This is a genomic window from Mesotoga sp. B105.6.4 (assembly GCF_002896535.1).
GTDB lineage: Bacteria > Thermotogota > Thermotogae > Petrotogales > Kosmotogaceae > Mesotoga.
The window spans coordinates 1-57,671 of sequence record NZ_JWIM01000007.1 but is presented as its reverse complement, the minus strand read 5'-3'; the positions used below and the strand labels follow the sequence as shown (position 1 = coordinate 57,671).

General features: G+C 44.7%; 52 protein-coding genes and 3 tRNA genes (1 of these 55 running past the window's edge). 31 read left to right on the top strand and 24 right to left on the bottom strand.

Annotated features, from left to right (window positions below):
• A protein-coding gene (locus RJ60_RS02480; protein WP_099828792.1) for an SLC13 family permease crosses the window boundary here: on the bottom strand, window positions 1–469 show its beginning. The gene continues 806 nt to the left of window position 1, outside the view; the window shows 469 of its 1,275 coding nt (coding positions 1–469); the start codon lies at window positions 467–469; its stop codon lies beyond the left edge, outside the window.
• A 123-nt stretch (window positions 470–592) separates the two neighbouring features.
• On the opposite strand from RJ60_RS02480, the gene RJ60_RS02475 reads away from it, so the two are divergent.
• Window positions 593–1,990: a Do family serine endopeptidase gene (locus RJ60_RS02475; RefSeq protein WP_099828791.1), complete on the top strand. Its 1,398-nt coding sequence runs from the start codon at window positions 593–595 to the stop codon at window positions 1,988–1,990.
• A 109-nt stretch (window positions 1,991–2,099) separates the two neighbouring features.
• On the opposite strand, the gene fabZ is transcribed toward RJ60_RS02475, so the two are convergent.
• Window positions 2,100–2,507, bottom strand: coding sequence for a 3-hydroxyacyl-ACP dehydratase FabZ (fabZ, locus tag RJ60_RS02470; RefSeq protein ID WP_099828790.1), 408 nt, complete (start codon window positions 2,505–2,507; stop codon window positions 2,100–2,102).
• Window positions 2,508–2,639: 132 nt separating this feature from the next.
• On the opposite strand from fabZ, the gene fabK reads away from it, so the two are divergent.
• Genes fabK through fabF form a run of 4 tightly spaced genes read left to right on the top strand, consistent with a single transcriptional unit; the run spans window position 2,640 to window position 6,023 of the window.
• A complete protein-coding gene (gene fabK / locus RJ60_RS02465) occupies window positions 2,640–3,593 on the top strand; it encodes an enoyl-[acyl-carrier-protein] reductase FabK (protein ID WP_099828789.1) in 954 nt (317 codons plus the stop codon).
• The gene (fabD, locus tag RJ60_RS02460; RefSeq protein WP_099828788.1) at window positions 3,587–4,522 is read left to right on the top strand and encodes an ACP S-malonyltransferase; all 936 of its coding nucleotides are present in this window, start codon (window positions 3,587–3,589) and stop codon (window positions 4,520–4,522) included. Before fabK ends, fabD begins: the two co-directional genes overlap by 7 nt.
• Before the next feature lie 27 nt (window positions 4,523–4,549).
• Window positions 4,550–4,798 (top strand): acyl carrier protein, encoded by a 249-nt coding sequence (gene acpP, locus RJ60_RS02455; protein ID WP_099828787.1) that lies wholly within the window; start codon window positions 4,550–4,552, stop codon window positions 4,796–4,798.
• A 1-nt stretch (window position 4,799) separates the two neighbouring features.
• On the top strand, window positions 4,800–6,023 hold the full coding sequence (gene fabF / locus RJ60_RS02450) for a beta-ketoacyl-ACP synthase II (RefSeq protein ID WP_099828786.1): 1,224 nt from the start codon (window positions 4,800–4,802) through the stop codon (window positions 6,021–6,023).
• 118 nt (window positions 6,024–6,141) lie between these two features.
• Here the strand turns inward: fabF and trmB are convergent, their stop codons facing one another.
• Window positions 6,142–7,083 (bottom strand): tRNA (guanosine(46)-N7)-methyltransferase TrmB, encoded by a 942-nt coding sequence (gene trmB, locus RJ60_RS02445; RefSeq protein WP_099828785.1) that lies wholly within the window; start codon window positions 7,081–7,083, stop codon window positions 6,142–6,144.
• Window positions 7,084–7,254: 171 nt separating this feature from the next.
• Between trmB and hpt the strand changes: the two genes are divergently transcribed.
• The 17 genes from hpt (at window position 7,255) to RJ60_RS02360 (ending at window position 32,452) form a co-directional block, all read left to right on the top strand.
• A complete protein-coding gene (gene hpt / locus RJ60_RS02440; protein WP_099828784.1) occupies window positions 7,255–7,788 on the top strand; it encodes a hypoxanthine phosphoribosyltransferase in 534 nt (177 codons plus the stop codon).
• Window positions 7,788–8,099, top strand: coding sequence for a hypothetical protein (locus tag RJ60_RS02435; RefSeq protein WP_099828783.1), 312 nt, complete (start codon window positions 7,788–7,790; stop codon window positions 8,097–8,099). The genes hpt and RJ60_RS02435 overlap by 1 nt, the downstream gene beginning before the upstream one ends.
• The gene (locus RJ60_RS02430; protein ID WP_099828782.1) at window positions 8,096–8,992 is read left to right on the top strand and encodes a DegV family protein; all 897 of its coding nucleotides are present in this window, start codon (window positions 8,096–8,098) and stop codon (window positions 8,990–8,992) included. The genes RJ60_RS02435 and RJ60_RS02430 overlap by 4 nt, the downstream gene beginning before the upstream one ends.
• Complete coding sequence (gene recG, locus RJ60_RS02425; RefSeq protein WP_099828781.1) at window positions 8,992–11,349, top strand: ATP-dependent DNA helicase RecG; 2,358 nt, start codon at window positions 8,992–8,994, stop codon at window positions 11,347–11,349. The genes RJ60_RS02430 and recG overlap by 1 nt, the downstream gene beginning before the upstream one ends.
• Before the next feature lies 1 nt (window position 11,350).
• Window positions 11,351–11,908, top strand: coding sequence for a 16S rRNA (guanine(966)-N(2))-methyltransferase RsmD (gene rsmD, locus RJ60_RS02420; RefSeq protein WP_099828780.1), 558 nt, complete (start codon window positions 11,351–11,353; stop codon window positions 11,906–11,908).
• The gene (locus RJ60_RS02415; RefSeq protein ID WP_099828779.1) at window positions 11,905–12,354 is read left to right on the top strand and encodes a Mut7-C RNAse domain-containing protein; all 450 of its coding nucleotides are present in this window, start codon (window positions 11,905–11,907) and stop codon (window positions 12,352–12,354) included. The genes rsmD and RJ60_RS02415 overlap by 4 nt, the downstream gene beginning before the upstream one ends.
• Window positions 12,351–15,065, top strand: a complete 2,715-nt coding sequence (locus tag RJ60_RS02410) for an ATP-binding protein (RefSeq protein ID WP_243392215.1) — start codon at window positions 12,351–12,353, stop codon at window positions 15,063–15,065. Before RJ60_RS02415 ends, RJ60_RS02410 begins: the two co-directional genes overlap by 4 nt.
• A 13-nt stretch (window positions 15,066–15,078) precedes the next feature.
• Window positions 15,079–15,402 carry a response regulator gene (locus tag RJ60_RS02405; protein WP_102818856.1) on the top strand — a complete coding sequence of 108 codons (324 nt, stop codon included), beginning with the start codon at window positions 15,079–15,081 and terminating at the stop codon, window positions 15,400–15,402.
• 23 nt (window positions 15,403–15,425) lie between these two features.
• Complete coding sequence (locus tag RJ60_RS02400) at window positions 15,426–20,153, top strand: SLBB domain-containing protein (RefSeq protein ID WP_099828778.1); 4,728 nt, start codon at window positions 15,426–15,428, stop codon at window positions 20,151–20,153.
• 12 nt (window positions 20,154–20,165) lie between these two features.
• Entirely contained in the window at window positions 20,166–20,828 is a 663-nt protein-coding gene (locus RJ60_RS02395; protein WP_099828777.1) for a CpsB/CapC family capsule biosynthesis tyrosine phosphatase, read from the top strand.
• Between the two features lie 14 nt (window positions 20,829–20,842).
• Window positions 20,843–23,053 (top strand): polysaccharide biosynthesis tyrosine autokinase, encoded by a 2,211-nt coding sequence (locus RJ60_RS02390; protein ID WP_099828776.1) that lies wholly within the window; start codon window positions 20,843–20,845, stop codon window positions 23,051–23,053.
• Between the two features lie 102 nt (window positions 23,054–23,155).
• Window positions 23,156–25,930 carry an O-antigen ligase family protein gene (locus RJ60_RS02385; RefSeq protein ID WP_099828775.1) on the top strand — a complete coding sequence of 925 codons (2,775 nt, stop codon included), beginning with the start codon at window positions 23,156–23,158 and terminating at the stop codon, window positions 25,928–25,930.
• Window positions 25,931–25,990: 60 nt separating this feature from the next.
• Window positions 25,991–27,898 carry a methionine--tRNA ligase gene (gene metG, locus RJ60_RS02380; RefSeq protein ID WP_099828774.1) on the top strand — a complete coding sequence of 636 codons (1,908 nt, stop codon included), beginning with the start codon at window positions 25,991–25,993 and terminating at the stop codon, window positions 27,896–27,898.
• Between the two features lie 22 nt (window positions 27,899–27,920).
• Window positions 27,921–30,347: a DNA gyrase subunit A gene (gyrA, locus tag RJ60_RS02375; protein WP_099828773.1), complete on the top strand. Its 2,427-nt coding sequence runs from the start codon at window positions 27,921–27,923 to the stop codon at window positions 30,345–30,347.
• 31 nt (window positions 30,348–30,378) lie between these two features.
• Window positions 30,379–31,005, top strand: coding sequence for a transcriptional repressor LexA (gene lexA, locus RJ60_RS02370; protein WP_099828772.1), 627 nt, complete (start codon window positions 30,379–30,381; stop codon window positions 31,003–31,005).
• A 26-nt stretch (window positions 31,006–31,031) separates the two neighbouring features.
• A complete protein-coding gene (rpiB, locus tag RJ60_RS02365) occupies window positions 31,032–31,493 on the top strand; it encodes a ribose 5-phosphate isomerase B (protein WP_099828771.1) in 462 nt (153 codons plus the stop codon).
• The gene (locus RJ60_RS02360) at window positions 31,490–32,452 is read left to right on the top strand and encodes a histone deacetylase family protein (RefSeq protein ID WP_099828770.1); all 963 of its coding nucleotides are present in this window, start codon (window positions 31,490–31,492) and stop codon (window positions 32,450–32,452) included. Before rpiB ends, RJ60_RS02360 begins: the two co-directional genes overlap by 4 nt.
• A 51-nt stretch (window positions 32,453–32,503) precedes the next feature.
• On the opposite strand, the gene RJ60_RS02355 is transcribed toward RJ60_RS02360, so the two are convergent.
• Genes RJ60_RS02355 through minC form a run of 20 tightly spaced genes read right to left on the bottom strand, consistent with a single transcriptional unit; the run spans window position 32,504 to window position 50,004 of the window.
• Window positions 32,504–34,975, bottom strand: coding sequence for an outer membrane protein assembly factor (locus RJ60_RS02355; protein WP_099828769.1), 2,472 nt, complete (start codon window positions 34,973–34,975; stop codon window positions 32,504–32,506).
• Window positions 34,965–35,528 (bottom strand): ATP-binding protein, encoded by a 564-nt coding sequence (locus RJ60_RS02350; protein WP_099828768.1) that lies wholly within the window; start codon window positions 35,526–35,528, stop codon window positions 34,965–34,967. Before RJ60_RS02350 ends, RJ60_RS02355 begins: the two co-directional genes overlap by 11 nt.
• A complete protein-coding gene (locus RJ60_RS02345) occupies window positions 35,519–36,238 on the bottom strand; it encodes a PHP domain-containing protein (protein ID WP_099828767.1) in 720 nt (239 codons plus the stop codon). Before RJ60_RS02345 ends, RJ60_RS02350 begins: the two co-directional genes overlap by 10 nt.
• Window positions 36,239–36,244: 6 nt before the next feature.
• Window positions 36,245–36,580 carry an iron-sulfur binding hydrogenase gene (locus tag RJ60_RS02340; protein WP_099828766.1) on the bottom strand — a complete coding sequence of 112 codons (336 nt, stop codon included), beginning with the start codon at window positions 36,578–36,580 and terminating at the stop codon, window positions 36,245–36,247.
• Window position 36,581: 1 nt separating this feature from the next.
• Entirely contained in the window at window positions 36,582–37,541 is a 960-nt protein-coding gene (locus tag RJ60_RS02335; protein WP_099828765.1) for a CBS domain-containing protein, read from the bottom strand.
• Window positions 37,534–37,896 carry a hypothetical protein gene (locus tag RJ60_RS02330; RefSeq protein ID WP_099828764.1) on the bottom strand — a complete coding sequence of 121 codons (363 nt, stop codon included), beginning with the start codon at window positions 37,894–37,896 and terminating at the stop codon, window positions 37,534–37,536. The genes RJ60_RS02335 and RJ60_RS02330 overlap by 8 nt, the downstream gene beginning before the upstream one ends.
• The gene (gene thyX / locus RJ60_RS02325) at window positions 37,893–38,585 is read right to left on the bottom strand and encodes an FAD-dependent thymidylate synthase (protein WP_099828763.1); all 693 of its coding nucleotides are present in this window, start codon (window positions 38,583–38,585) and stop codon (window positions 37,893–37,895) included. Before thyX ends, RJ60_RS02330 begins: the two co-directional genes overlap by 4 nt.
• Window positions 38,575–39,747 carry a tetratricopeptide repeat protein gene (locus RJ60_RS02320; protein WP_243392213.1) on the bottom strand — a complete coding sequence of 391 codons (1,173 nt, stop codon included), beginning with the start codon at window positions 39,745–39,747 and terminating at the stop codon, window positions 38,575–38,577. Before RJ60_RS02320 ends, thyX begins: the two co-directional genes overlap by 11 nt.
• Window positions 39,744–40,535 carry a type I phosphomannose isomerase catalytic subunit gene (locus tag RJ60_RS02315; RefSeq protein WP_099828762.1) on the bottom strand — a complete coding sequence of 264 codons (792 nt, stop codon included), beginning with the start codon at window positions 40,533–40,535 and terminating at the stop codon, window positions 39,744–39,746. The genes RJ60_RS02320 and RJ60_RS02315 overlap by 4 nt, the downstream gene beginning before the upstream one ends.
• Window positions 40,532–41,830: a methylenetetrahydrofolate--tRNA-(uracil(54)-C(5))-methyltransferase (FADH(2)-oxidizing) TrmFO gene (gene trmFO, locus RJ60_RS02310; protein WP_099828761.1), complete on the bottom strand. Its 1,299-nt coding sequence runs from the start codon at window positions 41,828–41,830 to the stop codon at window positions 40,532–40,534. Before trmFO ends, RJ60_RS02315 begins: the two co-directional genes overlap by 4 nt.
• Complete coding sequence (locus RJ60_RS02305; protein WP_099828760.1) at window positions 41,827–42,720, bottom strand: DNA-3-methyladenine glycosylase; 894 nt, start codon at window positions 42,718–42,720, stop codon at window positions 41,827–41,829. Before RJ60_RS02305 ends, trmFO begins: the two co-directional genes overlap by 4 nt.
• Window positions 42,717–43,022, bottom strand: coding sequence for a hypothetical protein (locus tag RJ60_RS02300; protein WP_099828759.1), 306 nt, complete (start codon window positions 43,020–43,022; stop codon window positions 42,717–42,719). The genes RJ60_RS02305 and RJ60_RS02300 overlap by 4 nt, the downstream gene beginning before the upstream one ends.
• Window positions 43,022–43,801, bottom strand: coding sequence for an epoxyqueuosine reductase QueH (locus tag RJ60_RS02295; RefSeq protein WP_099828758.1), 780 nt, complete (start codon window positions 43,799–43,801; stop codon window positions 43,022–43,024). Before RJ60_RS02295 ends, RJ60_RS02300 begins: the two co-directional genes overlap by 1 nt.
• Window positions 43,798–44,574, bottom strand: coding sequence for a ComEA family DNA-binding protein (locus RJ60_RS02290; protein WP_099828757.1), 777 nt, complete (start codon window positions 44,572–44,574; stop codon window positions 43,798–43,800). The genes RJ60_RS02295 and RJ60_RS02290 overlap by 4 nt, the downstream gene beginning before the upstream one ends.
• Window positions 44,571–45,311, bottom strand: coding sequence for an SPOR domain-containing protein (locus tag RJ60_RS02285; protein ID WP_099828756.1), 741 nt, complete (start codon window positions 45,309–45,311; stop codon window positions 44,571–44,573). The genes RJ60_RS02290 and RJ60_RS02285 overlap by 4 nt, the downstream gene beginning before the upstream one ends.
• Window positions 45,308–46,297: a 3-dehydroquinate synthase gene (locus tag RJ60_RS02280; RefSeq protein WP_099828755.1), complete on the bottom strand. Its 990-nt coding sequence runs from the start codon at window positions 46,295–46,297 to the stop codon at window positions 45,308–45,310. Before RJ60_RS02280 ends, RJ60_RS02285 begins: the two co-directional genes overlap by 4 nt.
• On the bottom strand, window positions 46,294–47,304 hold the full coding sequence (locus RJ60_RS02275) for a M42 family metallopeptidase (RefSeq protein WP_099828754.1): 1,011 nt from the start codon (window positions 47,302–47,304) through the stop codon (window positions 46,294–46,296). The genes RJ60_RS02280 and RJ60_RS02275 overlap by 4 nt, the downstream gene beginning before the upstream one ends.
• A complete protein-coding gene (locus RJ60_RS02270) occupies window positions 47,301–48,341 on the bottom strand; it encodes a M42 family metallopeptidase (RefSeq protein WP_099828753.1) in 1,041 nt (346 codons plus the stop codon). The genes RJ60_RS02275 and RJ60_RS02270 overlap by 4 nt, the downstream gene beginning before the upstream one ends.
• Window positions 48,338–49,351, bottom strand: coding sequence for a M20/M25/M40 family metallo-hydrolase (locus RJ60_RS02265; RefSeq protein ID WP_099828752.1), 1,014 nt, complete (start codon window positions 49,349–49,351; stop codon window positions 48,338–48,340). Before RJ60_RS02265 ends, RJ60_RS02270 begins: the two co-directional genes overlap by 4 nt.
• Window positions 49,348–50,004 (bottom strand): septum site-determining protein MinC, encoded by a 657-nt coding sequence (minC, locus tag RJ60_RS02260; protein WP_099828751.1) that lies wholly within the window; start codon window positions 50,002–50,004, stop codon window positions 49,348–49,350. The genes RJ60_RS02265 and minC overlap by 4 nt, the downstream gene beginning before the upstream one ends.
• A 149-nt stretch (window positions 50,005–50,153) precedes the next feature.
• Here minC and RJ60_RS02255 point away from each other — a divergent pair.
• The 9 genes from RJ60_RS02255 to RJ60_RS02215 all read left to right on the top strand — a co-directional run bounded on the left by RJ60_RS02255 (window position 50,154) and on the right by RJ60_RS02215 (window position 56,452).
• Window positions 50,154–50,229 (top strand) — tRNA-Glu (locus RJ60_RS02255).
• A 5-nt stretch (window positions 50,230–50,234) separates the two neighbouring features.
• Window positions 50,235–50,309, top strand: a tRNA-Val gene (locus RJ60_RS02250).
• A 7-nt stretch (window positions 50,310–50,316) separates the two neighbouring features.
• Window positions 50,317–50,392, top strand: a tRNA-Phe gene (locus RJ60_RS02245).
• A 109-nt stretch (window positions 50,393–50,501) separates the two neighbouring features.
• Window positions 50,502–51,011 (top strand): transcription repressor NadR, encoded by a 510-nt coding sequence (locus RJ60_RS02240; RefSeq protein ID WP_243392212.1) that lies wholly within the window; start codon window positions 50,502–50,504, stop codon window positions 51,009–51,011.
• Window positions 51,012–51,023: 12 nt separating this feature from the next.
• Window positions 51,024–52,301: an MFS transporter gene (locus RJ60_RS02235; protein WP_099828749.1), complete on the top strand. Its 1,278-nt coding sequence runs from the start codon at window positions 51,024–51,026 to the stop codon at window positions 52,299–52,301.
• Between the two features lie 380 nt (window positions 52,302–52,681).
• Window positions 52,682–52,897: a DUF2089 family protein gene (locus RJ60_RS15955; RefSeq protein WP_243392211.1), complete on the top strand. Its 216-nt coding sequence runs from the start codon at window positions 52,682–52,684 to the stop codon at window positions 52,895–52,897.
• Between the two features lie 308 nt (window positions 52,898–53,205).
• Window positions 53,206–54,123 carry an alpha/beta fold hydrolase gene (locus RJ60_RS02225; RefSeq protein ID WP_099828748.1) on the top strand — a complete coding sequence of 306 codons (918 nt, stop codon included), beginning with the start codon at window positions 53,206–53,208 and terminating at the stop codon, window positions 54,121–54,123.
• A gap of 14 nt (window positions 54,124–54,137) precedes the next feature.
• Window positions 54,138–55,109: a DUF523 and DUF1722 domain-containing protein gene (locus RJ60_RS02220; protein WP_258001746.1), complete on the top strand. Its 972-nt coding sequence runs from the start codon at window positions 54,138–54,140 to the stop codon at window positions 55,107–55,109.
• Complete coding sequence (locus RJ60_RS02215) at window positions 55,106–56,452, top strand: deoxyribodipyrimidine photo-lyase (protein ID WP_099828746.1); 1,347 nt, start codon at window positions 55,106–55,108, stop codon at window positions 56,450–56,452. Before RJ60_RS02220 ends, RJ60_RS02215 begins: the two co-directional genes overlap by 4 nt.
• On the opposite strand, the gene RJ60_RS02210 is transcribed toward RJ60_RS02215, so the two are convergent.
• Window positions 56,427–57,245, bottom strand: a complete 819-nt coding sequence (locus RJ60_RS02210) for a protease complex subunit PrcB family protein (RefSeq protein WP_099828745.1) — start codon at window positions 57,243–57,245, stop codon at window positions 56,427–56,429. The two genes, RJ60_RS02215 and RJ60_RS02210, sit on opposite strands and share 26 nt — an antisense overlap.
• Window positions 57,246–57,671: the final 426 nt, after the last annotated feature.

Sequence of the window (57,671 nt, the reverse complement as noted above, 5' to 3'; positions counted from 1 at the left end):
GATCTCCAATCAGCGTTGCCGTTCCTCCAACGTTTGCGGCGAGGACACCCGCAAGCAGGAAGTTTCTGGGGGAGACTTCCAGAGAATCCGCAACAAGAAATATTATCGGGGCAAAGAGAAGTATAGTAGTGACGTTGTCTAGAAAGGCAGAGAAAAGCGCAATTGTAACCATAAAGAAGACTAATAATGCTCTAACATTTCCCTTCGAAATCCTCACAACATGAACAGCCACAAACTCGAAGAACCCTGTTGTCCTAAGAGTGCCGACCACTATCATCATTCCGATAAGAATGCCTATCGTATTGAAGTCTACAAGAAAACCAATTTCCTTCATATCGAAGTTAGGTATTACTTTAGAAAGAAGTATGATTATACCTGCTGCAAACGCAACGGTAGATCTATTGAATTTACCAGATATTATGAGAATGTAAGCCAGAACAAAAACAACTAGAACGAACAACCACTGCATTTCGAGTCACCTCTCGAAAATGAACTATAACAGTATATCACCAACCAATTCCTTGAACAATGGACAAAAATTTTCAGTCAAATTGATACCGGAGTAGCCAACTCGAAGAAGGAGGTCAGAGTTATGAAGAAGGTTTCTGTAGTACTTGTTGTAGTTATGTTATCAGTGGCTTCTCTGGCCCTGGTTAATGAAGGCTACGAGAGCCCAGTTATTAACGTAGTTGAAGCAGCAGGACCAGCAGTTGTCAAAGTAGACGTTGAGGCGACAAGGAAATATTCCATCAGAGATCCTTACGGTTTCGAGGAATTCTTCAGGCGTTTTTTTGGTGAAATTCCCGATCAGAAGGTGACCGGCGTTGGGTCCGGGTTCATCTTCAGTAAAGATGGCTATATTTTCACTAACGAACATGTTGTCGCTGGAGCAGACAAGATATCGGTATCTCTTCTCGACGGCAACGTCTATCCGGCAAAGTATATTGGAGGAGACGCCGAACTAGACATTGCCGTGATAAAGATCGAACCGGACGGTGCCGATCTTCCCATTGTTGAAGTCGGTGACTCCGACTCTCTTAGGATAGGCGAATGGGCAATTGCGATAGGCAATCCTTTTGGTCTAAAACACACAGTTACCCTCGGCGTGATCAGCGCTGTCGGCAGGCAGCTACCGAAACCCGACGGTAACGGAGTCTATTCGAATCTTATCCAGACTGATGCAGCAATCAACCCCGGTAATAGTGGAGGTCCACTCCTCAACATTTATGGTCAGGTTATCGGAATCAACACAGCCATTATATCTCCCGACGTTGGGACTTCTCTTGGCTTCGCAATACCGATCAACGTTGCTATGAGATTCGTTGATTCGATAATCGAAACGGGATCGGTTCAGAGGGCTTATCTGGGAGTGTACATGGACTCCGTCACTGAGGCAATCTCTCGATCGTTGGGTCTCAAAGTTGATAAAGGCGCCTTAATAACCGATGTCGTACCTGACTCAGCTGCTGACAAGGCGGGAATTAGGCCACAAGACGTAATAGTCGGATTCGAAAATCTTGAGATCTCAAACTCCTCTGAGCTTAGAGCAGCTGTACTCAACTACCCTGCTGGTTCTCAAGTTAGAATCACGATCGACAGGTTCGGAGAGAGGATTGTTGTAACTGCAGTCCTTGGGACCCTTTCTCAAGAAAGTACTTCTTCACAGGAAGAGAGTGAAGAGCCAAAAGCTTTCGAGAGCTCTTTAGGCCTCTCGGTTTCCGAGATAACTCCTGAAGACAGAGAGCGTCTCGGCCTTTCTCAAGAGTTCAGAGGGATAATCGTTAGGAGTGTAAGCACAGAAGGAATAGTATACAGGCTGGGCATAGGGAAAGACGACATAATAACCCGTTTAAGCATAAATGGAAATCAGGTGGCTATTGATAATGTAAGTGCTTTTGAAGAAGCTGTTGATAGCATAAGAGAGGGAGATTACGTGGCTTTCTTCGTCTATAGAAGCGGCGTAAGATTCGTTGCTTCTTTCCAGTTCTAAAATGGAAATGCCGTCACCCTTCGAAGGTGACGGCTTACCCCCTTTAGTCCCCTGTGCAGGATCAACGCCTAAATTATAGCACAGGGGTTTTTTCTTTCCAAAATCATTGTTATAGCGAAGTGACAAGTAGAACTGCCTTGACAGAAAGTTTGCCATCTACAAAAGCTGTAGCATCTATTTTGGCAAGATTCATCTTTCTTCCAATCAGTCTGATTGAGTATTCAAGTCTGCATGGAGGTTTAACTATGGTCTTGAACCGTGCTTTTTCTATTCCTACGAACAAAGGGGTTGTCCCAGGCTTTAGAAGAAGAATTCCCGCCGTTTGTGCTAGACCCTCAATTATTAGTACTCCCGGGTAGATTGGGCACCCGGGAAAGTGGCCTCTGAAAACGGGATCATCTTCAAGGATATCTCTGTAAGCTTTAGCCTCCGTTTCTCCAATAGATGTTACACCGTCCACTAACAGAAAAGGGTCTCTGTGAGGAATTCTCTCTTGAACATACTCCTTGTCTTTCAAAGCTCTCCTCCTGTAGCGTTTCCGGTCAATAAGACCGCAAAGCGTCCGAAATCCATACTTTATTGGTCTCCTTGGGCCCTGGTATAGTGTTGCTGACTCTTTATCAGCATTTCCGTGCCAGGAGGAACGACATTGACGAGACAAAGAAGAACACTAACTGAACTATTAGGAATAAAGTATCCAATATTCCAGGGAGGAATGGCCTGGATTTCAGACAACGGCTTGGCAGGGGCTGTTTCAAATGCTGGCGGGTTAGGGATTATTGCTGGCGGAAGCCTTTCGGCGGAAGAGTTACAGACTGAAATCCGAAGAACAAAAGAGATCACATCAAAACCTTTTGGCGTAAATATTATGCTTCTCTCTCAGAACATCGAAGATCAAATAGAAGTTGTCTGCCGAGAGAAGGTACCAGTGGTAACGACAGGTGCAGGAAGCCCATCACGCATTATTGAAAGGCTCAAGTCTTCTGGGACTAAAGTAATCCCGGTTGTTGCTTCAACGGCACTTGCACGAAGGCTCGAAAAACAAGGTGCTGACGCAGTAATTGCCGAAGGAATGGAAGCCGGTGGCCATATCGGAAAGGTGACAACAATGGTTCTGGTGGCGGCCGTTGCATCCGTAGTAAAGATCCCTGTTATTGCTGCCGGCGGAATCGCTGATGGAAGAGGGCTCGTAGCAGCTCTTGCTCTAGGGGCAAGCGGAATCCAGATGGGAACAAGGTTCATTTGCACGACGGAGTGTTCGGCACACCATAATTACAAAGAAAGAGTTCTTTCATCAAACGAGCTTGATACAGTCGTTACAGGGATCTCAACCGGACATCCTGTCAGAGCCTTCCGAAATAAATTGACTAGGAAGATTGAAGAACTTGAAAGACAAGGTAACGGAGTCGAGGCAATTGAAAGAGTGGCGATTGGCGGCCTTAAAAGAGCCGCAAGAGAAGGTGATCTCAATTTTGGCTCGCTCATGGCCGGTCAATCTAGTGGATTGATCAGAGACATCAAAAGCGTAAGTGAGTTGTTGGAAGAAATCATCGGGGAAGCCGAAGAGGTCATCGAAGTTTTGGGAGGGATCAAGAGATGGTAGCATGGATATTTCCCGGTCAGGGGAGTCAGTACGTTGGAATGGGAAAGACACTGTTCGAGGAAAGCGCCATAATACGAGAATTCATTGGGCTCTCGGGCCGAATGCTTGGATTTGATATGTTAAGATTGATGCTTGAAGGTCCGGAAAGTGAGTTGACTCTTACACAGAATGCTCAGCCGGCTATTCTCTCTGTCAGCATCGCTCTTTCGGATTTCCTCTCGGAAAGGGGTGCTAAACCCGATATTGTAGCGGGTCTATCTCTTGGAGAATTCAGTGCGCTTACTGTTGCGGGATCACTTGAGTACGCTGATGCTCTTCGACTTGTCAGGTTGAGGGGAATAGCGATGCAAGAAGCAATTCCACCCGGTGAAGGAATAATGGCGGCAATCATAGGTTTACCCAATGAGGCCGTAGAGAAAATCTGCCTGGAAATCTCTTCTGAAGAAGAAGTTATCGTTGCCAATTACAACTGTCCAGGCCAGGTTGTGGTTTCGGGAACTACAGAAAAAGTGCGTTTGGTAACTTCAATGGCACTGGAAGCAGGTGCTAGAAAGTGCGTTGAGCTTTCCGTCAGCGCACCTTTTCACAGTCGATTCTTACAGCCAGTAGGCGATGTCTTGCGGGACTTTCTGAAGGACGTCAAGGTGAGTCCTCCTAAAATCCCCGTGATCTCAAACGTCACTGGCGACTTCTTCCCCGAAGATCCAGAGGAAATCAAAGAACTCATAATCTCCCAGGCATATAAGCCAGTTAAATGGGAACAATCAATAAGAAGAATGATACAACTTGGCTCGGACAGATTCATTGAAGTAGGACCCGGAAAGGTTCTTAGCGGATTTATGAAGAAGATTGATAGAAACGTTTCGATTAGCACAACAGATTGCGAAAGCCTTGAAGTAATAAGAGAATTCCAGGAAATCGTTAACTAAAATACTTTGAAATGAGAGGTGAGTTCAATGGAAAAGACGTCTACTGTACAGGAAAGAGTGATTTCGATCGTAGCAGAGAATCTGAGTATTGAAGCTGGAGAAATCGTCGGAAGTTCAAGATTCATAGAAGATCTTGGAGCTGACTCTCTTGACTTGGTAGATCTTGTAATGGAACTTGAAGACAAATTCGATATCCAGATCAGCGACAGTCAGACCGCAAGCTTCAAGACCATCGATGACGTTGTGAAATTCATAATCAAACTGGAAGAGAGATAGGATGAGAAGAGTCGTAATAACTGGAATGGGTGTAATTTGTTCAATAGGAAAGAACCTATCGGAGTTTTGGGAGTCGCTGAAATCTGGTAGATCTGGTATTGACTGGATTGACACTTTTGATGTCACTCAGTTTGGATCAAAGGTTGCTGGTCAGGTAAAAGACTTCGATCCTGTTGCATTTATGGGCAAAAAAGAAGCAAAAAGAAACGCAAGATTTGTTCAGATGGCTGTTGCTAGTGCTTGCCAGGCGTATGATGATTCCGGTCTGGACGGAAAGATTCCTAATCCCGAAAGGGCTGGGGTGGTCTATGGTGTAGGTCTAGGCGGAATGGATGTCATTGAGGACCAGCACTCCGTCTTGTTGGAAAAAGGCCCCTCGAGAATCAGCCCTTTCCTGATTCCCATGACTATCGCGAATATGGCACCAGGACTTCTCGCCGTACGTTTCAAGTTCAAGGGTACAAACTTCACTGTGTCCACAGCTTGCGCTTCTGGCACAAATGCGATTGGTGAAGCAACGAGGCTTATAAGAAATGGGATAATCGATATCGCGATGACCGGCGGTTCTGAAGCCACGATCACGCCCCTTGCTCTTGCCGGCTTCTCGAATATGACCGCCCTATCACGCGGAAATCCTGAAAATGCTTCAAGACCGTTTGATCGCGAACGCGATGGATTTGTTATGGCCGAAGGATCCGCAACACTGATCATCGAGGAATACGGGCATGCTTTGAAGCGTGGAGCAAAGATCTACGGGGAAATCGCCGGATACGGTTCAACCGATGATGCGTTTCATATCACTTCACCCGAGGAATCTGGTGATGGAGCTTACAGAGCTATGAAAATGGCTCTTGAAGAAGCCGAAGTTGACCCATCAGAAGTTGACTATATTAACGCTCACGGCACTTCTACGCCCTTAAACGACTTGACGGAGACACGAGCCATAAAGCGTCTATTTGGGAGTAGTGATGGGCTCAACATAAGTTCCACAAAGTCAATGGTCGGACATGCCCTGGGAGCCGCAGGAGCAATTGAATCTGTAGCAACTCTTCTTGCAATTCAGAACTCTTTCGTTCCACCAACGATTAATTACTCTATCCCCGATCCTGAATGCAATCTGAACTACACACCAAATTCAGGAGTTGATAGGAAAATCAACTACGCCCTAAAAAACTCATTTGGCTTTGGAGGCCATAACGCTTCTTTGCTATTCAAGAAGCTCTAACTATCTTAATCGGGCGGGGCGCTTCTGCGCCCCGCCATAACTATGATTTGCCCCGTTCAATGAAAGCGCTTCCTACTCTATTAAGAAAAGCAGAACTTCCCAAAAATGCGCCTCACTATTAAGCTCGACTTTCGTCACCAAGTATCCGAGAGAGCATTCTAAAGGCGAATTTTACCGCTCTGGTCCTAAAAGGTTTCGCTTGACTATCTAGTTGAATCAGCCAAACTTCTTCCCTTTTGGAAAGACTTATATAGAATCTTTGAGAATAGCCTCTGTCAACCGAAAGAGTCTCAATTAGAAAGACCTCATTATCAAGCTTTCTGTAGACCCCCATGAACTTGACAAACATCTCATCACTAGAAAACGACCGCCCTGCAACTCTATTAAGCTGGGACTTGTCGATGTTCTTCACCCACAAATGCGACAAGTTAACCACATCCTCTTCACAGTTCACTGCTTTGCTGTTTCTTCTACAGATGAGTCTGAATATCTCCCTCTGCATAGCCAGCCATTTTCTCTCGTATCTAGTTCCCACTCCGGCCGTTGGATTTATTTCGACTGTGACCGAATCGAAGAGACCAGTTAGGTCTACGCTTGAGCTCATCTCAGAGATGAATTCCTTCGAATCGGAGTAGAGCTGAAAGAAACCCCCTTTTTTTAGAACCCGCCCAATCTTCAAAACGAAATTGGGGTCGTTCAGCCGCCGATTTGAATGTCTTTTCTTTGGCCACGGACAGGGGAAATTCATATAAACACCGGACAGTGAATCCTTAGGAATTACGTTATTTAAACAGAAAGATGCATCCGTCAGAAGCACTCGGACGTTTTCTACAAGCTCTCTCTTAAGCGATTTAAGAAGTTTCTCTGTGCTTATTACAGACAACTCAACTCCCAGGAAATCTTTTGCAGAATTATCAATCGCTTTCTGAACAAGGAACTCGCCACTACCAAACCCCACTTCCAGGTATGTTTCGCTTTCCCTCCCAAAGACTGTCGGCAAATCTAGAGGAAGCTCATGTTCGGAAGCGTCGAGGTAATTAATCAGAAAATGCTGATCCATACAATCGCCCCATTCTGTAGGCAAAAAGATTAGCCAAGAAATCCGTGCAACTTCACAAGAAGGATTGTAACCTACTCAACCTCGCATTTCCACTTAATGCTTCAGAAGAATTGATAGTTTTATAGTCTTTCTGCGATGGTATAATTATCATGACTGCCGGAGGTGAAGGAAATGCTCTTTGATCCTGCTAAGATCGCGGTTCTTTACTCAGAAGAGGCCCTTGAGAGAATTGTTAGTAGACTTGCAGAAGAAATCAACAGTTACTACTCCTCGATTACTGAAGAGATAACGGCTGTCTGCATTCTGAAGGGCTCAGTTCATTTCTATAGCGATCTCCTAAAGAGACTTGAGTTAAAGGTGCGCTATAATTTCGTTCATGTTTCCAGTTATTCAGGAGTCTCCACTACGGGAAGAATTCGTGTGAAGACATGGGTGGATGAATCTGTTACGGACCGTTACGTTCTTCTTGTTGAAGACATAGTTGACACCGGAGGAACTTTGAGATACATAATAAACTATATCTGGAAGCAGAAACCGGCAGACGTGAAACTGGTCTCGCTCTTTGAAAAGACTATTCACGATCATGGTGTTGGGATAGACTTTACCGGCGAAAGAATAGGCGATCAGTTCATTGTTGGATATGGACTTGACTATGATGAAGTATACAGAAATCTACCTTACGTAGGTTATTTGAAAGGTGATTGATGAGAAGAGGCAACATTGTTACACTTGTTCTCTCTGTCTTACTTCTGAGTATCTGTATGATAACTTCTTTTTTTGCACTGAGTGTTGTGAACTCAAATCGCAAAAACACGCAGTTAATGCTTGAGGCTTCTGTAAAGAGGGGAGTAAGGGTTTCTGCCGAAAGACTTCTTCAGTTCAGCATAGATAATGGCAGACCACTTGCTGTGGAACTTAACGGCTATTCACTAGAGACTGATTTTGTCGATGGTAGATGGTGCGTGAGAATAGATAACGGAGACGACCAAGAACAGATTTTCGCCGAAGGAAGGTGAACGAATTGATTGCGGTATCCGTTGATTCAGGTTGTGCGCCAACGAGAAGTTTCGTTGAGGAGCATAAACTCTTTTTCATGGGAATGAAAATCATTATTGATGATAAGGAATATAACGACGAGTTTGACTTCATGGAGAATGTTTTCTACAATATCGTCGAAAGCTCCAGAGAGTTTCACACAGCTCAACCGCCACTCGGACAGGTTCTTGATTACTACAATGACATAAAGTCAAAAGGTTACACGAAGCTACTTGATATTCATTTCTCATCGAAGATGTCGGGTCTGTATGATACTTGCGTTATGGCCTCCAAAATGGTGGAGGGGCTAGAAGTCACAGTTGTTGATACCAGAAAAGTCTCTATTGGAGCTTATTTGATCGCTAAGAAACTTATTGAGTTAATAGAACGAGGGTTGGAGATCGATGAGGCAATATCGAGAGTGCCGGAGATAATTCAAGATACGTTCATGGAATTCAGCGTTCCCACGCTGAAATACTTGATAAAGAACGGAAGAATAGGAAAAGCACAGGGGCTAGCCGGAACCTTGCTCAACATCAAGCCGATTCTTTCAGTGGATGAAGAAGGATATATTAGTCCTGTGGCGAAGCTTAGAGGTATGAAGAAGTTGCAGGAGCAGATGGTTTCAAACGTCCTTGAGTTTCTCGAGAGAAGGAGAGAATCAGTTGTTTTGTACTCTATCTACGGGAGCGAGGAGTACTCGGATATTGCGAAAGAAACAACCGAAAAAACCGTCGAGTTGATCGAAGAGAATTTAGGCATCCAAAGAAATGAGATTGAACTTGTTGCCGGAAGAATCTGGCCAACAATAGCCTGCCATAGCGGACCCGCAGTCTTTGGCCTGGCGTGTTACGGGGAGAAAGAAAGAAAGTAATGCTTTTTGAGCAAGTCCTTGACGAATGTGAAATGCTTTTCGAAGCTTCGCTCTCAGGAAGAGACAATGAAGTTCTCTTCTCTGAACTGAAGCGAATCGTATCTCAGACAAACAAAGAGGAGTTTTCCCGATTTCCCTTACTCAACGAATACTTGTCCAAATTCGTCTCCTACTTCTCGAAAAGCGAAGCGCTCAGTCAAGATAGAAGGAAAAAGAGACTAATAAATGGACTCGAAATGGTAGCAAAGTTGAGAAGGATTTTCCTTCTGCGAACTGTTGACGAAATCGAGGCGCTACTAGGAAGGCCCGTGTCACCCTCAACACCCATAAAGTATGCTTACTCAGTCGGTGAAGCAAGATCCAAAATTCTTAAGAGAATGGATATCGAAACAATTGGTGATCTGATCTATTACTTTCCGAGAGACTACGAAGACCGAAGGGTGATTCTCCCGATTTCGTCACTTTCAGCTGATTCCAAGGTAAGTGTAAGGGCGAGAATACTTAACTTCTCAGTTAAGAAGGTTTCAGGCTACACGATAATCTCTGCAGTCGCAGGCGATGGCTTCGGTCAACTGCTTCTCAAATGGTTCAATCAGGACTACATTCTACAAAAGCTCAAGAAAGACAAAGAGTATCTCATTCACGGATTGGCAAAGAAGACCCCATTTGGTCCTCTGGAGATGAACTCTCCGGAAATCGAAGAAGTGAATGGCGAAGTCTCGGGGGAGATTCTGCCCGTCTACTCCCTTACTTCAGGAATCTCTATGAAAATGATGAGGAAAATAACCAAGCGCAATCTTGGTGTTGTGAGATCCCTAGAAAACCTTATCCCTCTGAAGATCAAAGAAAGAAGGCAGCTCCTCGAAAGAAAGCATTCATTCACTGCGATACATTTTCCCAAGAGCATGTTCGAAGCAAGAAAGGCTCGCGAAACGCTTGCATATGAAGAGTTTTTCTTATTTGAGATAGCAGTTCTTTCTCGTAGAAGACAGATAAGGTGTAAATACCAAGGCCTACCTAAGGAAATCGCCGGGATTCTCGCCGAAAGACTTGTAGAGTCACTGCCCTTTGAGTTAACAGAAGATCAGGTAAAGGCTTTCAGAGAGATAAGAGATGATATGAGGGCCACCTCGCCAATGAGCAGGTTGCTTCAGGGAGATGTGGGCTCTGGAAAGACACTTGTAGCCGAACTGGCAATCACAGACAACTATGAAGCTGGATATCAGAGCGCCTTGATGGTTCCAACGTCTGTCTTGGCAATGCAGCACTTCGAAAAGTTGAAGAAGGATCTTGAACCGCTAGGTATCGACGTCGCACTGTTGACTGGTTCACTCAAGAAGACTGATCAGGAGAGTATCAGAACCAGATTGACAAAGGGAGAGATAGACGTAGTGGTTGGAACCCATTCCCTAATTCAGGAGGGTGTGGAGTTCAGAAGCCTTGGTCTTGTTGTGGTCGACGAACAGCACAGATTCGGAGTTAAGCAACGTGAAACATTGACTTCAAAGGGGAGACTTCTTGATAGTCTTGTCATGACTGCGACCCCTATCCCCAGAACACTTGCCTTGACGGTATACGGTGATCTTGACGTATCAACAATTCATACGATGCCAAAAGGAAGATCGCCAGTACGAACGATACTGCTTGCCCGAAGCAGGATAGATCATCTCTATTCATTCATTTCGGAGGAAATAAAGATGGGTCATCAGATTTTCTTCATTTATCCTCTCGTAGAAGAGTCAGAGCAAGTAGACCTGAAAAATGCAACAGATGAAGCGGCAAGGCTAAGAGAGAAAGTCTTCCCTGGTGCAGGAGTGGAACTGCTCCATGGAAGACTAACCGACACCGAAAAGCAAGAGATTATGCAGAGATTCAAATCAAAGAAGAGCATGATTCTTGTTTCCACAACTGTTGTTGAGGTAGGAATTGATATACCTACGGCAACCGTTATGGTTATTGAACACCCCGAAAGATTTGGAATGGCGCAACTTCACCAGCTCAGAGGACGTGTAGGAAGAAGCAATCTCAAGTCGATTTGCGTCATGCTAATGAACCGGGCGATTTCGGGCGAAGCGCTCTCGAGGTTGAGAGAGTTTGCTTCGACCGCAAGTGGATTTGATGTTGCTGAGCTCGATCTTAGACTTCGAGGCCCCGGTGAGTTCGTTGGTTTGAGGCAGCACGGAATGCCTCAATTTCTTCTCGGCGACATTGTCGATGATCAAGATCTCCTTTTCAAAGCCAGGGAAGATGCTCAGGAAACTATTGAAAGAGACCCCGATCTTCTGGAGCATGGAGCTCTCAGAATCGAAATGCAGAGGCTATACTCGGAAAGAGTAAGATTGATAGAGGTTGGATAGTATGTTGGTCATAACCGGAGGGAAGTGGGCTAGACGATCTATAAAGACTCCTCCAAGGAGGAGTACAAGATATACACCTCAGTCCGCCAGAAAGGCCCTTTTCGATATAGTGGACGTGAGCTCGAAGACCTTTCTTGATCTCTTCTCAGGAAGCGGAATAATTTCTTTTGAAGCATTGAGTAGAGGCGCAATAGATGTAACATCAGTTGATTCATCAAAGAAGGCATGTCAATCAATTCTCGAAAGCAAGAATGGACTTGATCCTTCAGCGGACTTGAAAATAGTCTGCTCCGACTTCCGCAGAGCCATCCCTTCCCTCGTAAGAAAGGGTGTTGAATTTGATATTATCTTTGCAGATCCCCCTTTTGATGAACAATATACCAAACCTCTTATTGAATTGCTAGAACAAAACTCTGTCGTTCTAAACTCTAGAAGTCTCCTGATAGTCGAAACTTCAAAGAGAGAAAGCGATTCTCTTGCAAGAACCGGTACTCTGTTTAGGCTTATCGATCAAAGAGAATATGCAGGGATAGTATTCTCGATCATGGTGAAGAAATGAAGTTCCTAGTTGAAGACTCTCTTACAAAGCTGGCGAAGAAGCTCCGGTTTCTTGGCTTCGACACCGAGATATGCTCAAGAAATGAGATTGAAGGAGCTGTCAGCAATCGAGACGTATTTCTTACCAAGAGCAGGAAAGCTCTCGAAATTGCAATGAGATTCAGGATCAGATGTTACCTTATCAAATCGGAGAACTGGAAGTCGCAACTGAAGTCGGTCGTTCACAGGTTCAGGATAAGTCACAAAGATATCGATTTCCTCAGCAGATGTTCAAAATGCAACGGCGAGCTAGAAATAGCCTCTCTTGAAGATCTTTGCGGAGTACCGGACTACATACTACTTACAAAAGAGAACTTCTCAAAGTGCAAGAATTGCGGTCATATCTACTGGAAGGGAAGTCATGTTGAGCACATGAGAATGATAATAGAGATTGTCGAGAAGTGGTGATTGAACTGAGAGGAACGGGGTTTGAAACATCTTCTGATGAGATAATCCAGAGAATACTGAAAAGAATAGCGCTGGAAATCTCATCGGAACCATCACTCTTTATTCTGGAGAAGTACCGGGATGTCTTCAAGGAAGTGAATTTCAGAGAAGGATTCACCCGTACAGGAAGGGAAATTGGATTGAATAAGAATCCCTTTCTGAGAGAACTAAACAAAGCTGATGTGTTCGAGAAGGAGATAGTCCTTTCTACTCATCTCGAGGAACATAAGGAAAAGGTTAAGTTCATAGGTTTGTTTTGCGAGGGTGAACCGCTCGGCCTTTTGACCTTCCCTACAAAATCTAAAGTCAAAGGCTCACTCGGAAGCTGGATAAAGGAGCTAGAAATGGCTCTGCACTATTCAATCAAGAGATCGCTAGAAGAAGAAAGCTACAGGAGACTGAAGCTTGTCTCTCGATTAACTTCGGTTCTCGAAACGGAAACCGATTCGGAAGAGCTTGTATATAGATCTCTTGAAATTGCCAGAGAGATGTTAAGGGTTAGATGGATCTTCTTTCTTGAAAGGCTTGACACCTCATTTCACCTTAGGGCAGCGATTGGTGAAGGAACAAGTCCTTTACGAGGAATAGAGATGAGTATTTCCGATGAGCAACTTGATGCTCTCTCAAGAGAGAGGCTTTTTGTTTCAGCCAAGAAGTCGGATCTTTCATCAGTGATCTTCACAGAAGAAGTCTCCGTAGGTTCGTTCATAGCAGTTCCACTCTTGGTCGAGGGAATGGTAGTTGGATTGATTGTTGCTGCCGATAGAGAAGAGGTAGAAGGTGAATTCAGAGCTTACAAACACCTTGACAGAGAAGATTTGAAGATGCTTGATGATATGAGTAGAAGGATGGCAGTTGCCATAAGTAGGTTAAGACTTACTTCTCGACTGGAAATGGAAGTGAGAAAACTCAGGCAGCTCGGAAAGAAGCATGAGGAACTAATAAGCGAACAGAAAGAGCAACTCTTCAAATTGAGCGTGCTTCACAAAATCACAGAGGCAATGAAGAGAAGCCTTGACAGAGAGAGAATAATTAGAATTCTTCTTATGGGCGCAACCCACTCCTCCGGACTTAAATTCGATAGAGCAATATTCTTCAGAGTGGATAACGCACGTTCTGTTCTTGTTGAAGAGAGCAAAATGCTCTCAAAAAGCAGAGAAAACTCGGACAGATCAGTGTATAGCGATCTAGCAAGATATCTTCAGGATGTGTCGTTTGAGGAATCTTCAAATGATGAAAATGAATCTAGGGCGTTGATTTCTTACCCGGGTAATATCATCCTTGAGAGAGTAGTCCTGAGGAAGAAAATCGTTCACGTCACACCCGAAATGCTTAGGCTGAGAGGGGAAGAGTTGGCTCTTCTCAATAGGATCATCGGTTCAGATGAATACTTGATTGTTCCCGTATCCGGTGAAGAAGAAGTATTAGGAATTCTGATAATCGACAACAGTGATTCAGGAAAGAGAATCAGCAATGCCGATACGGAGATTCTCGGGTTGCTTGCCGACAGCACAGGGGTAGCTCTGGAGCTTACGGAGAACTACGAGAGAATTGTCCAGATGGCTGAGAGCCTTGAGAAGGAGAAAAACCTATCTAATTACTATCGTAGGTTTGTATCAAGTATTCTTCAGTCTCTCGAATCGGCAATAATCGTCTGTTCGGTTGAAGGCAAAATAACAGAGGTAAACAGAACCGCTGAGTTCCTTCTTGACGTCAATAGAAATGACATTATCGGAAAGAGCATCCAGTCCATGAATTTGAAACTCGACGGTATCATCGAACTACTCTTTGACGCGATGAGAATTGGAGAGACGATTACTTTGACTGATCAGCATTTTAACGCTTTTGGCGACAAGTATTTCGATGTTCAAATAACACCTTTGAGAGAAGAGAGAAGAAAGAAGCTTACCGGTGTGATTCTATCTCTAGATGAAATAACTAGAAGAAGAAAGCTGGAACAGGAGTTGAAAAGCAGAGAAAAACTCGCTGCTCTCGGAGAAATGTCTGCCAAAGTTGCTCACGAAATCAGAAACCCCATCACGATAATCGGCGGTTTTGTTAAGAGGATTCTGGCCTCTTCCGACAGGGAAAAAACTAGAGAATATGCGAAGATACTTATGGAAGAACTCCGTAGACTCGACAGCATAGTTGGAGAAGTACTAGAAGCCTCGCGAAGAAGGAGTGTAACAACGGACGAGAAGTTCGATCTCGTTTCCATAACACGCGAGATACTTGCCGGTTTTGAAGAAAAAGCCGTCCAAGAAAGTGTTAAACTTGTTCTATACTCAAGAAAAGATGAAATTGAGTATTACGGCAACAAAGACAGGATTAAACAGGTAATAATTAACCTTGTTCAGAACGCTATTGAGGCTTCTGAAAGTGATGGTGAAGTACGGATAACTATTCAAGAAGAAGATGATAGTATAAACTTTTCCGTCTGGAATGGCGGAAGAACGATACCAGAGGAGACGTTGAAGCGTATCTTTGAGCCGTTCTTCACTACCAAGACCTTTGGCACGGGTCTAGGACTTTCGATATGCAAGAAGATTGTTGAGGAACACGGGGGAGAGATTTCCGCTTCAAGCGGAAGCGGAGGAACTAACTTCACTTTCAGGTTGCCGACTAGAAGAGTTGGGAGGTTTGATCTTGAAAAAAAGAGTGCTGATAGTTGAAGATGAAAAGAACATGAGGCTACTCCTTGAAGAAGAGCTCAAGGAATCGGGATATGAAGTCGAGGGCTCAAGTAGCGCAGAAGAAGCTCTGAGCATCTTAAAGCAGGGAACATCGTTTGATCTCATTACTATCGATGTTGAAATGGAAGGGATAAATGGACTTGAGCTAGCCGGCATATTGCGCGAAAAATATCCTGATAAGAAGATCGTTCTTTTGACAGCGTACACACACTACAAACATGATCTCTCTTCTTGGGCCGCTGACGCGTATGTCGTTAAGTCACCCGATTTCTCGGAATTGAAGTCTCAGATCAAAAGACTCCTGGAAGAGAACTGAAAATTGGAGAAGGAGGAAGTTACATGCGTTTTAGAATCATCCCGCTTCTAATATTGCTTGTTATTACAGTTTCCCTTTTCGGATACTCGGTTAGACCAGGTGATCTGCTATTGATCTCTGTTTATGGTTCAGGCGATCTTTCCAGCGAAGTACTTGTTGGTCCTGACGGTACCGCTTCTATTCCACCGCTAGGAAATATTGCTTTACTGGGAAAGACTCTCGAAGAAATCCAATCTTTGCTGTCTTCTCAGTTCTTAAATCAGGGCATCCTTACATCTAAACCACAGGTTACGGTATCTGTGAAATCATATGCACCATTCATGTTCTACATCCTTGGGGAAGTAAACAAACCAGGGGCGATAGAGTGGCATGAAGGCACGATCGGAATCTCTCAGCTTCTTGCCCTTGCTGGCGGGCTCCAGGATGGGGCAGATCTCTCTTCTGCCTTCGTTGTCTATAAGGATGGAACCAGAAAGCACGTCGATCTGTCTTCCATTTTGTCGGCAGGCGAAGCTTTGAAGGAGAAGATTACGGAAGGTTCAACCCTATACGTTCCAACGGGTACAAAAGCATGGATCTTGACTATGGGAGAGTTCAGGTCACCTACTCTAGTGAAATTCAATCCAGGCATTACGTTAACCCAGGTTATTGCTAAGTCGGGCGGCCTTGCCGAAACGGCCGACAAAGAAGAGATTCTGATCATTAGCGACGAATTCCAGGGCAACTCATCCTCAATAAACCTGAATAGTATACTATTTGGAAGAGTAAGCGACCCGGAAGTCCCCGCCGGGAGTATCGTAATAGCAAACGATTCTTCATCAAAATCCGTGAAACTTCTTGGTGAGTTCAACAACCCAACATCGCTACCATACCGTGAAACACTTACCCTTCTACAGGCAATTGGAGAGGCCGGCGGCCTTAGACAAACTGCATCAGAAGGATTGTACATTCTGAGAAGTGGCGTCGCGGTGCCTGAGTCCTTTGAAGTCGATAAGCTCTTGAGCGGTTCAATCGATGACGTGAAATTGAATCCGGGTGATACGGTCTTCGTTCCTCGTCTGCGAGAAAGGTTCGTCTATGTCGCTTCAGCATCATTCGGCGGAAAAGTAGAATTCAGTATCGACGAGAATCTTACTCTTGTAAATGCTCTGGTTAAGGTAGACCTATACGACCCATCTAGTCTCGATTCTGTCGTGATAGTTGAACCTTCTGGAAAACGTTATGACTCCATCAAAAAAGAGGATATGCTTCTCGAGGCAGGTTCGATGATTATCCTGCCCCACGGAGAGAAGACGGTCTTTGTAACTGGAGAGGTTAGAAACCCAGGCTCTCTACCCTTTTCAAATTTCGAAGAAATCACTCTCAGTAGAGCAATTGCTAAGTCGGGCGGTCTTAATGAAAAGGCAGGACTTGTCGAGGTTCTTATGAAAGACGGAACAAGGCTCTTGTCAATAGAAGAGGCCACTAGAAGCTCTCTGGTTCTAGAACCGCAATCTATTGTTCTTGTTAGGGAGAAAGAACAGCGATTTGTCTACGTTGTCTCTTCCACAGAGGGAGGAAGAGTCGACTTTCAAGAGAATGAAGCCTTCACCCTGAGAAACCTTCTTGCCAGAATCAATCTCCTTAATTTCAAGTCAAGCAAGTCCATTTCGATAATTAGTTCAAACGGTACTAATCTAGAGATCCCTGCCTCGGAGTTGGAAGAGAAGGATTACTTCCTTGAACCCGGCTCAATCGTAATTGTTCCTGACACCAGCACTTGGGTATACTTGTTTGGAGAAGTGGGAAGACCGGGAAAAATCGAGCTAGATGAAGATGACCTTCTCTTAACCAGAGCCATTAGCGCGGGTGGAGGATTTTCGCAAAATGCCGACATTTCTTCAGTACAGGTTCTTTCAGGAACGAAAATAATCGACGTCGATCTCGATAGAGTTCTTAAAGGTCTTTCAATAGACCCGAAAATTGGGTATGACGATTTAATCTATGTTCCAAGAATCGACAACAGATTCGTGTACGTTATCTCCGACAACAGCGGAGGCAAAGTTGACTTCTCTTCGGGAGAGAAGATCACATTGAGAAACGCTCTGGCGAAACTAAATCTCGTAGAGATTTCCTCAGAGAAGGAAATAAGGGTGATATCTCCTGACGGCGGCGAAAGAAGGATTCCTATCAGTTCTCTAATAAAGACTGACTGGGAACTTGAGACAGGAAGTGTTGTGTTCTATCCGCAGGCAAGCAACGTGGCGAATGTTCTTGGGCGAGTAAGAAACCCAGGTACAATCACCCTGAAACCCGGTATCCCCTTCAACCTGGCTACCGTGATTTCCGCTGCCGGTGGTTTTGATGACTATGCTGACAGATACGGCATAACAGTAATTGACTCGAGAGCAGCCTCAATAACCGTATATACTATTGATGATCTATCGAAGGATACCCCTCCGTCTATTCCTGATGGAGCAACAGTCTTCGTGCCCGAGATAGAATCAAGATATGTGTACATTCTTGGTGGTGTAAAGGAGCCTGGGCTCAAATTGATTAGCAGAGAAGAACCGAATCCCACCCTGACAAAGCTAATAGCAATATCCGGAGGGTTAATCGATCCTCTATCAAAAAACGTTGAAATAGTTGAATCCGACCAACGCAAGAAACTTGACCTTCAGGCAGTTATAAAGGGCATATCACTTGATCCACAGATAACAAGTGGTTCAATAGTATACGTGCCCGAGACTTCAGAACGGTTCGTTTACGTTATCTCGAGAGAAAGAGGCGGGAGAGTTGACTTTTCTAGTAATGAGGAGATCACCCTTAGAACTGCCCTTGCAAAGCATAACCTGCTTGATTTTGACTCAAACAGTAGAGTAACTGTGATTTTTCCCGACGGAACAAGAAGAGAAAGACAGATCTCCGATCTCAAAGATAATGACATGGTACTTTCACCCGGATCGATAATCGTGTATCCCAACGTTCTCCGCCAGATATTTGTGGTTGGTGCAGTCAATAGTCCAGGATCAGTTCAGTTCGAGCCAGGAGAAAAAGTTACATTGACTACTCTAATTGCAAGAGCTGGCGGGATGACGCCACTTGCACTCAGCAACAAGATACAGATAACAGATCCTTTTGGTAGAACTTCCACAGTAAATGTTGACCCAATACTACTAGGAAAGGCCCTCGATCTTACGCTCGAAGATGGGTCCTTCGTATATGTACCAGTTTATGAGGCTGTTAGAGTGAATGTAATTGGAGAAGTTAGAAACCCGGGAATCGTCGAGTTTTACAAGAATGAGACCCCTAGCCTGATGCTAGCCATTTCCAAGGCCGGCGGTCTAACAAATAGGGCTGCTACTAATATAAAGATCACAGATCAAGACAGAGAGATTCGCTGGTTCGACCTAATTGAAGGTGAAGACATTCATTTGTCGGCAGGTCAGACTGTGTACATTGCCGGAGATGACCGCTACGTTTATGTTAGCGGAGAGGTGAATTCTCCTGGCAAGTTTGAGTTTTCCTTCGAAGAGGAGATCACTGTTCTCAGAGCACTTGCGAGAGCAGGAGGAGAGAAGATTACTGCTTCAGATCAAGTTAGGATTCTCATGCCTTCCGGAGAGATTCTCCCGATTAGTCTGGCTGAAGTCAAAAACGAAGGTAGAGATACGGTAATTGAAGCGGGAAGCACGGTTATCGTTCCAAGAAAGGTGATTAGGATAACTGTTCTGGGTGCAGTAAACAATCCAGGCCTCTACACATTTAGCGTAGATGAAAGCCATTCTCTTTCTGATGCAATAGCCAAAGCGGGCGGAATAGTTGACGAGAATCAGGTTGGAAAGATAGTAATTCATGATGGAAAATCCGTCAGCGAGTTCACCGCATCGGTTCTGCAAAAGCGAGGGGATCCTCTATCAGACAACTCATACATTTATGTGTCGAGCAAATCCTTGATATCAATCACAGTGCTCGGCGATGTAGTAAGACCTGGAAAGTACGAGATCAGCGGAGAAAAACCTTCATTGGCGACAGCGATTGCAGTTGCTGGAGGACTCGACAAATCAGTGACTACGCTCAGTCTTGTAGGAATCGATGGCACAATAAAGCTGGTAGATGCACTGAAGACCGAGGAACTGGCTAGAAGCTATGTTAAGGATGATGATACCATTGTTGCGCTAAGAAACTATGATTCATTCGTTACTATCGTAGGAGACGTCAAGTCACCAGGCATATTCTCTGTTTCAGAATATGGGGAGCTTTCGCTTGCAGAACTACTGAGTCTTGCAGGGGGTCTTGCCAGCTTCGAAACCAGGGGCAGAATCTTCATCTCTTATTCCGGAAAGACTGAAGAAGTGATTACTACCCCGGAAGATTTCCTCACATTAACCAGAAGGACTGTCTCACCGGGGTCAACGATATATGTTCCTTATTCTGAACCCGCCAGAGTGTACGTCTTTGGCGAAGTGCAGAGACCGGGAGTTGTAAGGTTCTATGATGGCATAACGGCAATCGAGGCGGTCGTCGAGGCGGGAGGTCCCACAAGTTATGCAGTGTTAGGTAACGCGCTGCTGTTCCAGGACCCTGACAAACAGCCTCTAGTACTTGATCTTGATCAGCAGAAGGGAAAGCCTGCGAAAGGCAACGTTCCTTTGACGCCGGGAAACATCATTTTCGTTCCCCAGTCGTCTATCGTGAACATCAAGGACATCATGTCGATTGTTGCTTCATCGCTTAGCATAGTGAATTCGGCCGTCGGCATATTCAAGTGAGGTTGATCTGCATTGAATATCGACTCTCACTGCCATCTGCTCCCTGGAGTGGATGACGGTGTTGATAGCATTGAGGAGTCTCTGGCACTCCTTGAAGAAATGAAGCTCAAGGGGCTTCAGAGACTTTACTTGACACCTCACCTTTTTTCCCCGATGAGTCCTTCCGATCCTGAACGGATAGTGAAGAGATGGAACGAATACCATTTTGAACTGAACTCTCACTCAGTTGAAGTCTTGCTTGGCTCTGAGATATTCTTTAGACCAGAGATACTGGATGCCGATCTGATTACTATGGGTGGGTCAAACACTGTTCTATTGGAGCTTCCAACGCAGCGAAGACCTCACTATCTGTTTGAAGTGATCGAAAAACTGCAGGTCAAGGGATTAAGAATAATACTTGCTCATGTTGAGCGTTATGAATACCTTTTCAGAAAAAGCGGGTTGTTTTTTGGCAAGCAAGAGCTTACAGACGATATACTTAGGCTTAGAGACATGGGAGTTCTCTTTCAGGTAAACTGGAACAGTCTCGACAAGAATCCCAGAACTCGGGTTCTTATCAACGAAGGAATAGCCGAGATCATTGGAAGCGATAAACACAAGTCTGGCGACAACAGACTCTTAATAGATTTTCACGATGATCGATATAGGCTTTTTTTGAACGATTACTATCTCTAGATGGAGGTGCTTTCGTGAGCGAGTTCGAGGGCAGCGATTATAGGGAACTAACTCTTGAAGACATTTTTAGAATGTTTAAGAAGCGAATGGTTCTCTTCATTTCTATTGTACTTGCGGTAGTTGTTGTCACAGGCGTTTATCTCATTTTCGCTACGCCAATTTATGAAGCCAGCGTCACCATCAAAGTCGATCCAACCTCTCAATCATCTGTGGGGGATCTCTTTAGTAGTTCCCTTACAGGGAGCTCGGGATCGAATATCTCAACCGAGGTTGAACTTATTAAGAGCAGGACGAACATCGAAGAGATAATCGAAGTGCTCGGGTTGGTCGACAGAGTATATTCAGAAGATACGAAGGCTCGGCTACTATCGGAAGGTTATTCGGACCGTGATCTAGTAGCTTCACTCACGCGAAGTATTTCATCAATGATAACTGTCTCACCTGTTAAGGATACCAGGATTGTCAGAGTCTCAGTTCAGAACAAGGACCCCGTTCTTGCGAGGGATATCGCCAATACTCTAGCCGAGGTTTACAATACCAAACTGGCAGAATTGTCAAAAAGAGACCTGACAAGAAAACGTGAATTCATTGAGGCACAGATCCCACTTCTGGAGAGCGATCTGAACGAGGCTACCGATAAGATAAAGCAGTTCAAAGAAGAAACAGGCATCTACGTACTCGACAAGCATGCCGATCAACTATTCCAAATGCTCAGCAACTATGACAAGCAGCACAACGAACTGATGATCTCCGCTGAAGAGAAGAAAGCTGAAATCGAAACTTACCAGAGTATGCTCGACGATTTTGACAGCATTGATTCAAAGAGCATAAAGGCACTTTGGGTTCAGACATCTGAGAGTTTTTCCGTAAACCCCGTGCTTACCAGTCTAAGACAGAGCCTTGCAACTCTTCAAGTTGAGCTTGCTTCGCTGGAGGAGCAGTATCCAAAAACTGACCCTAGAGTGAGATCGAAAATCACAGAGATTTCGAAGACTGAGAGTTTGATAGCAGAACAGATTCAAAACGAGTTCATAGTCTCAGGCCAGGGCATGACCTTGAATCCTGCGTACCAGCAGATAATAACTGGCGTCATCAGTTCAGAAGCAGGATTTCAAATCCTTCAAGCTTCGATTCAGGCAGTGGGTCTTTTGAGGGACCAGTATCAATCTGAACTGAGAAACCTGCCGGCAAAGGAGCAACAGCTGCTCGATCTTGAGAGGCAGATAGCAGTTAAAGAGAGCCTCTACACCTTGCTTCTGGAGAGACTTGAGGAGGCAAAGATCAGTGAAGCTGCCGTAGTTGGAAACGCTGCAATTGTCGACCCCGCGACCGTGCCTCAGTCGCCGGTGAAACCCAACAAGAAACTATCTCTGGCCATTGGAGGCGTTTTGGGGATCTTTCTTGGAATGCTAATGGTCTTTCTTGCCGAGTACCTCGACAAAACTCTCAAGACAGAGGAAGAGATAGAACGTTTCAGTAGGCAGCCGATAATCGGAAGAATTCCGAGTATCGAAGGAACAAGCGAAGAAATGTATGTAGAGAAAAACCCAACGGCACCTTCTTCAGAATCGATAAAGCTTGCAGCAAGCAATCTCTCTTTCACGATGGGCGAGGGAAAGACGGTGGCAGTTACATCGGTTCTCCCTACTGAGGGAAAGAGTTTCGTAATTGCAAATATCGCCTATTCAATGGCAAACAGCGGTCAAAGAGTAGTCCTCCTGGACCTTGATCTGCGTCGCCCCAGGGTCGAAAAGATACTCAAAGCTGGCAAGAGAACCAAGGGCGCGGTGGATGTGATAATGGGAACTGCCTCAATTGATGACGTTGTCGAGAACTACGCTGAAAACATGGATTTCATAGGAGTGGGAATCATTCCCCCAAATCCCACAATAGTCCTTTCGTCGAAAAGGATCGACACTCTCCTTTCTGAACTGAAGCAGAGATATGACAGAGTTCTGATAGATATGCCACCGGCGGTTGTCACTTCAGACGTTTCTTTGGTGGGAAACAAGTTAGACGGAATCGTGCTAGTTGTTAGGCCCGGAAGGGCAATAAAGGATGGCTTGAGAATAGTTGTGGAGAATCTCAAGACCGTGGGAGTGAAGATTCTTGGAGTAATAGTCAATGGAGTAGATGAGAAGAATTCAAGCTATTACTACCACTACTATTACTATTACAACGAAGAAGGAAAAAGAAAAAAGAGAAGGAAGAGAACCAGCAAGTAGAAGTTTCAGGCAATAACGTTGCTTTTTGGCAAGCTATGAAGACAACATATTGAGAAGGTATCTCTTTGTAGAATTCTAATCTCATTTTTCGAGGTGGTCTCAATGACGGAGAAGAAACAACTAATAGACTTCGAAACCATTGTTTATCTGATTCTGACTCTGTTTATTCCTTTGTTTGTCACCAAGGGATTCACACACGAGCCTTCAACCGGAAAACATCTCTTCTACGTTGTCGGATTCACAGTAATCTTCCTTTCTGTGTTTATTAGGAAGAGAGAGGTTTTGATGCGATTTGGGTACGTACATCTGGCCTTTTTCGGAATCGGAATCGCTGCCTTACTCTCGTTGATTGTGGTTTCGATGGACAATCCTCAGTACTTCAGGTACTCTTTGGAGATTGCTCTTTATGTTGTGTTCCTTTCCTTCACCGCGATCTATATTTCCAGCAAATGGGACTCCGTCGAGAAGATTGAAGTAATTATGCTGTTCTTCTTGATTGGAGCAGCCGTTGTCGCAGCTGATGCACTCCTTAACTTCTACCTGGGATTTGACATTTTTCTAGGCAAGGTCGGAGAACCTTTTGCAAGAGCCTCCGCTAGATCGACTATTGGAAACCCGAATTTCGTCTCTGATTACATGGGCATGACAATTCCTATGATCTTCTATTTCCTGATCTCCAGAAGACCACTCGGGATTCTGTTCAAGAGTGCAAGAAGTCAACTTATCCTTAAGATAATCATGCTGGTATTCTTGATTCCGATGGTAGCCTCTGTATTTGTATCACAGACAAGAACGGTAATAACTGCGATATTCATAGGCAATCTACTATTCTTGCTATTGTACTTCTTCTTGAGGAAAGGAAAGAAGCCAGAAGCTCTGGAAACCTCTGAAGAGAAGAAGTTGAAAAGACTCTCACTCATCTTTCTTCTCTTGGCTCTAGTAATCATAGCCGTATTGTCATATCTTTATCTCACACCATCTCCCCTGACCGGCGACGGAAAAATCAATATCACTGCCAGACTTGAATATGTATTAACTTCCTCTGGATCGTGGAAAGAGAGGTTCTCAGCATGGTACAACTCGCTTTTCCAGTGGCTCGATGATAACAATAAGCTGAGAATCCCTTTCGGGAGTGGAATCGGAACGTTTCAGCTGTATCATCTCTTATACAGTCCTCAGGTACTTAACCATAGTCCTGACTTCATGCCTGTATGGAATAATTTCAAGAGGACTCACAACGACTACATCCAGGGTCTGGGAGAGATGGGAATCATCGGCCTCCTCTTCATTGTATTGATGGTCGGCCTACTGGTCTTCAGGTACGTAAAAAACTTGTTCAGAATAGACAATAAGAGGGATCTGCTGCTTTATGGCTCCCTGGGAGCGGGAATATTTTCCCTGGCAGTTCACAGTTTCTTTGAATTTCCTCTCCATATGCAGCCAAATCTTATGCTGGCCATCTTTTTGGGATCTATCGCCGTTGGAAAGTACTTCAATCCAGATCTTAAGGAAAGAAAGCTTCCAAGAGTTCCTGCTGTGGTGGCCTTGTTCGCTATAGCCGCCGTACTGATCTTCCTGAAGACGTCGGCGTTTCTTGGAGAGGGCTTCTTCAGGATTGGACAAACTAACCAGCAGTATTATCTTGCTTACTATAATCAAGCACAGAACATCAATCTAAGTGCTCTTCAGCAAATCAAGAATGAGATCAGCACTTTCTCTGGCAACTACGCTCACCTGCAAGATGTCGCGAGTTATATGAATGTGAAGGGAAGCGAGATCCGATCGAAGTATCCTGGCGCCAATCAAATCGATCTTCTTGAGCTAGCTGAAAAAGAGAGACAGAGCGAGATCAGAAAACTATTGGATGAGATAAACAATCGAATAAACCAGTACAACTTCTATATTTCCAAGGCGGGGGAGTTCTATGATAAGGCATTAGACGATTTCAAACTTTCAAATAGACTGTATCCCGTATTTGGCAAACCCTTATGGTATATTGCAGGCCTGGGGACAAAGGCACAGCGACTTGAGACAGTGAGAGACAACCCGGAGCTCATGAAATCGATTCTAACAGGGAAGGATGAGTATTCCTCTGACATAATACTTGAGTTCAAGGGAGATCCCGAAATAATTCCGGTTCATAGAACAAGCATTAGAACTCTTCCGTTCGCTGAGTTCTTCCAGAAGCACGCTTCGGTTTTCGACAATCCTGAACTTGTGTCGGGCTTACAGCTTTACTTCATTACACAGATTCAGATGATACTCGATGCTGCCGACTACTATGAATCATCTGTTATACTGTTCAGCGAGCGCCAGACGCCAAGGATTCTTGGCCGCCTATACACAAGCTTGAATAGCGAACTCAAGAAGTACTTCAACTTCATCAATTCTAGAGAAAGCACTGTGGTCTCTGCCTTCGGAGAAAGCGGAGAGTTCAGGCAGATAATCATAGATCTGGTATACGAAAGTGGTATTCGAGCAACTTACTGGTTTGATCTTGCGATCACTCTTCTTCCCGGCACATGGAACAGATACCCGGACTGGGAGGACATCTACATTGAATACTTGAACTCAATACCCTCGATTGTTGATTCTATAGATGCACAGAAACTGAAGATACTTGAGGTTGTCCGGAAACACGTATGGGCCTGTGAGAACATGGGACCGGCAACTCCAGACGAAACACTGCAATTCGCAGTACAGTGGGGCAGATCAAATCTTTCTGGAGAAGAATTAAGTAACTTCGAGCAAAATCTGAAAAATATTTACGAAAGAGTGGTCAATCTAAATAGGGATCTGATTGAGAAGACGCCCAATCTTCCAGAGAAAACCGTTGATCAGATACAAAGCTTAATCTCGCTCTTCGAAACGCTTTGAGTGATTTTCCCTGGTATACATTTAGCTAGGTAAATGATATAATACTTCTGGAGGTGTCCTTTGAAGAAGTTCTATGTTACCACGCCAATATACTACATAAATAGTGAGCCTCACATTGGCTCTGCCTATACTACAATAATTGCAGATGTAATTGCCAGATATAGGAGACTCTCCGGCTATGAAGTATTCTTCCTCACTGGCACCGATGAGCACGGTCAAAAGGTCTTGAATGAAGCGCTAACGAGAAATATCAATGCTCAGGAATACTGCAATATAATGGCCGCCAAATTTATAAAGCTCTGGAAAGATCTTGAATTGACGAACGATGGGTTCGTGAGAACTACTGATGAGAATCACATGAGAGCCGTGCAGGAATTCGTTTCACGACTAAAGGAAAACGGTGATATATATAAGGGAAGATATGAAGGGTGGTACTGCATACCAGATGAAACTTTCTGGAATGAGGAAGATCTGAAGGAAGGAAAGACTTGCCCAGAATGTGGTCGCGAAGTGAAATGGGTGAGTGAAGAGAACTACTTTTTTAGACTTTCTAAGTACAATGATCCTCTTCTCAAACTCTACAAAGAGAACCCTGAATTTGTCCAACCGTATTTTAGAAGAAATGAAATGCTGAAAATTCTCGAATCCGGGCTGAAGGATTTAAGTATAACGAGAACGTCTTTCAATTGGGGGGTACCGATGCCTGACGATCCAGAACACGTGATTTATGTTTGGGTGGACGCGCTGATAAACTACTTGAGTGCAATCGGGTTCCCGAATGATCACGACTCCTTTGAACGGTATTGGCCCGCCGATGTGCATCTGATTGGAAAGGAGATAAATCGTTTTCACTCAATTATTTGGCCAGCTATGCTTATGTCTGCTGGAATCTCTTTGCCTAAGCAGGTTTATGCCCACGGATGGCTAACAATTAATGGTCAGAAGATCTCCAAGTCATTGGGAAACGCGATAAGTCCGATGAGCTTTGTCAAGGTTTACGGTAACGACGCTCTGAGATACTACCTCCTAAGGGATATCCAGTTTGGTCGCGATGGCGACTTTTCCGAAGACAACCTTATTGGCAGAATCAACGCAGATCTTGCAAACGATCTGGGTAATCTTCTGCATAGAACAGTCGTGATGATTCAGAAGTTCAATGACGGAGTTGTTCCTGAAAGAGGCGTAGAAGAGATGGTTGATGAGTCCCTTAAAGAGCTTTTGGAAAGCACCTTTTCCACATATGTGGACTCAATGGATAGACTCAGGTTCACACAGGCACTTGAAAGCGTCTGGGAACTCATAAGATATGGTAACAAATACATCGATCTGACTGAGCCATGGAAGCTCGGGAAAGACAACGAAAAGAAAACGAGACTAGACACTGTCCTGCACAATCTTGTCTGTGTTCTTGGAAATGTGTCGTTAATGATTGAACCGGTTATGTTCAATACTGCAAAGGAGATTCGAAAGCGATTAGGTATTGAGTCGAGAATGACTCTTCAAGACCTTGACTGGGCCGATCCGCTTTTTGGAAGTAGAGTCAGTCACGGTGAACCGATTTTTCCGAGAATTGACATAGAAAAACATAAGAAGGTGACAGACTTGAACGGTCAGGATACTAAGCCTGAAACAGAAAATAACGTTCTGATAGCAATCGACGAATTCACCAGGGTTGAACTTAGGGTGGCGGCTGTAATTGAGGCGGAGAACGTTCCGAAATCCAAGAAACTTGTCAAGTTGCAGCTCGATCTAGGTGAACTTGGCAAGCGGCAGGTCGTAGCTGGAATCGCTCAATTCTACAGCCCGGAAGAATTGGTCGGTCTGAAGGTGGTGGTGGTCGCTAATCTTCAACCTGCAAAACTGATGGGGATTGAGTCAAACGGGATGCTTCTTGCCGCAAAGATAGGAAATGCGCTTTCACTGCTAACTGTTCATAAGGATCTGCTTCCAGGCGCCAAAGTTTCGTGACAAGTAGAGGAGGAATACGTCTTTGCCTGAAGAAATTATCCACAAGAATATTGATGATGAACTGATTAATTCATACATGCTCTACTCTATGAGCGTTATAGTAGGGAGAGCGATCCCGGATCTGCGCGATGGTCTGAAACCTGTTCAGAGAAGGATTCTTTTCGGGATGTCGGAATTGGGTCTTCGTCATAATCAAAGTTTCAAGAAAAGCGCCCGTATAGTCGGAGAAGTCATGGGAAAGTTCCATCCCCACGGCGATGCTGCCATTTACGACGCTCTAGTGAGAATGGCTCAACCATTCTCTATGCGTTATCCTCTTGTCGAAGGGCAGGGCAACTTCGGATCAGTCGATAGAGATCCTCCCGCTGCCATGAGGTATACCGAAGCACGAATGCAGACTCTTGCAGAAGAATTGCTTCAGGACATCGATAAGAGCACCGTACCGATGATGCCGAATTTTGATGGGTCTCTTTCAGAACCTGATGTGCTTCCTACTAAAATCCCAAACCTACTCCTGAATGGCACTTCTGGAATTGCCGTGGGAATGATGACGAGCATACCACCACACAACCTAATCGAAATAGTTGATTCCCTAAATCTGCTGATCAAGGATCCAGATTGTACGGTTTCCGATCTCTTGAAATTCGTGAAGGGACCGGATTTTCCTACTGGCGGAATGATAATGGATGCAGGATCCATCCCTTCAATATATGAGGAAGGGAAAGGAAGAATCACCATTAGAGCTATTGCCGAGATTGAAGAGTCAGGTGGAAGTCCTCAAATAGTTGTCCATGAGATACCTTACAACATATCGAAGGCAGATCTAATTCAGCAGATAGTTAGCGCAACTCAGAACCACCGCGACCTTCAGATAAGAAACATAAGGGATGAGTCCGATCAAAAAGGGCTCAGGGTAGTTATTGAACTGAAACGCGGTGCCGATCCTAACGTAGTCCTTAATCTTCTTTTCAAGCATACACAGCTTCAAACAACCTTTAGCGTGAACATGCTGGTTATCGACGAGAAGAAGCGCCCAAGAGTAATGAATCTTAAGCAAATACTTCAGGGCTTTCTTTTTCACCGGTTCAATGTAATTAGAGCAAAGACTGAATACGATCTTGAGCAAGCATCCAGAAGAGCTCACATTGTCGAGGGGCTGACGAAGGCGACAAGATCTATTGATACAGTTGTAGACATAATAAGGAATTCGGCTAATACGGAAGAGGCATCCAGGAATCTGATGGAAACACTTGAAGTAACTGAGGAGCAAAGCGCCGCGATTCTAGACATGCGAATGGGCAAGCTTACAGGAATGGAAATCGAGAAGCTTCTCAGTGAGTACAGGGATTTGGTAGCCAAGATCAACGAGTACAGATTGATTCTAGGAAGTGATGAAAAGGTCTATGAGATCATTGTTAAGGAGCTCGATGAAATAAAGACCAAGTACGGAGATGCTAGACGCACAAGGATTGATTTGGGCAATGGAAGGGATTTTGACATCGAAGACATGATTCCGGATGAAGAGATCGTCTTGATGGTAACAAAGAAGGGGTACATAAAATCTACACCTCTTGAAAGTTACAGAAAGCAAGGGCGTGGCGGCAAAGGCGTCATCGGAGTAAGAACGGGCGAAGAGGATTTCGTTGTCAACATTCTTACAACAACCAGGCTTAGCAAGACAGTTATCATCACATCAAAGGGAAAAGCATACGTACTTAGCAACCACATCATCGATCACTCTTCTAGAGACTCAAAGGGAAAGCTTCTCGCCAACTACATCAAGATCGATCCCGATGAGAACGTACAGGCAGTCCTTTCAACGAGAAAGGAAGAGGTTCAAGGAAAGCATCTGGTTATTACCACTAGATCTGGCAAGATCAAGAAGACGGTATTCGAGGCCTTCCTGAATGTGAGGGTATCCGGAATTAGGGCAATCGGTTTGAACGAGAACGATAGGGTGATAGATGCTTCACTTGCATCAAGGGAAGATGATACCATTATTATTTCAACAAGGAACGGTATGGTAACTAGATTTCCGCTTGTACAGGTACGTGCAATGGGAAGAGGAGCAGCAGGAGTTATGGGCATAAGACTGAAGAAGAATGACGAGGTCGTTGGAGCCAGCATCGTTTCTGCTGACGACAAAAGATTCCTCCTGACAACTACAGAAAAGGGAGGAGGAAAGAGAACCTGCATTTCCGAGTATAGATGCCAGAATCGGGGAGGCATGGGTGTAAAGAACATCTACGGACTCGAGAAGATCGGTCCTGTTGTCGGAACTCTCGTCGTGACCGACGAAGACGAGATTATTCTTGCGACCAAGTTGGGCATGTCAATAAGAATTCCTATCTCACAAGTTAGACCGACCGGAAGAATAACCAAGGGAGTTAGGATAGTGGACCTAAAAGAAAACGATACCGTCGCTACGATGGCAGTTGTCGTTGATTAATAACCCAGCCAAGAATAGGGGGTGTAATGAATTGACTCTGACCGAGAAACAAAAGAAGATTCTGGAGTACATTGAGAATTTCATTAAGCTCTATGGTTACCCGCCTAGCATAAGAGATATCTGCAGAGACTTTGAAATATCTTCTCCAAGGGGAGTGGCAAAGCATCTTGAGTCACTTGAGAAGAAGGGTTACATTGAAAGAACCGGCGTTTCTCGCGGAATAAGAGTCTTGAAGAGTCCTGACGGCTCATCGCTTGAACCTGGCGAAGATGTTGTCATGCTCCCTGTTATTGGTAACGTAGCAGCGGGTGAGGCTGTCCAAGCTGTCCAGACTGAGGAAGAGAAGATTCCTGTTCCTTTGTGGATGATAAGAAGAGGTTTTGAATACTACATGCTGAAAGTAACCGGGAACAGCATGATTGACTCTCATATCATGAGCGGTGACTTTGTTATTATTAGAAAACAGGAATGGGCTAATAACGGTGATATTGTTGTGGCCCTAATAGACGACGAGTATGCTACCCTTAAGAGATATGAGAACGAGGGACCTAAGATTAGGCTGGTGCCTTCAAACCCGGAGATGCTTCCAATTGTCGTTGAAGCAAACAGGGTGAAAATCCAGGGACGGCTTTCCGGTGTACTCCGCTGGTACAAATAGCAAAGCCATTTCTAAGGAGTATGGACATGAAAATCGCAGTTGCTTCTGATCACGCTGCCTATCAGCTCAAAGATTTCGTTGTAAACTACATCAGAGAAAAGGGTCATTCAGTGGTCGACTTCGGTCCTGAATCTGGTGAACGATCTGTTGATTATCCAGACTATGCCGATAAGGTATGTAAGTCGGTAACGAGCGGAGACTCCGACTTCGGTGTTTTACTATGTGGGACTGGAATTGGCATGTCGATTGCCGCAAACAAGCATCGGGGTGTTCGCGCTGCTCTTTGCCTATTTCCGGAAATGGCCGCACTTGCCAGAAGGCACAACCATGCTAACGTTCTCGTGCTGGGTGGAAGGTTGATAGGTAGCGAGCTAGCCGGTTGGATAGTGGAAGCTTTTCTCGCTTCATCTGAAGAGGGTGGACGTCACCAGGTCAGAGTGAACAAGCTTGAGACTGGACCTTCCGGGGACAGGGTGAATGGAAATTGATAACTTACTATGACAGAAGACATCTCTTTCATCTACCTATGAAAGAATTGGAAGACGGCCTTTGGATCGAAAATCCGGACAAACCTGAAAGGATAGAGGCAATTCGCAGCACGCTGGAGACCGCGGGCTTTCGTATTAGGGAACCAAGAGATTACCACTGTTCTCATCTTTATCAGGTGCATACACCAGAGTACGTTGAATGGTTAAGAGAAAAGAGTCTCTCAGTATCAAGAGACAGAGAGTACTTCCCCGAGGTCTTTGGATATGACAAACTCTTCGATACTGGCACGCCGGTCACCTCGGGTTGCTATGTTGGAGGGCTTGCTGCCGTTTCCACAGCCTTAAACGCCGTCGATTCAATCCTCGACAGTGAAAGTGTTTCCTATGCTCTTTGCCGACCCCCAGGACATCATGCCGGTATATCGACTGGTGGAGGATACTGCTACTTCAACAATGCAGCAATTGCCGCGCGATACTACCAAAAACACACTAGAGGCTTCGTCGCAATTCTTGACGTCGATTTCCATCATGGAAACGGAACTCAGGAGATCTTCTACTACGACGACACGGTATTCTATGTCTCCATTCATGGCGATCCAAAGATATTCTACCCCTGGATAAGCGGCAACTCTTGGGAGATTGGTTCCGATTCGGGCGAAGGTTTCAACATGAATTTCCCTCTTCCGGGTGGCACAGAGGGACCTGAATACATGCGAACTCTTTCGAAAGCACTTCAGGAAATCGATGATTTTTCCCCTGACTTGCTTATAATTTCTCTTGGAATTGACAGCCACAAAAACGACGGGATAGGCCATTTCAGCCTGAACAATGAGGACTTCTCAATGATGGGGAAACTCATACAGGAAGTTGATGTTCAAAAGCTTATTGTACAGGAGGGTGGCTACAACCCTGTTGCGAACTCAGAATCTGTGCTTAACTTTTTGACTGCAGTAGTTTAACTCAACTCACCAATAAAGAAAGCGCGACTAAGCCGCGCTTTCTTTATCTTCTTAGAATGCAGGCCCAAAACCAAAGAAGGGAGTTCCATAATACGGCTTGCCATACATGGAATTCTGTTCAGCAAGGCTCGTGTTGTATCCGTAACCAAGACGAACCAACCCAATCATTGGAATTGATATATCTATGCAAAGACCAAAATCAGCAAGAAAGTTTCCTCCGATTATGTCCCCGCCCGAACTGTTCCGATAGAAAAGCAAGTCACCGAACCCAACTATGTCAACAGGTATTGACGATGTTTCCGGTGTCAACGGATATCTCAGCTGGGCAGAACCGACAGTTACACCGTAGGAATTCTGACCGATACTCTGAGAACCCCTTACCCTAATGAGAGAGTCCGGGCTAAACAGATAGTTTCTGAAGACACCGTTAGAAGAGAGCGGGAAAAGCTGCTGCGTTCTTATCCTGAAGCCAAGAACTGGATCTCCTATTGACATGAAATTCTTGTACTCTGCATATCCCGAAAGGAACAGTTTGTCGTCCTTCCCAAGGATACCTCTAGCAGTGAGGCCGGCAAGATACTCACTTCCCATTGTCGGCCTTAGGATGTCATCTCGGGTAGAGAGCTGATAACTTATCCCAGTAAACAGCCCGTCAAAGCTTTCGGAGACGCTCCCAGTATCGTCGCCAGTCGCAGGCTTAGTCTCTGTAGAAACCTTGCTCTCTGACATAATATACTCATACCCCGCAGTAAACCCAATTTTTTGTCCGGGTGACAGCTTGTAACTTGGAGTAAATGAGAGCATGAACTCTGTATCCTGAGAAGCTTTGGTTACTATGGTATCGGTGGAATCGATTGTTGTCGTAAATCCAGTAAATTTCAGTCTGAAGGCCGTGTCCAAATCAAGCCTGGAACCACCGATCTTGGGAATCGAATAGCCTATAGTGGCATCAAAGGCCGGTCTTCTCGTTGTTGTTTCCGTGGCTCCTTCAGTCAAAACAACTTCTTTGTTGTTGGGCATTGGAAGGGTAACACTGAGCGTAGTTGAGATATTCTGACCATAACCCCACACATTGAGCAGTCCCAGATCAAGATAAAGATTCAGACCATTCTGCCATCCTCCGCCGCCACCAATCCTGTTGTTTTTATCGGTTTCCGTAAGCGTGATCTTCACATCCAATGCATCGCTACCTACAGGAACAGGAGCAATATCCACTTTCGAGAAGTAACCTGTGTTGTTTAAGAAGGCATATGTGTTTCTAAGCTCATCCAAGGACAAAACCTTACCCTTCTCAATGACGATTTTGTCATTGATGAGATAATCCTGAGTCTTCTTTGGACCATCAAATTCAACTGTTACGTCTCTCACTAAGGGCTCAGTTATCTTCAGACTGAAGAAGCCGATTTTTTCATCAATTACCGGCTCAATTCTCATAAAGGGATAACCCCTATCGGTATATAAGTCTTGAACTGCCTGAATTGCCTTTGCCGCAATCTCATTGTCAACCTTCTGACCTTCAGCAAGACCGGTCTGTCTAAGGATTTCTCCTTTCTGCAAGTTAACGTTCCCCTCAATAAAGACACTTCTTAATTCGAATCCCGATTTTACATACTCTATCGGCGTGAAAGTGATACTCATTGATAATGCGCTGCTTTCCCTAACTTCATCGGGAAGCGTCACCTGTCTCACGCTTTTCAGGGCGTTATTCAGTGTCACGATCATCGCCTGATAAGTTCTGTCATCGAATCCCCACTGTCCGTTTGAATTAGCATAATAAGTGGAGTAAATCGTCTGAACGACTCTGTTAATGTCTTCGACTCTTGGAACATACTTTTTCTTAGAATTGACCCATCTAATCAGGATCGAAGTATCGTAATACTTTTTCAAATAATCTATCTCCAATCTACTAAGGAGATAGGATTTAGCTTCATCCGATATTGGAGCATCGATCGAAAGCTCCCACAGGAAAGAGATTTTAACTGTAAAAGTGACCTTCACCTTATCAGTAACATTGCCTGAAAAAACGTCGGCTCTGTCTTTATCGGTCTCCCACTCTACCCGTACAAACGGTTCTATATAACCGCTTTCAGCCAGTTTGCTCTCTATTGCTTCTAGGGTTAAGGGAATATCATACATCAACCTTGAAGGATTCATAGGTTTGCCACTCTTGATAACTGAAGCAGCTTCGAGTAGAGATGTTTCAACGATTTTCGGACCGTCGAAAACAACTGAAACCTCTACAACAGGGTACTCTTTGACCTGAACTGTCAGAAGTCTGGATGCTTCATCAAAGCTGTGATACACATCGGAAAAGTAACCACTGTTCTTCACTCTCTCTATCGCCTCTTCTAGTTCAGAACCGCTTATTTCCTTTCCACGCTGAATGTTCAGAATCTCTAGAACTTCGTTGTCTGAGATCACTCTGTTGTCAAGAACAGCGATCCTTGACGGAACGATGCTTGCCAAACCAAACCCACATAGCAAAAGCAGACTAAGAATAATCGATAATCTTCTAATGGACATCCGATAAACCTCCCAGTGAAATTTCTGCCTCCTGAAGAATTTCAAGAATCATCTTCATTTTGACTGGAAAAACGAAACAGTCGTTCCCCAGAACTTCTCTGAATTGAGCCGAGGAGAAAGAATAACCATCTTCATCTAGAACTCTCTCTATTGTCCAGTCTACATTGTCTTTCATAGTAATCACAGCAAATAGAGTCGATGGGACATCACCTACAGGCTGACAGTCGACACTTGAAAGAATGAACAGTGCGCTAACCTCTGTACCAATCCCAGGCTCTGAACGAATTTCGAAGTTGCCTCCCGTAGATTCAGCTGCAAACTTCAGCATCGGCAAGCCTAATCCGAAATTGACTTTCTTTTTCTTTTCCGTATAGAAAGGATCCATGACTGCTTCCAAAGATTGAGCATTAATGCCCTTACCCCAGTCCACAACCGAGAAAAAGAGAGTCTCTTCCTTCCTTTCTTCGATCGTTAACTTCGCTGTTTTTGTTCCAGAATCTACTGAGTTCTGAGCAATATCCAGTATGTGGTCGCAGATTGTTCTCAGTCCCATATTATACTCAACGCCCTTCCTGAGGAAAAAATCGCAGTTTTGAACTCCTCGAAGCTTCTTGTGCTGGCCGAAATTGCCACTGTGGGCTTGATCAGGTCTAAACTATGTGCATCACTTGAATGTATAATGTTTTTCGTCTGCAGCCCCCGCTTCAGAGTCCTTTCAAAAGAAATCTCCATGGGCACTTCTATACATTCTTCTGGTACAAGTCCGAGCTGCACAATGAGACCCATTTTCCTATCAATATGAGCCATTACCGAAATCCCACCATTCTCTTCTACAGTCTTAAGAGTCTCAGAAATGCTCAGAGAAGCTGGCTGTCCAAGCCAGATTTCCTCCATACCTACAAAAGAATCATTCTCATCCACCAACAACTGATAACCAGATATCTCAGGGTCTATCGTAACTATCGGAAGCTTCTCTCTCTTAAGAAATGCAGAATACCCTTCTGCTGACGAAACATCTGGAAAATACGCTAATACGTGAACATCCTCAAGTGTGTGTACTTCTATGCCGGGGATCACGGAAACCCCCACTTCTTGAAGAACACTGCTGAAAACTCTAACGTTACCCGCACTGTTATGATCCGTAATAGCAATCCAATCGATCCCTCTTGATACACATACTTTTGCAATCTCGCCTGGCGTCATTGTAATTTCGGCACATGGAGAGAGACAGCTATGAATGTGAAAGTCGCAAAGAAACTGCAAAACACTTCAGCCCTTGAAACCACTCTTTATTAGCCTGTAAACAAGATCGAAGGTAGTTTCTTCGCTTTCCATAAGGACGATTCCCGTTTCCTCGGCCTTTCTAATAGTCGCGTCGTCGAAGTGAAGACCATTACACAACACAATTGCTTTGACCCCTACAATAGTGGCAACTGCCAGAATATTCATATGAGACTGAACAGTCAACCAGATAGAATTCGATGGGGCATTTCCCATTACGTCGCTAAGCAAGTCTCCAATGTAAGCATCCGATATGTCAGCCTCGAGAGGTAAGTCTGTGACTACTTTTGTCCCACATTTGTCAACCAGTTCGCTCAATCTCATGTCATTTCCTCCCATTTCGATAGAAGTGCATTTCAACCACAACCCCTTTTCCCGTCTCAGATACTACAACCATTTTGTCTGAGTACCTTCTCATGTTCGGAAGGCCCATCCCCGCTCCAAAACCCAGCTCGCGAATGTGATCAGACGCCGTGGAGAATCCTTCCTTGATTGCCTGCTCCACGTTTTCAATACCTCTTCCATAGTCTTCAACTCTCACTCTTACCAGGGCCTCATCGTACCAGGCGAAGATATAACCTTCGCTACCGCTATGAATTACGACGTTCACTTCAGCTTCATAACAGGCGATTGATACTCTCCGTATCAGATTGTCGTCATCTGTAAGCGTCTTCAGATAGCTCTTCAGTTTCGCAGATCCAACTCCGGCCATGTCAATTTCCGAATAATCAATATGGAATACGAAGTCAGCACTCTTTTTCTCAACGGCATCTCCCGAAATAAGAGACTTATCAAACCAGTCAACACTTCTCTCCAGAACTTCCCTTCGTCGGGTATCGTGAACGTAGATTAGCCTGAATTTATCAAGAATGGCTCCGATAATATCCTTCTTTGTAATTATTCCGATGAGCTTCCCTTCGGAATCAACAACTGGGAATCTCCCGTATCTGTATCTGTTGAACTTCTCAATCAGTGCCTCAAGATTCATCTCTGGAGAGAGTGTAACTAAATCCCTTGTCATATGCTTTTCAATCGAATCAGTTATGTAGTTGCCCTCCAGAGCAACAATAATGTCCTCTATACTCACTATGCCTTCCAGCTGGTTATCGGCATCGGTAATGGGAACTCCTGATATCTTGCAGATCCTCATCAGTTCTTTCGCCTGCCACATCGTTCTATCTTTGGTTAGCGTGATAACGCTCTTCAACATTATGTCTTTTGCCGTTATATCTACAAATAACCCTCTTAACTTTTCAAGGAGGTCGTCAACACTTCGTTCAGTCAAAGTTCTTCCCTTCTTCTAGTGAATCTCCAAGACCCTCTCTATAAAGAATTCCGCAAGTCCTGTACATCGACATTCTTGCGTGAATCAAAGGCATCTCAAGTTCTTGAGCCAGATGAATCGTGGTCTCAGGAACATTTCTTTTCCTTATTATCAACACTGCAGCGGCTCCAACCACTGAGGCAGTTCTAACACATTGAGGAGAATTCAGGCCTGTTACCAGAATCATTCCAGGTCCTCCAAAAGCAAGCACATCACTCATCAGATCTGCAGCTCCTACCGACTCTATTTCAGGATCTTCAGTTACATTATTCAGTATCTCGCAATCAAGTAACCGGATGATATTGGCAAGTCTCATCCCCTAACCTCCTTATTCAGAAGATCACCTGTATAGTTGTACCTGATGAAAGCATCATATACTACCGGACATTTAGCTTCGAAAATCTCTGCGATTGCACTAGCATACAGTTGGATTTCTGGCTGAGCATGAGAATCTGCTCTCTGATTTAGGAAATTCATAATCGACCTTCCATTGATAGTCCAGTACGCCTCTGTGTACATAGATGTGGGCAGTACAATTCTCGCCATCTCTTTCGCAACGCCCATTTCTATGAGTCTACTATAAGCGACAAAAGCGTTCTTATAGGCTTCTTCGATTATTGCAATCGCCTTTTGAGTGATTGCCTTATCTGCACATTCCACTGAACCCTGTTTGTTTTCGCCGTCTGGAGTCCTTATGGAATCTGGCAGATACCACTCATCAGAGAACTCAGTATATCTTCCGCTTCGCTCATTTATTGACGCTATTCTGTGTCTCACGAGCTGTCTCATAACGAAAATCGGTAGCTTCAAGTGGAACTTGAACACTATGTGTTCAAAAGGGGAGTGGTGACCATGCTCCATCAAATAACGAATTAGGCGATCATCTCTATCTTTGCTAGTTAAGCCCTTACCATAACTTACCCTAGCTGCCTGAACCGCTGAGTAGTCATCTCCCATTCGGTCTACAAGCTCGACGAACCCTTTGTCAAGAACATCAATTCTCATCATTTCCTCCGTCTTCTTTCATCGCCTTTCTCTCTTGTGAACTCTTTCTCTTTCTACTAAAGTATTCTAACAGAAAGAGCCCCAGGACTACTACGGCAGTAAGCGGGACTACTGTAACAAGCGCCAGTTCAAAGATTACTCTTCGCCTTAACTCCTTCAGTGCAGAACTTACTGCATAATCATAATCTTCGAATCCACTCAGCTGAAGATAGAACCTAGCTAAATCATAGTAGTCTCGATCTTTCGTCTCATAATAGGCCATTCCAAGATTCCTAATAGCCCTTGAGTTGTTCGGCCAAAAACGTACTGCCTCCTGATAGCGCTCAATTGCTTCTTCAAAGTCACCATCTTCAAGGTAGATGTCTCCAATTACCATCGAAGCATTAGACGCAAATCTGGGAGGAATCTGATTCAGATCGAGGGAGTCTAAGATCTCCCAAGCTTGAGGTACTTCACCAAGTTGCAGATAGGACATCGCCACATAATAGCTGGAAAGTGGATCCTCTGTTTCCAGCCTCGAAAAGTCCTCTATAACCACCTCTGTAAGCCCTGAGACAAATTCACTTTCGATAAGATCGTCTCCGAGCAGTCCCTGAAGGTTTTCAGAGAATACCGTTTCTCGGATTTCCATTAACCTTTCAATATCCATTGAGCCGATGCTGGAATACAACTCCAGCAAAGCTTTGTATGGGAAATACTGCCCGGGTCGAGCGTCAATCAACTCATTTGCCGTCTCCTCGATCTGCTTTGCCGATCTCGGATCTCTTGTATCAACCCAATCATAGAAGAAGGCTCTCAGAGATACCGCCTTCAAGAGATGGTCCTCGCTTTCAGACGAATAGAGCATATTCAACGCAGAGACAGTTGAAACAGCGACTAACTGGTAGACCACCTCGATGGCTTCCTGAAGGTACGGAGGAAGTACCTCTCCTTGAAGCTCTGAGTAAAGATTACTAAACCAAACCTTGTAGTTTGGTTGGATAGTCTCTCTGTACTTCAGACCCACGGCTAACGTAAGATAAGCCTTCGTTTCCAAATCTCTGCTGTCAAGTGATTGAATATCCATAAGGTAGTTCTTCGAAAGAAGCAAATCCGTTTTGTCAACAGAAAAGGCAAGAGCTGAAACGGTCAATATAAAGGCAAGAACCAAAATGTGCTTCACAAGTCCTCACTCCAAAATGGTCCCAAAGTGATAGCAAGAAATGGCATTTGGGATTCAACATTATCATTGATAACCACATATAGATTAGGTCTTTCCTCAATTGTGACACATATTCCAGTACCGGAGAATGTTACTGTCTTCTCTATCGAAAAGTATTTCCACTGAAAACTCTTCATGTTCTTACAGTATTCTGGATTAACAGACGGCTTAATTACTTTGATTGCCTTGTCAAGATGAAGATCCCGACCCCTGTTCCAGTCGAAGAGCCTGTACGTTGTGTCACTGTTCTGCTGAATCTCGATCAGCTTAGAACTCGGCCCTATTGCGTGTACGACACCTGCAGGCAAAGCCAGAAGATCTCCCTTATTAAGACTGATGTGATTCAGGTCTTTCTCTCTGATGTCGATTGTCTCGGTTTTTTTCTTTAACCCTGCAAGCACCTGACCATTTGTTAAGAAATACCAGCATTCGCTCTTACCCCATGGTTCTCCTTCAATGCGACGGGCAAATTCATCATCAGGATGAACCTGGACTGAAAGCCATTCCTTTGCCGAGATATATTTAACCATCAAAGGAAGCCTAGGCAAAGCTCGTCCGCAAAGCTCTTCAGTAACATCTTCAGGATTCAGTCTTGAAGAGCTTGACTCAAGACTAGTCTTCATATTAGCTGTATCTGACAGAAGCCAAACTTCTCCTATCGGTTCTTCAGAATCTACTCCGTAGATGGTGTTCAAATCACTATCACCCCACGGTCTACTCGAAAAGACGGGTTTGCTTCTGTATATCACTTTCTCACCTCTTTCAGGAAATGCTCCATCTGCTCTTGCGCTCTTAATACCTTTCTTCTATTCTTCTCTCTCTTATCTCTCATCCTTATCTCCGGTAGAAGACCAAAATTCGCATAGACTGGCCTTAAGGGACTCCTGCCAGATACTGTTACATGGTTGACCAGCCCTCCAAGCATTGTCTCCTTCGGAGGAATTAACGTTCTGCGACCGTCAACAAATCGATTGACATTGATTGCCACAAGCCTTCCGGAGACTATTGCCTCCACGTATCCTTCAAGACCGCAAATCTGTCCTGCAAAGAACAGCCCTTGGTAATCTTTGGACTGAAGATCGGGATTCAGAAGCTTGGGTGAATCGAGGAAGGTGTTCCTGTGCATTACTCCATATCTGGCAATGTCGGCGTTCCTTAGAGCTGGGATAAGTCCTAGGATTCTCTTCTGCTCGCTCCATTTCAGCCTCGTTTGAAACCCAACAAGACTTAACAGTGAACCTGAGAGATTTTCCTTTCTAAGCTGAACAACCGCAAAAGGTTCTTCTCCCGTTGCAGGATCGGTCAGTCCCACCGGCTTCATTGGACCAAATCTCAGAGCTTCTTTTCCGCTTCGCGCTATCTCTTCAACAGGCTGGCAGCGTTCGAAGAGAAATCGATCCGAGAAGTTTTCGATCTCCAAAACTTCTGCCGATACAATCTCCTTCCAGAAAACTTCGTACTCCTCAGTCGTAAGAGGGCAGTTCACGTAGTCTCCGGTGTCGGAATATCTGTCAGCAACAAAGGCTCTCTCGAAGTTTACCGAATCCGAAGCGACTATTGGAGCTACAGCATCAAAGAAAAAGAGTGCGTTGCCGAACAGTTCACCTAGATAATTCTCAAGGCATTCAGAAGTTAGTGGGCCGGTACACACTATATTGACTGACCCGGAGATGTCTAGCTGGCACACCTCTTCTCTCCGAACACTGATAAGTGGGTGGTTCTCTATCCTCCTAGTGATCTCTCTTGCAAAGGTCTCTCTGTTTACTGCCAAAGCCTTTCCCGCAGGTACTCTATGACGGTGGGCGGCTTCCAGAAGTCGGGAGCCAATTAGCAGACCCTCTTCCTTCAACAGGCCCGATGCATTGTCCAGTGACTTAGATTTCAAAGAGTTGCTGCATACTAGTTCCGCAAAGTCTTCCGTTTGATGAACATCGGTTTTCCTGGCAGGTCTCATCTCGAAAATCATTACCTCTTTTCCGAAATCCGCGAGGCTCAAAGCAACTTCAGAACCGGCCAGTCCTCCACCGATAACATTTATCCTCATTTCTTCTCTCTTCCTAGTTTGTGAGTTCTATAGTACCTGAATAGTGCTTCTTGATAGTACCCTCCATAAGGAAAGAAGGAATCCATTCCAAACTGCATTACCTTTTTTGTTGAACCGTCCAGCGCGAACAGATCTTTCATCACTCTGCTCACCCAGATATCTACCGGGAAGGCGCTCAGCTTACCGTAGGCAAAGAGCATTACACAGCTACCTACCTTGTAACCAATGCCGTCATGCTTCATCAATTCTTCGAGCAAGTCTTCAGCAGCCAGTGAAGAAAGCCGTGAGAAATACCCTTCTGTCTCTATGTCTGAAAAGAGTTTCATAAGCCACGGAACCCTGAAACCGATTTTGAGCTCGGTCAGAGCTTCTGCTGAGATTCCCTTGGCCTGCTCCAATGAAGGAAACGTGTAGTAACTCTCCTGACATAGATCGATCCTGTTTTCGGGAAAGAGTTCCGATAGTTTGTCGCTCATCCATCGAATCATAGGAATGCTGTTTCTAGTTGAGAGAATATACTCCACAACCATCTCAAAAGGATCTTGCCTTAGTATTCTCAGTCCTTCGGCTTCCTTGAGAGCCTTTTCAGACACTATTCTAACCCTTTGATCAAAACACTTCAGTCTTTCCAGAATTATAGAGTGAATCTCCTCCAGATTATCCCCAAGTCCAAGGTAGTTCCCAATTTCCTCATAGATATCTTTTCCGAGCAAAGATTTGGAGGAAGATCTGACGATAATTCCATCTGAGTCCTCTTTCAGGAAGAGAACTGTATCTCGAACAACTCCCTTCCACCAGTCTCCTTCTTTTCGCCATCGAAAAGTCTGACCACAGTCAAGTGTCGAATCAAGATCAATTAGACCCGCAGGTTTCAAAGTGAATTCAATCACAGGTTCGCCTCATGGGACTCGATAACCGTTTTCAAAAGCCTATATGCGTTGTCTTCAAGGAACTCACCGAGCACTATGAGATAAGAACTCTTTCTAATTCCATCAAGATATAGAGCGGTAATCTGCGTCCCATTCACAACCGTTGAGCTTCTCGAACCCGTAGCTTTTGAAAGCGCGATTATGAGCTGAGGGATATCAAATTCCAACTCCCCATCATAAGGAATCCCTTTTTCGTCGACCAGGCGAAAGACCATTCCACACTCTTCCCCCAGTGATCTGATTCTTTTTGCCAGAGTATCCATTACTTCTTCTCCCTGATTATCCGGCAGTTGTAACTCCCGGTTTTCAACCATCTTTTGCCTTGTAGTGAAACATCTTCGACATCATCAAGAAGTGCACAAGGCTTAATGAGAGTTATCAGCTCTTTCAACACGGAGACCTCTTCAACGGGGATGCTGCTTCGAGAAATTACGGCACCTCTGAATCTCCAGAGATCGGCGAAGCATGAAAAGTCTCTCTCTAGCGCCTCTTTATCTCTCCTTTTCTTGATCTCTCTGGTCTGGACAATTTCCTTGAGACTAGATTTGCAGCCACAGTAATTCTGGACATAGACATTACCCAAAAACTGATTTAGCTTTCCCCTTTCTAGTCTTAGGTTTTCCGAAATGAACTCCAAATCAAACGATTCCGAAACTTTCTGCCCAATCTGACAGATCAGATAAATTGGCTTCTGGGGGCTTGCAAGAAGCGTGGTACTGAAGCTCTTGGCACCTAAGGATTTTGCAGCTTCCGCTGCCTTTCTCAACCTTAATTCTATACATTTCGTACATCTCATGCCCCCTTCCGGCTCATCTTCAAAGGAATCATGAATAGCAGAGAAGTCCTCGGGGCTGTAGTCTGGTTCAGGACACTCAACTCCCATTTCTTGACAGACTCTTCGGAAAGCATGATATCTTTTGAAGAACTCTTCTTCAGGATAGATATTCGGATTATAGAAAAGCAGCATTGAATGCTTCAGTTCCTCTCTCTTCAAAACAGAACTAACTAGATCCGGTGCGCAGCAAACATGAAGCAGATTCAAAACTCAACCAGCTCCTTCAAACTGGCAATGGTCTTATCACCAATTCCACTTACCTTAGCCAGATCATCGCACGAACGAAATGGACCGAAATGAGCACGCGTGTCAACTATTCTCTGAGCAAGCACGGGCCCGATGCCTGGAAGCTTACAGAGGTCTTCCACATCTGCGTTATTAACATTCACCTTTCTCGAACCGGATTGTTCTTCAGCCCCGATAAGAGGAATAATGGCAGCAAGTATCTCAGGAAGTATGGAAGGTCCGATTCCAGGTACATTGAGAAGGTCTTCCTCAGTTATTATGGGTCCCTTGAGTTCCCTGTATTCGATTATAGCAGCTGCCTTAGCTTCACCGATTCCTGGAATTTTCTGAAGAGACTGAGAGGAAGCCGTGTTTATGTCGATTAAAACCACTCCTTCTGCGTTGGAATACAGCTGACCGGAAACGGTCACCATTTCTCTCAAGTTACTCAGGGTCTTTTCACCAATTCCCCTGACAAGAAGAAGATCGTCAATGGAAAAAAACGGACCGGACGTAGCTCTGTAATCGACTATTGCTCGGGCCTTGGCAGGGCCTATCCCCGGCAACAGCTCCAGCTCCTTCTCCGAGCAAGAGTTCAAATCAATAGGGAAGCTAACCGACTTCGGTTTATCAGAGTTTTCACCGATGGCCGTTGAGTTGCTACCGCTATACCCTGAGAGGGCCACAAACCCCATGAGCACTAGTATCACAATTGATCCGATTATCTGTAACTCCTTGACCGAAATCTTCCTCATCTCAACTGCCTCGGAAACCTGTCAGTGATATTCCAGCCCGTTATCCTCTGGAGTGCCTGAACGTCGACTGATGAAGAGTACTCTCTGGCCGCTGCCGCATCAGGGAAAATCCCTAAAACAGCTGCATAGAATGTTCTCCCGTCCGCGGTTATTGACTTATACACAAAGGCAGGGTAACCTGCACTCCTCAGATCCATTACTTGTGGTGCTATCCCATCTGAGACTGTGTGCGATACGAGTTGAATTCCATAAGCCGTCTTTGAGTCATAAAGTCCGTCAAGTGGGTTCTTCCCCAGAAACATCACGCCAAAACTATCCCCCACCCTGGTGATAAAGTACTTCCCGAGACCTTTCTCCACGCACAACTTGAATGCTGTATCTTCTTCCACAACAACATAACCAAACTCGGAACCTTCTGCAAGAAAGTCGAAGGAGTTCAGTATTAGCCGCCTATAGTCGAATACCTCAAGAAAGAAGTTCTGAGTTTCTGGAATCGATATTGTCTCTCTGACAACCTGTGTTCCTGTGGGAAATTGTACGGGATTGTCCGGCTGTTCAGGCTGATCGATCCCCTGAGAAAGCACAGAACTTCTGATTTCCTCAATTATGAGTTCCGACTTTCTGTTTTCCTCCCGGAGAAAAATAGCATATCCTCCAAGCGTCATGACAACTGCCGACAATGCAAGAACGATAACGATAAGAGTCTTCAGAACATAATCATGCGATACTTCGCTCATACAAAATTCTCCAATCCCCTCCAGGTCTTTTCCCTGACAAATCTCTCAAATATAGAACACCCCACGAAGTAAGTCTTGTCGAGATTTCCGTCAGGAGTACTGATTCTTACACCACCTTTCTGTTCGACCAAGTCAACCAAGGACGACATATCAATTCTGGAAGACCATCTACTGTCCCACAGCAATTTCACCACTCTAAAAAAGTCTTCTGTCACACTACTATCCCCTGTACCAAATTTCTCGGCCAGACGTAATTCCATCATGGCTCCAAATAGAAGTGAAGAATCATATCCAGCCTTAAGCCTAGAAGCAGTTTCAATAAGCCTTCCAATTTCCGTGCCTACAACGAATCTGCCAGTTTCAATTCCCTTAAGATAAGCTTTCACTGACGAGAAAACAATATCTTCCCATTGCTCAGCAGAGATATCTTTACCAGAGACCACAACGTTAAAAAGATACTTGAAAAGCCTATTATCAAACGAAAGGGCAACCAGCAAAGGAAAGATCAGAACACTCTTGGACGAGCAAGCATACTCTCTGTAACTGACCTCAAAATCAATGAAGACTTTGTCCGGGAGACAGTTGAAAGAGAGAAGGTCCTTCACAAACTCGAAATTCACCCTGAATCCTTTCAGCGCAGGCATCACCTGACTAACTGTCGTCGTAGGAAAGAGGAAGAGCTTCTCAATATCGGTATGACCTGATGACGCATAACCTACCAGATCGATGAGAGAACCTCCTCCAACGGCTGTTATTGCGTTTCTTCTCGATGCCCTTATAGCCTGATATATTTCGAACACTCTGTCAACTGACTTCACATGTTCTCCACCGGGCATCAAGTATTCGTCTTCCAGTCTTTCGCCAAAAACCTTTCTAAAACCAGAGTCTACTATTTTCAGGGACTCTGGAAGTCTTCCAGCAAAAGCCTTCCCAAAAATCAACTGACACCTTTCAGCTGATTCACTGGTAAATGTGATTCTTCTCATTCCACTCCTTCTTCAGCAAGTGCCTTTAACAGACGAACCGCATTAAGAACATCATCATAATCAACCATCTCGTGAGGCGAGTGCACGTATCTGCAAGGAACCGAGACCGTTCCTGAGGCTATTCCTCTTCCGGTCGTCTGGTAACCTCTAGCGTCAGTGCCTCCAAAAATCAAGACCTCATACTGAGTGGGAATCTCCTTTTTCTCAGCAATCTCCTTCAATCTAGATACTACTCTCGAAGAGCTTATGCTTCCGCGATCCTTTATCTTTATCGTAGGTCCTTCTCCAAGTTTGAATCCCATTCTCTTCAAAGATTTCGGGGTGTCGGGTCCTGTGGTAACATCTACTGCAACAGCCATATCTGGCATAATATCAAATGCAGCGACACTTGCACCCACTAGTCCAACTTCTTCCTGAACGGCGAAGACAAAGTAAACATCGTCTTTGGGATCCTTTAGCTCTTTCAAGACCTGTATCATAATTGCACAGGCGATCCTGTCGTCCATAGATTTCGAGATGAGTCTCTTTCCAAGATCGATGAACTCTGAATCATATGTTCCAAAAGTCCCGATCGGTGCCTTCCTCTCTGCATCACTCTTATCTATTGCTCCGATGTCAACGAAAATGTGGTCGAAATCAAGATTCTTGATGCTCTCCCCGAGCTCTTTGATCGTCTCACCTTCTAGGTCAACGACACCTGATGCTCCTGTCTCAAAAATCAATCTCGAACCCAAAAGCATATATGGAGACAGCGCACCTATCGAATCAATCCTGAGAAAACCATTTGAGTCGATATGTGTGACCACGACACCGATTTCGTCCATGTGACCGTCAAATAACAGCTTCTTGCCACTCTTTCCTTTCTTCAGAGCAACAAGATTGCCTAACGGATCTATCTTCATGCTATCAACGTATGGTTTGATCTCTTCGGCGATCGCTTCCCTTATAGCATCCTCCCTACCACTGGGAGAACTAATCGTAACCAGTTTCTCAATCAGCTTTTTCATCTAGACAGCACCTTCCCTTCCTTAACTAGTAAACTGGCGAGTTTTACCACTCCGAGAAAATCATTGACGTTTATTACAGAAGTTGGAGAATGTATGTATCTCGAAGGAGTCGAGATAACACCTGACGGTATACCCGAAATTACTCTTGCAAGCCTAGCTGCATCAGTACCCCCAGCTATCCTGCTCTTGTACTGGAATTCTATTGAGTTTTTCTTAGCAGTATCCACGATTGTGTCGAGTATCCTCTTATCTAGCACCAATCCACTGTGGGCAAATGTTAAGACGGGGCCTCTTCCAAGACTTGTGGCCCACCTGTAATCAGGAAGCTCCGGGTTGTCTCCAGCCGTAGTGTTCTCGAACACAAGAGCTGCGTCCGGCTTTATCTGTTTCGCCGCGACCCCGCTTCCCCTCAGACCAACCTCTTCTTGGACCACCCAGGCGAAATAGACATCAAAATCCAGACGGTACCCTTCAAGGCTCTCAAGAATCCTTATTAATACTTCGCACCCCGTCCTGTCGTCAAATGATTTCGCAATCGCATAGTCGCCAATCTCTTCGTACTGAGTATCGAAGAATACTGGGTCTCCAATGCGATGGTTCTTCTGAGCCTCTTCCTTCTTTGAATAACCCAAATAGATTCTCAGTTTGCCCATGCTTGGTGTTTTAAGCAAAGCGGTTGGATCCTGAGTGTGTATGGCTTCAAACCCTATCACCCCAGGAACAAAATCCTTTCCCACCAAAACCTTTTTACCCATCAATACTCTTGGATCGACTCCTCCTACACTGGTGAAAGAGAGTGTGCCGTCTTCATTGATCTTCTTCACCATAAGACCAACCTCATCGGTATGAGCAAGAAGCATAAGCTTCTTAGAACTCTTCCCCGTCCCTTTTTTCTCCGCAATTAGGTTTCCAACTGTATCGGTCCAGATCGAATCGACTCTTGGCTCGACAATGCTCCTGATGAAGGAAGAGACTTTTTCCTCAAAACCTGATATTCCCGGGAGTTCACAAAGGTCTTTCAGGCGTTCTAGCTTCATTGCTCCTCAGCCCCCTTCAGTGATATGAAAAATCCTGCAAGTAATCTGGCCGTTCCTGCAACATCACTAACTTGAACTACTTCGACTGGAGTGTGCATGAACATTTCAGGGAGAGAAAGCAGAAGCGTTGGAACTCCGGTGCCGGCTATTTGGACATTGTCTGCATCAGTTCCCGTTCTACCTGAGGTGAAGTCATATTGAACTTTGATTTCATTGTCTTTCGCATGTTTATCGAGTAACTCAAAGTACTTCTTGTGGATATTCGGGCCTCCAACAGTTAAGGCCGGACCCTTTCCAAGTTCGACATCGTTCTCTTTGTCATGGTGAGTAACATCCATGGCAACACCAAGATCGATTTCCAAAGCTTCAGCGGCGCCCTTTGCTCCTATTGCCCCGACTTCTTCTCTTGTTGTGAACACGAAATAGACGGTAGGAGTTGTACTGTATTTCGAGAGCTCTCTTGCAGTCTCTATGCTTATCGCTGCACACGCTCTGTCGTCAAGAGCTTTCCCAGCAACCTTGCCGTTCATCTCAAACGCTAAAATGTCTACTACTGCAAGATCGCCAACACCTATCTTCTCATAATCCGGATTAATCGAAGCATCAATGAAGAGCTCATCGAAAGAAGGGACTTCTCCTCTTGTCTCCCTTTTCTGAAGGTGGGGAGCCAACATTCCAATTACTCCTGATCTTTCCTTTCCATCTCTGCTCCTGATCTTAACCTTCTGAGAAATCAATACCTTAGGATCGACGCCTCCTAGCTCTTCAAACCTTGCAAACCCTCTTTCATCGACTCTCGAAATCACAAGCGATACCTCGTCAACATGAGTGAATACGCCTATTCTCTTCCCACTTCCTTTCTTAACTGCAATCAGATTTCCAATTTCGTCTGTATAGGTCTCATCCACAAACGGACCTATCGCTTCCCTAATTACCGAATGGACCTCATCTTCGTATCCCACAGGTCCAAAGGCATTGGAGAGATTAATCAATAACCTGGCTAAACTCAATTCGCCTCCCCCTTTACTTCAAACTTAACATTGTCCGCCTCTTCAACTACTATCCTGCCCGTCCTTACGTGTGCCACGGCAGGCTTATCAAAACGATCGTATTCCTGAGTTATGAAATTCCCAATCTGGATCAGTGAAGGCTGCAAATCGATCGCTGCGATTATCCCGATTTCACCCTGAGAGTAACCGGCTCTAACAACCCCTCTTGCACTTCCAAATATTACAACACTACCACCGGCGATTACCTCTGCACCGGGATGAACATTGCCAACCACCACAACATCATAATTGTGAACAACTATCTGTCCTGATCTGAGATTACGCCTAATGATCTGAGCTCCTCGGACTTCAGTAATCTTCTCTCTAACAAGATCATACTTCTGACCGACTTTCACATCCTTCTGCTCCATACTACCCACGAGTATGTCCTTAACGTGGACACCAAGATCACTCAACAGCGAGACGATCTTAACGATGTCATCCGGTTTGCTTGTATCTTGAGTAAGCATGAGCGAGATCTCATCTCCTTCACGAAAGAAATCCTTCGCGTCAGCAAACTTCTTCATGATGTCTTGCCTCAATTCATCGACGGTTCTGTAAGAGTCAATGAGAAGAATCAGCCCTTTTTTTGTCATTCTGAAGTCAATCGGCATCACGATCACCCCTTTCTTCAAGATTCTATCATGAAAAAACCCTACCCTAGGCGGATTATGAACCCAAAGTAGTCGGCGAAAGCCACGAAAGAAAAGCATCGACCTCTTGACCGGGGACGGTTTATAGTGTAATATAAATTCGTGCTTCGGCCCTCATCGTCTAGTGGCCTAGGACACTGGCCTTTCACGCCGGCGACCGGGGTTCAAATCCCCGTGAGGGCGCCAGAGGTGGAAGCGTAGCTCAGAGGAAGAGCGTCTGCCTTACAAGCAGAAGGTCACAGGTTCGATCCCTGTCGCTTCCACCAGATTGATGGCGAGGTAGCTCAGCAGGTAGAGCAGCGGACTGAAAATCCGTGTGTCGACGGTTCGATTCCGTCCCTTGCCACCAGAGTTTTCCGTGGATTCTTAATTCACGATATGTCCTTCCGGGCATATTTTTTTAGACTGAATTACTGTAAAGTAGCTGCTATAATTAGCTTTATGCTGGGGGTGAGGTGGTGGAGAGATCTTCGCGACACAAACACATCTTAGAGACTCTTGAAGCTTCTACCGTTCCGGTAAAGGGACAGACTCTGGCAGCTGAAACAGGCGTTAGTAGACAGATGATCGTAAAGGATGTTGACGAGCTAAGGGAAAGAGGCTATAGAATCGTCTCTACTCCGAGAGGATATGTTCTTGACGGAAGAAAGAGTTTAAGAATGGTTGTCTCCGTAAAACACGAGGAAAAGGATATCTACGAGGAACTTTCAGCAATAATAAGAGCTGGAGGACGCGTAATTGATGTCAGCGTGATTCACGCAGTCTATGGTGAACTCAAAGGTCAGCTTAATCTATCAAGCATAGATCATCTAAACAGGTTCGTATCTGCTTTGAAAGCATCAGATGCACTTCCTCTTCTTAGTCTTTCAAAAGACGGAGTTCACCTTCACACTATTGAGGCGGACTCTGAAGAGGTACTGGGGAGTATCAGAAACATGCTGGAGGAGAGGGGCTTTTTTGCCAAGTAGAGGGGTAAGCGAATGAACATAGACGAAGTCATTCAGAAATATATCACTTCCGGTAGAAGAAGACGAATGCTTCTCTTGACATCAATGGAATGGATGCTTGTGGCCGGAGGGGTGATGATTACCTCCCTGACTCTTCCTTCTATTGTTGACGATCTCGCTGGAACTGTTGGAAGCCAGAACATGATGGCGAGTTCCGTATTTGCAGGTATGCTTCTTGGAGCCCTATTCTCCGGTGCAATTTCTGATAGATTCGGAAGAAAGTGGACTAATCTTGTTCTTTTGTTGATCGCCGGATTTTCAACAGGACTCACCGGCGCTTCTAACTCAATGAGAGTGTTCTCCCTGGGAAGATTTATCTCAGGATTTGGTTATGGCGGATTGTTGCCTGTTGTAAACGCCTACCTTACCGAATTCTCGTCCATCAGAATCAGGGGCCTTTATCTTGCTCTCCTGGAATCTAGCTGGGCAATTGGAAGTATCTTGATAGGTGGATTCACAATGTTAACGCTGGAATCCCTTGGATGGCAGTGGTCATACTATTTGCTTGCCTTCTTCAGTATTCCCCTTATATTCGTATCCTTTCTTCTTCCTGAGAGTCCAAAATATGAATTCATGAAGAAGGGAAAATCAGCTCTGGAAAAGATTCTTTCGACGAGTATAGATGAAGAAGTTGAGATGCACCAACGCCAAAAGCAGCCTATTCTGGGGCTTTTTAGAAACGGTCTTGCGAGAAGAACAATCATGATATGGATAAGCTGGTTCTCGGTTAGCTTTGTGTACTACGGAATCTATACTTGGGCTCCAAAGATTTTCATGTCGAAAGGGCTCACCCCAGTTTCATCTCTCTGGTACACCTTTTTCATGCTTATCATGCAACTTCCAGGATATCTTGCCGCAGCGCTTCTTATAGAGAGGTTCGGTAGAAGGCCATCTCTCACATTCTTTTTTGCGGGAATGGCAGTATCGTCTATTGTGATGGCTTTTGTAAGCAGCTCTTCGCTTCTTCTTTTCGCCAGCGTTCTGATTTCTCTATTCGTTCTTGGAGCTTGGGGCATGGTATACGCTTATACCCCTGAATTATATCCAACCGAGATGCGTGGCCTTGGAAACGGTACTTCAGGAGCTATGGCAAGGTCAGCAGGAATTATCGCGCCCTATTTCACCAGCACTTTAATGGGAGCCACCGGTAGCGTATTTGTTGTAATGATTTTTATGGCCGCTCTCAGTACATTTGCAGCTATAGTTGTCTTCAGAATGGGTGTAGAAACAAGACAGGTGATAATTGAATAGTTTGAATCTCCGCATTCATTTACATCAAGGATTGTCTTGCAGAAGCGTGTCTCCGTTGCAGAAAACACCTAAAGTTTTCTTTCCAGGTGAATTTCAGGAATTGTTTCAATATTGGTCATTTCTCTGTCATGCGCACACTCCATCAAATCGAATCGCTGGGATATATCTAGAATTCAGAAGAAATAAGATTTTGCTTATGCAATATTTACACTTATTAGTTATTGTCATATAGTTATCAATTATTAGATAATATTATTGAACTTTATTGAATTGATGACTCTCCAAAGATTGACTTCTTCCCGGGTTTACCGATATTTTCTCTTGCAGTACGCTTATTGCCGATCGGATGGAGGGCTCTGGATGAAGAAGCGGCTTGCTAAGTGTCCCAGCTGCGGCGGATATCTACAATTACCGAGTATACCTTTAAGAACTGCGAGATTAAGATTATCGGGACCTTTGTGCAAGACGAGCTGCTTTACCTGCCCGAAGAACTCCTTGACTTCCTGAAAGTGTTCATTAAGAATAGAGGAAATCTCTCTGAACTCCAGAAGGAGCTAAGTATTTCCTATCCCACTGCAAGAAGCAAACTGGAGTAACTGGTACAAGTCTCGGATATGAGCTTGCAAATCGCCAAATTCAGGAAGCTTCGAAGATCATCAGGAAATTGGAAGAAGGAAATCTCAGTGCCAAGGAAGGTGTAGAGCTTCTAGGCAAGAAGAAGAAAAGGCAACAGCTTCTCTTAATCGTTCTCGAATGGTGGCTTCTTCCAAAAGAAAGAAGCACTGCTCTTCAAAAAGAAGAATTGCTTTCCTAGATACTCGGTATTCGTAACCATCCAACGATCTGCAAAGAAAAAATGGTATATTATTGTTGCTTGAATACTTCCCGTGAAGGGGTGTATCTAATGAAATTGATTAAAGCGCTCTTTTTGATTCTGCTAATAGGTGCTGCTCTCCTCGTTATCAACAGTATCTTCAGCGTTACCATGGCCAGGATTTATTTCGGTAGAATAGAGAGAGACGGAAGGTATTTGAAGGTAGAACAAGAGGAGGTCTTCTTCAAGGTTATTGGAGACGGCGACCCAGTTCTAATGATACATGGTTTTGCTGGATCACATTTTGATTTTCTAGAGCTTGCTAAACTGCTTTCATCGAATAGAAGAGTCTACTTGTTGGACTTGCCCGGTTTTGGGCTGTCCACTGCCTCTAACAAAGGTGACTATTCAAGAAAGGGTTATGCTGAGCTTGTGGTTGATTTAATGAGCCTATTGAACATTGAGAAAGCTGATTTGATTGGCCATTCATTTGGAGGAGAGGTCTCTTTGAACATCGCCTACTATTTTCCCGAAAGGGTCAACCGCCTTGTTCTCATTGACTCTTCCATTCACGGGGATAGAGATATTCTCCCCGGTTTCTTTGCGCGAAGCAAGATAATGACGCGGATCGCTATGAGGTTCTATTTCCAAACTTTTCCGGTTCAAAGATTGCTTTATACTAAAGGATTGGGAGACAAATCCTTATTCAGTTCTGAAACTTTCGGCAGATATTTCTCGCTCGTGGACCATATGTCCTCTTCTTTCATTTATGAATTCATAAACAGTGATGACACAGCTTCTATATCGGATAAACTTGGCGAAATCGAATGCAGCACGCTGATCCTTTGGGGAGAAAAAGATATTATTCTCCCAGTTGCGGAGCATGGAGAGCCGCTGGCTAGAAAGATTCCCAATAGCATTCTGAAAGTAGTAGAGGGAAGCGGACACGCTCCATTTCTTGAATCACCTGATAGGATAGCAAAAGAAATCATCGGTTTTCTGGAATGAACGAGGAGGGCGATGTGTTGAGGCTAACCAAACCGGAAGTAGTCGTGAGCAGGTGCCTGGGCTTCGAAAGTTGCAGATACAACGCTCAGATGATCCCGAACAAATTCGTGGAGAAGCTGAAGAAGTTCGTCAATTACAGGACCGTATGTCCGGAATACGACATCGGGCTCGGAGTTCCTAGGCCGCCCATTCGCATGGTTTTCAGATCTAATGAAACAAGACTAGTGCAACCCTTAACGGGAGTTGACGTTACTGAACGCCTCTTGGAGTTTACGGAGAGTTTTTTTGCTGGACTGGAAAGGGTAGATGGCTTCATTCTCAAGTCGGCCTCACCTACGTGTGGCATAAAGGATGTTAAGGTCTATCCAGGAGAAGGAAAAGTCGCCTCATCAGGAAGGGATTCTGGTTTTTTTGGAGGCGCTGTACTAGAAAGATACTGTGGGCTTCCTATAGAAGACGAGGGAAGACTTTCTAATTTCACTATAAGAGAGCATTTCTTAACTATTCTATTCACCGTCACGCGCTTCAGAGACCTCTCCATAAATCTCACCAGAAAAGGTCTGGTTGATTTTCAGTCGGATAACAAGCTGCTCTTCATGTCCTACAACCAGAACGAAATGAGAATAATGGGAAGAATAATCGGAAAGATGGATTCAAGAGGTATTGAAGAAGTATACAGCGATTATTCATCCCACTTCTACAAGATGATGTCCACCCCCCCAAAACATACTTCACACATAAACGTCTTGATGCATGGGCTTGGTTACTTCTCTAAATACATCTCTTCTTCTGAGAAGAGGTTTTTTCTAGAGACGCTTGAAAGATATCGAGACGGAAAAATCCCGCTAAGTGTTCCTCTCTACATATTGCGTTCTTACATTGTTGCATTTGACAGTGAGTATCTTGCTCGTCAAACATTTTTCCAACCCTACCCTGCTGAATTGATTGAGATAACGGACTCCGGGAAGGGAAGGTCCGGAAAATGAAGAGTGATAGGATTCATAACCTGAGTAAGAGACGAGATATGAAAGGTAGATTCATTATGTACTGGATGCAGGCCTCTCAAAGAACCGAAGAAAACCCCGCACTCGAGATCGCAAAGCAAGAAGCCAAGAGAAATAGCCTTCCTCTTATAGTCCTTTTCGTCTTCAACACCGATTACCCCTCTGCAAATCTCAGGAACTTTTCCTTTATGATTGACGGGCTCAAGGCTGTTAAATCAAAGCTCAAAGAAATGGGTATCAGATTCACTGTTCTAGAGGGTAATCCAACAGAAATCGTCCCCCGGGCCTCAAGGAACTGTGCTTTGATCGTCACAGACGTTGGATACCTCAGGCATCAGATCGCATGGAGAAGGGAAATTGCGAAAGCATCCTCGTGCCCGGTAATCGCGGTCGAAGCCAACGTAGTTGTTCCTGTCAAAGCAGCCAGTAATAAGGAGGAATACAGCGCAGCTACGTTTAGGCCAAGAGTGTTGAGTCGCCTTCAAGATTTCATAACTGACTTCGAATCCGTCGTGTTCGAACCCGGAGACCCTGTAACCGATTTTGAGACCACATTTGATCTCGACAATCCGGACCTTTCAAATATCGACGACACGGCATCCATGGTCAGCAACTTTCCTGGCGGACAGGAAGAAGCAAATAGACAACTTGAGATATTTCTAGAAACCAAAATAGATAGGTTCGAGAAAGAGAGAAATGACCCCAATTGTGACTGTCTATCAGAGATGAGTCCATTTCTTCACTTCGGACAAATCTCCCCTTGTCTGATCGCCAGGAGGGTTATGGAGTCTGGTTCATCGGGAATAGAAGCTTATCTTGAAGAGCTTATTGTTAGAAGAGAACTGAGCATGAATTTCGTGTTCTATAACTCCAGGTACGATTCCTTCGAAGCACTCCCCCCGTGGGCTCAGAAGACGCTCAATGAACATAGAAGCGATAGGCGGGAATACGTATACTCACTTTCTGAACTGGAAGGCGGGATGACTCACGATCCTTACTGGAACGCAGCACAGAGAGAAATGGTCGTGAAGGGCAAAATGCACGGTTATATGCGTATGTATTGGGGAAAGAAGATCCTCGAATGGAGTCCAGATCCTGAAACTGCAATCAGCTCGGCGATCTATCTTAACGACAAATACGAACTAGACGGTAGAGATCCGAATGGTTATAGCGGCATTCTCTGGTGCTTCGGAAAACACGACAGAGCTTGGGCGGAGCGTTCAGTATTCGGAAAAGTCAGATATATGAACTCAAACGGCCTAAAAAGGAAGTTTGATGCCGATGCCTATGTGCAAAAGATCAGTTCTTTGACGAGTAAAGAGTGAAACACGAGCTGTATTCATAGATATCAATCACCTCGCCATCCTTGAGCACTTCCATTCGAACTGAGACATCGTAATTGCCAGAATGAAGCCCCAGAATTCTTATCGCTTTATGAGGGTAAGTGAAGGCCTGTGTAACGAAATCTCCGCTTCCCGGAGTCTGCAGTTTTGCAGCTACTTCAATGGTTCTATCTTTGTGGAGATAAACGCCGTCTATCACGATGCTGTAGCCGCCCGTAGGCCTTTCTCCCCCCTTGACTAACAATACCGGTTCTTCAAGGATTGCAGAGACCTGAGTAAAAAGACCTTCATTAACCTCCCCCAGAAGAATGCTCACATCGCTATCCCACTCAACTTCAACCGAGACGTCCTCAAACCCAAGTTCTATAGCATCATCCCCCCTATTTTTATCATAATCAACTTCGAGTCCCATTACCACGAGTGTATAACCTCTTTGAAACGTGAGAATGAAGGGATTCATTGTGTAGTATATACCCTCTCTCATCAATGAGATCTTTTTTTCATAACTCTCCCCATTTCCTCTAAGTTGAATGAATACTTCTCGCTCCGAATTCTGGCTTCCTGGATCGAACAACCAGCCGGACAAGACAATTGCGACTTCTCCTGAATAGCTTTTCGAGAGAACTGTGAAGTTCACATTGCTTGTTCTACTTCCTACACTCTCCGTAAGAACAAACGGCTCAAGTTCTGCAAGCTCAACATAGCCAACGTTAAAAGCAAATAGATAGGATAGAAGATTGAAAACTACAATTAAAACCCAGAATGTCTTCTTCATTTAGTCACCTCCTTGGTAATAAGACCACATAAACCGACCGTTTGTTTGTACGAACAAATCGGTGAGTAGCCCAGGGCGATTTCACCCCCAACCATCCGGGGACGTAAGGCTGGCTTCGCCAGGAGGGAGAACCTTTCTAGGGGCAGGACGTTAGGTTGCATGAACTAACTCAATTGGTCATCCTGACGTGCTCTTGGTCAGGGATGAGGCGGATCAGAGGTAAGAGGAATGAGGCTAGAGGTAAGAAGATCAAGATCTCTTCGCTCTTCCGACCTCTTGCCTCTGACCTCAGGCTCTTCCCAAGCCCAAGGACGGGTCCATGATTTGGGACGAAGGACTAAGGACGACTCTTCACAGAGTTCAGCGGGTTTTTGTTCTTAAGCTTACAGCGGATCTTCGTCCAGTGTACAAAGGAGATTTCATACG

Excerpts from the sequence above, each read along its gene's own strand:
- acpP (WP_099828787.1), top strand. The coding sequence starts at position 4,550 with ATGGAAAAGACGTCTACTGTACAGGAAAGAGTGATTTCGATCGTAGCA.
- thyX (WP_099828763.1), bottom strand. The coding sequence starts at position 38,585 with ATGAGAATTGATGTTCTTGACAAAGGGTTCGTCGAGCTTGTAGACCGA.
- RJ60_RS02350 (WP_099828768.1), bottom strand. The coding sequence starts at position 35,528 with ATGGGACTGAGAACAATCTGCGACCACATACTGGATATTGCTCAGAAC.
- RJ60_RS02340 (WP_099828766.1), bottom strand. The coding sequence starts at position 36,580 with ATGAGATTGAGCGAACTGGTTGACAAATGTGGGACAAAAGTAGTCACA.
- RJ60_RS02330 (WP_099828764.1), bottom strand. The coding sequence starts at position 37,896 with ATGAGACTTGCCAATATCATCCGGTTACTTGATTGCGAGATACTGAAT.
- fabD (WP_099828788.1), top strand. The coding sequence starts at position 3,587 with ATGGTAGCATGGATATTTCCCGGTCAGGGGAGTCAGTACGTTGGAATG.
- RJ60_RS02280 (WP_099828755.1), bottom strand. The coding sequence starts at position 46,297 with ATGAGAAGAATCACATTTACCAGTGAATCAGCTGAAAGGTGTCAGTTG.
- rsmD (WP_099828780.1), top strand. The coding sequence starts at position 11,351 with ATGTTGGTCATAACCGGAGGGAAGTGGGCTAGACGATCTATAAAGACT.
- RJ60_RS02475 (WP_099828791.1), top strand. The coding sequence starts at position 593 with ATGAAGAAGGTTTCTGTAGTACTTGTTGTAGTTATGTTATCAGTGGCT.
- RJ60_RS02215 (WP_099828746.1), top strand. The coding sequence starts at position 55,106 with ATGAAGAGTGATAGGATTCATAACCTGAGTAAGAGACGAGATATGAAA.
- rpiB (WP_099828771.1), top strand. The coding sequence starts at position 31,032 with ATGAAAATCGCAGTTGCTTCTGATCACGCTGCCTATCAGCTCAAAGAT.
- minC (WP_099828751.1), bottom strand. The coding sequence starts at position 50,004 with ATGCCGATTGACTTCAGAATGACAAAAAAAGGGCTGATTCTTCTCATT.
- RJ60_RS02290 (WP_099828757.1), bottom strand. The coding sequence starts at position 44,574 with ATGAGGAAGATTTCGGTCAAGGAGTTACAGATAATCGGATCAATTGTG.
- RJ60_RS02225 (WP_099828748.1), top strand. The coding sequence starts at position 53,206 with ATGAAATTGATTAAAGCGCTCTTTTTGATTCTGCTAATAGGTGCTGCT.
- RJ60_RS02300 (WP_099828759.1), bottom strand. The coding sequence starts at position 43,022 with ATGGATACTCTGGCAAAAAGAATCAGATCACTGGGGGAAGAGTGTGGA.
- RJ60_RS02285 (WP_099828756.1), bottom strand. The coding sequence starts at position 45,311 with ATGAGCGAAGTATCGCATGATTATGTTCTGAAGACTCTTATCGTTATC.
- RJ60_RS02400 (WP_099828778.1), top strand. The coding sequence starts at position 15,426 with ATGCGTTTTAGAATCATCCCGCTTCTAATATTGCTTGTTATTACAGTT.
- fabF (WP_099828786.1), top strand. The coding sequence starts at position 4,800 with ATGAGAAGAGTCGTAATAACTGGAATGGGTGTAATTTGTTCAATAGGA.
- RJ60_RS02210 (WP_099828745.1), bottom strand. The coding sequence starts at position 57,245 with ATGAAGAAGACATTCTGGGTTTTAATTGTAGTTTTCAATCTTCTATCC.
- hpt (WP_099828784.1), top strand. The coding sequence starts at position 7,255 with ATGCTCTTTGATCCTGCTAAGATCGCGGTTCTTTACTCAGAAGAGGCC.
- RJ60_RS02270 (WP_099828753.1), bottom strand. The coding sequence starts at position 48,341 with ATGAAGCTAGAACGCCTGAAAGACCTTTGTGAACTCCCGGGAATATCA.
- RJ60_RS02405 (WP_102818856.1), top strand. The coding sequence starts at position 15,079 with ATGAGGCTACTCCTTGAAGAAGAGCTCAAGGAATCGGGATATGAAGTC.
- RJ60_RS02235 (WP_099828749.1), top strand. The coding sequence starts at position 51,024 with ATGAACATAGACGAAGTCATTCAGAAATATATCACTTCCGGTAGAAGA.
- RJ60_RS02415 (WP_099828779.1), top strand. The coding sequence starts at position 11,905 with ATGAAGTTCCTAGTTGAAGACTCTCTTACAAAGCTGGCGAAGAAGCTC.
- RJ60_RS02355 (WP_099828769.1), bottom strand. The coding sequence starts at position 34,975 with ATGTCCATTAGAAGATTATCGATTATTCTTAGTCTGCTTTTGCTATGT.
- trmFO (WP_099828761.1), bottom strand. The coding sequence starts at position 41,830 with ATGAGGATAAATGTTATCGGTGGAGGACTGGCCGGTTCTGAAGTTGCT.
- recG (WP_099828781.1), top strand. The coding sequence starts at position 8,992 with ATGCTTTTTGAGCAAGTCCTTGACGAATGTGAAATGCTTTTCGAAGCT.
- RJ60_RS02275 (WP_099828754.1), bottom strand. The coding sequence starts at position 47,304 with ATGAAAAAGCTGATTGAGAAACTGGTTACGATTAGTTCTCCCAGTGGT.
- RJ60_RS02435 (WP_099828783.1), top strand. The coding sequence starts at position 7,788 with ATGAGAAGAGGCAACATTGTTACACTTGTTCTCTCTGTCTTACTTCTG.
- trmB (WP_099828785.1), bottom strand. The coding sequence starts at position 7,083 with ATGGATCAGCATTTTCTGATTAATTACCTCGACGCTTCCGAACATGAG.
- RJ60_RS02385 (WP_099828775.1), top strand. The coding sequence starts at position 23,156 with ATGACGGAGAAGAAACAACTAATAGACTTCGAAACCATTGTTTATCTG.